Genomic DNA, 55,550 nt, shown 5'->3' on the forward strand with positions numbered 1-55,550 from the left:
GTCGCCCCTTTACTGCAAATAACCCCACTTTTAGGTAGACTTCGCGGCCGTCAAATCCGGAGGAAGCGTCGATGAACCCAGCCACTCGTACCCGTCATCTCAATCAGTGGATCCAGGCCCACAGCCGGCAGGACATGAGTTATCCGGCCCTGCACGGCTTTCTCTGCGCCCGCCTGACGGGGCCGACCGCCCCCGACTGGCGGGATCCGCTGGCCGGTCTGCTGCACCATGAGGCCGAGCTGGACGAGAAGAGTGCCGAGGCGCTGCACCAGCTGATCGCCGAGCTGGAGGCCCAGGCCGACGCGGCACAGCTCACCCTGCCCAGCCAGTGTCGCCTCGCCACCGACAACCCGGAGCAGGTGTTTGACAAGAGCCATCCTCTGGGCCAGTGGAGCTACGGCTTCAGCCAGGGGGTCGCCTGCTGGCCCACCCCGACGGACCTGAACGATCCGGCCACCCGCCAGCGCTTCAGCCTAGTCGCCGAGCTCTGCCTGTTTCGCGACAAGCCCATAGCCATGATGCTGCACCAGGCTGCGGCCAGCGAGCTGCCCTTCCTCGATTTTTGCAAGCGCCAGCGCCAGCAGATGAAGACGGCCCTGAACCTCCTGCTCGGCCTTGAACACTACGAGGCCAGGCCCGAGGAGCCAGAGCTCCCCGAGAACGACCAGACCCGCCAGTGGCAGCAGTGGTTCGAGCAGGCGGCCCAGAGCCGCGACCCCCTCGCCCGCCTTGGCTGGTTCGACCGCATCGTGGCCGATGCCACCCCCCTGTTCGACGAGGCGTTCTGGCGGCAGCACGCAGGCCATGGCTGGCAGGCCCCCGAGGCCCGGCCCCTGATCGCGGCCAGGGCGGGGCGGGCCGACTGCCTGCTGCGCCTGGGACAGCTGGCTCAGGCCAGGGACGAATACCTTGCCCTGCTCGCGCTCTGCCTCGCCGACGAGCCGGGTTGCCGCCATCCTCTCTCCAGCCTCTATGCCCGGCAAGGGGAGTGGGACGCCCTCAAGGCGCTGCTGGTGCGCTTCGACGAGGCCTCCTGCTGGCTGCTCTACAACAGGGCGCTGATGAGCTTTGTCTGCGAGGGGCCAGAGGCGGCCCGTCCGCATCTGGCCGCCGCCCTTGGCGCAAACCCCCATGTGCCCGCCTGCCTGCTGGGCCAGCGCAAGCTCCCCAGGCAGGATCCCCCGCACTGGCAGCCGGGCAGCCGGGACGAGGCCGCACTCTATGCCTTGCAGAGCCGTGAGGCCTGGCTTGCTCATAATGCCTTGATCTGGCTGCGTAAAGGGGTCAGCAAAGAGGTCAGTTGAGACCCTATTTGTCCCCTTGATGATGCAACACGTGCGCAAACGCACATTTTTCTGGTGCCTGGTCGGACAAATGCCCCTGTGTTACGTATCATCAAGGTCAAAGTATCAAGAGAAACTGCACTCGATGCAGCCGCCACAGCAGGATGTCATATGTCGAAGATCATAGAGCTGCTCGCGCATTACCCTCCCTATCAGCTGGTGCACGCCGCTGAGATGGTGCGCGATACCTTTGAACAGTTTTATCAGCAGCGTTACCAGCTGACGGTCCCCCAGTGGCGCCTGATGATGGTGCTCGGTCCCCACTACCCCATCAGCCAGAAGGAGCTGGTGGAGGCGAGCGGCATGGACAAGGTGCGGATCTCCCGCGAGATCCACCGCCTGGTGGAGAAGGGCATACTGTTCACCGAGAACAGCGTGCAGGACAAGCGCATCAGCCTGGTCTCCTTCACCCCGGCGGGGCTCACCCTGTTCCAGCAGCTCAAGACCGAGGCGGGCAGCTGGCAGCATACCCTCACCGACTATCTGCCGGAGGAGGCGCGTCAGAGCATCCGCTTCCACCTGCAGAGCGTCAGCGACGCCATCGAGCAGCTCCACCTGCTGGACAAGGAGCAACAGTCATGAAGCTGACCCAGTTTGCCACCATGGACGTCAACATGCTGCTGAGCCTGGTCAACATGCAGTTGCGTGATCACTACGATGATCTGGACGATCTCTGCCAGTCCCAGGATCTCGACAAGGCGGCCCTGGTGGCCCGCCTCGCCACCGGTGATTTCCACTATCTGCCCGCACAGAGGCAGTTCAGATAGGGATCCGGATCACAACCCGGCCCATGCCGCTGGCGACGGCGACAAAAACTGCTATGGTGATGGCTACCCGGTCAGTGGCCAGTGGCAAGGCGTACGGATACATCTTGCTGTCACAGACCGAGGTTAGCCTCTCGTTCAGCCCAGCAGCCAAGGATGACCCATGATGCGCCTGACCCGTTCCACCAGCCTGATCACCCTCAGCGCCCTGCTGATGATCAGCCTCTTCTCCCCCCAATTGCCTGACAGTGCCGAACAGTGGCTCACCACCCTGCTGCTGGGGTCCCTGGTGGCGGTCTGCCTGATGGTCGGCAGCGGCTGCCGCCACTTCCTGCGGGAGTGACTCGCCTGCGATACCTCGCAAAAAAACAACGCAGCCCTTGGGCTGCGTTGTTTTTTTCACATCCTTGGGGTGACCCCGAGGGACATCAGTAGGCCAGGGTTTCCAGCTGCTCCTTGGCCTGCTCGATCCCCTTGGCTTGCGCCTCCGGCCCCATGCCCATGCCCTCGGCATAGATGAAGTCCACGTCCTTGATGCCGATGAAGCCCAGCACGGTGCGCATGTAGGGGGTCACCAGGTCGGTGGCGTTGCCCACGTGCATGCCGCCACGGGGGCTGACCACCAGAGCGCGGGTGTTCTCCACCAGGCCCACCGGGCCGGTCTCGGTGTAGCGGAAGGTCACGCCGGCACGGGCCACCAGATCGATCCAGTTCTTCAGCTGGGTCGGGATGTTGAAGTTGTACATGGGGGCCGCGATGATCACCAGGTCGCTCGCCTTGAGCTCGGCGACCAGCTCGTCGGACTGGGCCAGCACCGCTTGCTGACGCTCGTTCAGGTTCTCGCCGCCACGCAGGCCCATGGCCAGCTCGCCGTCCAGCACCGGCAGGTTCAGGGTCGCCAGATCGCGCACCTTGATGGTGTCACCCTGGCGATCGGCCAGGTAGCCGTCGATCAGCGCGTTGGATTGGGAATATTGGCCCAGGATGCTGGACTTGAGTACGAGGATATTGGCCATGGTGAAACTCCATTTGATTGTCAATTGAACAGCCAGGCTGTCGATGGAGGTCACTATAAAGATTGAGATTCAAGCCTGATAGCGAAAATAGATGCTCAAGTTATTCAAAAAATTTGATGATTCGACTCCCTCAGGCCAACAGAGGTACTCAGCGAACTCCCTGCCCTTGGCAGAACAAACGATTGCCGTTATGATCCGCCGCACTTTTTGTAAGTGACCCGGATCCCATGACCACCTCCCGCAGGCACTCCCCCTTTGCCGGCGCCGTCTGGATGATGGTGGCAGGCCTCTGCTTCGCCGCCGTCAACAGCCTGAGCCAGTATGTCAGCTTCCAGCTCGGCCTCCCCTCTACCCAGGTCGCCTTCCATCAGTACCTGATCGCCCTGGTCTGCCTGCTGCCCTGGCTCATCCGTCACGGCCTGCGTCAGTCCCTGATGACGAACCAGCTGCGGCTGCACCTGCTGCGGGTCGCCCTGGCCGTGGTCGGCATCCAGTTCTGGCTCTGGGCGCTGGCGGTGCCCGTCCCCATCTGGCAGGGAATCGCGCTGCTGATGACCTCGCCCCTGTTTGCCACGCTCGGCTCCGCCCTGCTGCTCAAGGAGCAGGTGAGCCGGGCCCGGATCCTGGCGACCCTGGCAGGCTTCGCCGGCGCCATGCTGATCCTGGCCCCCTGGACCGACGACTTCAGCTGGGCCTCGCTGCTGCCGGTGGCGGCCGCCCTCTTCTGGGCCGGTTACTCCCTGCTGGTGCGTTATCAGGCGGCGAGCGAGTCGTCCCACACCATAGTCGTCTACCTGCTCATCTTCAGTACCCCGTTCAACGCCATGCTGGCGCTCCCCGACTGGCAGTGGCCAAGCGAGACCCAGTGGCTGCTGGTGGCCGCCTCCGGCATGCTGTCGGCCCTGGCCCAGATGTCCATCGCCCGCGCCTACAGCGTGGCCGAGGCCTCCTTCGTGCAACCCTTCGACTTTGCCAAGCTGCCCATGAACGTGCTGGCCGGCTGGCTGGTGTTTGGTTGGGCGCCCCCCGGCCGATTGTGGCTGGGGGCCGCCATCATCATCGGGGCCATCACGCTGCTGACCCATCTGGAGCAGCGCGCCCACAGATCCGTTTCCTGAGGCACGCCATGCGTGCCTCTTTTTTTGCTCACCCGGGTCAGCCCCTCTGACCCTCGACCTCAGGAGAGATCACATGTTTGGAACCGCCACCCGCCCCGGCGCCACCCGTGCCCTGCTGCTCGGCTCAGGCGAACTCGGCAAGGAAGTCGCCATCGAGCTGCAGCGCCTCGGCATCGAGGTGATCGCTGCCGACCGCTACCCCAACGCCCCCGCCATGCAGGTGGCGCACCAGGCCCGCGTGCTGGACATGCTGGACGGCGCTGCCCTGCGCGTCCTGGTGGCCGAGGTCAAGCCCGACCTCATCATCCCCGAGATTGAAGCCATCGCCACCGACACCCTGGCCGCCCTCGAGCAGGAAGGGGTCAGGGTGGTGCCGAACGCCCGCGCCACCCAGCTCACCATGAACCGGGAGGGGATCCGCCGCCTCGCCGCCGAAACCCTGGGACTGCCCACCTCCACCTACCGCTTCGCCCAGAGCAAGGAGGAGTTTGTCGCCGCCGTCGAGGCTATCGGCCTGCCCTGTGTGGTGAAGCCTGTGATGAGCTCGTCCGGCAAGGGCCAGAGCCTGCTGCGCGATCTCGCCAAACTGGACGAGAGCTGGACCTATGCCCAGGAGGGGGGCCGCGCCGGTCGCGGTAAGGTGATCGTCGAAGGCTTCGTGCCCTTCGAGTACGAGATCACCCTGCTCACGGTGCGCGCCGTGGACGGCATCCACTTCTGCGATCCCATCGGCCATCGTCAGGAGGATGGCGACTACCGCGAATCCTGGCAGCCCCAGGCGATGAGCGAGCTGGCCCTGGCTCGCGCCAAGGAGGTGGCGGCCAAGGTGGTCGAAGCCCTTGGCGGCTACGGTCTGTTCGGGGTCGAGCTCTTCATCAGGGGTGACGAGGTGTGGTTCAGCGAAGTCTCCCCCCGCCCCCACGACACCGGCATGGTGACCCTGATCTCCCAGGATCTCTCCGAGTTCGCCCTGCACGTGCGCGCCATCCTGGGGTTGCCCATCGGCACCATCACCACGTTCGGGCCAAGCGCCTCCGCCGTTGTACTGCGGGACGGCCACAGCCAGGACATCCGCTATCAGGGTGTCGGCGAGGCGCTGGCTCTGGTGCCGGGTGCCCAGCTGCGCCTGTTCGGCAAACCGGAGATCGCCGGTCGCCGTCGCCTCGGGGTAGCCCTGGCCCGCGGCCAGGATTGCACTGAAGCGGTGGAACAGGCCAAGGCGGTTGCCGCCCGGGTCGAGGTCCTCTTCTGATCCCGTTGCATCGGCGCACAACACAAACGCTTGTCGGCATGATCTGGCGCAAGGGGCAGGCGACTGCCCCTTTTCCATTGAGGCGCCTGCCGTATAATCCCCCCTTCACCTCTGTCAGGAGTACAAGATGTTAGCTGCCGTGATCTTCGATATGGATGGCGTTCTGATCGACTCGGAACCCTTTTGGCAACGGGCCCAGATGGCCGTGTTCTCCGAGTTGGGTCACCCCCACACGGAAGAGGACTGCAACTCCACCATAGGGGTGCGCATCGATCAGCTGGTGGCCCACTGGTATCGACTGCGCCCCTGGAGCGGTCCCAGCCAGGAAGAGGTAGTACAGCGCATCCTGGATCAGGTGATCACCCTCATTCTGGCGGAAGGCGAGCCCAAGGCCGGCGTGCTGGAGGCCCTCGACCTCATCGAGGCGCAGGGCCTCAAGATCGGGCTTGCCACCTCCTCCCCCTTCGCCATGGTGGACACCGTCCTCGGCAAGCTGGGCATCCAGGATCGCTTCCTGGCAGTGCACTCCGCCGAGGTGGAGCGCTTTGGCAAGCCCCACCCGGATGTCTACATACACGCCGCCGAGAAGCTGGGGGTGGACCCGGTGCACTGTCTCGCCATCGAGGACAGCTTCACCGGGCTGCTGGCCGCCAAGGCCGCCTCCATGACGGCGCTGATCGTGCCGGACCCGGCCCTGGTCGGCGATCCCCGCCTGGCCATCGCCAACCACGAACTGCGCTCCCTTGCCGAGCTGGACGCCGAGATGCTGGCCAGCTGGGTCGGGTGAGCCCCAAAACGGCACCCTGGTGCCTGAGCCGTCGACCTCATCCGTGGGTGACCTCGCCTCTCCCTTGATCAGGGTCATAAACGTGCGCTTGCTCGCGGTCAAGGCCGCGCGACCCAACTAGAATCAGGGGAGAAAGGCGGCCCAAGGGCCCGAGGAGGTCACCATGATCGAGTACACCAGCAAGCGCATCGTCTGCCCCCACTGTGGTCATCACACCCGAGTCGAGCTGGATGCCAGCCAGGGGGATCAGGAGTTCTACGAGGATTGCATGGCCTGCTGCAATCCCATCCACCTGCGGCTGCACCGGGACGAGGCCCGCGACTGCCTGCAACTGTTCGTGGATGCGGACGACGAGCAGGTTTTCTAAGTTTCTCGAGGGATTGGTCCGAGATAACTTGAGAGAGCGGTAGAACCTGAGCCCTGGCAATCCTGTGCCGGGCGAGTGTAGGGACAAAGGTTCAGGGGCCACCTCGGCGGCTCCCACCACGAGATAGCCCCGCAATGGCAACGGCCTGAGACGCCGCCACACAGTCGCAAGCCAGATGAAAGCGCCCCTCCGGAGCAGACGCTGAGCACCAGCCCTCGGTGGGACTGCGTCAACACGGCGCGAGGCGTCGCACGCCTTCTCCTACGCCAACCAGCCGTACAGCAGCAGCGCGGCGCCCCCTATCCAGAGCGCGACAAACACCGCCGCGGCCACCCGGCTCACGGGCCGCTGGGCGGCCCTGGCGGCGGTGGCCCTGTGCTCCTTCATCACCTTTGGCGGGATCAGCCGCACGGCCAGCAAGATCCCGAGCGGCACCAGGACGAGGTCATCCAGGTAGCCGAGCACGGGGATGAAGTCGGGGATGAGGTCGATGGGCGAGAGGGCATAGGCGGCGACAAGCAACGCAAGCGCCTTCGCATACCAGGGGGTCCTGGGATCCCGGGCCGCGAGCCACACCGCATGAACATCGCACTCGATGGCTTTCGCCCACTGCCTGGCTTTCGAGATGAGCCTTGTCGTCATGATCTCCGTCCCTCTTTCCCCCGTGTAACGGGATCTCCCCTTCGAGACAGGGCGCCTCCCCTGTCCCATGTCACGCGATACCCGGTACCGCCTTTGGCCCATCGCCCCGAGAGACGACAAGGGCCTGCCTGTCGCAGGCCCCTCTGGCCGCGGCGTCCGCATGGGGGCATCAGTCCGGGCGGCGCGCCGCCAGCACCCGCTCCACCGTATCGACGATGGCCTGGGTCTGGGGATCGATCTCGATATTGGTCTGCCAGCCTGCCTTGACCCAGCCGAGGTTGGTGCGGGCCAGGGTCTCGGGGATGAGGTTGACGCAGAACTCGCTGTCTCGCACCTCCCCCACGGTGAGGCTGATGCCGTCGATGCCGATGTAGCCCTTGGTCAGCACGTATTTCATCAGTTCGGGGGCGAGGCGATACCACACCTGGCGGTTGTTCGGGGTGTCGATGACCGAGGTCACCTGTGCCGTGCCCATGATGTGGCCGGACATGGCATGACCGCCGATCTCGTCCCCAAAGCGGGCGGCCCGCTCCACGTTGACCTTGTCCCCCACCGCCAGTTGCCCGAGGTTGGTGAGGCTCAGGGTCTCCTGCATCAGATCGAAGCTGACCAGATCCCCCTCCACCCGGGTGACCGTCAGGCAGCAGCCGTTGTGGGCCACGGAGGCGCCGAGCGCCAGCCCCTCGCCCCAGGCCGGGCTCGGCATGCGGATCACGTGGGTGCGAAAGTTGGGCAGCGCCTCGATGGCCACCAGTTCGGCGGTCCCCTGTACTATGCCGGTAAACATGTGTCTCTCCACGCTGTGACAAAATTGTCGGCAGGTTACCCCCGCCCCCCCTGCAAGACAAGCATGCCGGCTGACAAGGAGAAGCGCGATCGCTATAGTGACCCCATTCAATCCAGGCTTAACGAGGAAACAAAAATGCAGGTATATCAGTGCTGTGAAGCCATTCGCATCGCCTACAACCAGATTGGCTCCGGCGAGCAGGGCTATGTGCCCCAGGCCATCGCCGCCAGCATACGGGCGCTCAACGCCGTGGCGTCCGACGAGCGGGTGCCGGCGGATCTGCGCGAGCAGGCAGCCTATGCCGCGGCCAACCTGCTGATCAGCGATCACGAGGACGCCTGATCCCGGGCACAAGTCGACCGCCGACCTTCCCCGTTGGCGGATTTTCAGGCTAGAATGACACCCCCGCATTTTGTCTCCTCAGGACGAGGAGGCAAAAGCCCATCTCTCTTACCCGCTCTTTCTCTATTATCTGATCCACTCGGAGGTGTCAGTGCAACGTTATTGGTCCGAGGCGAAGCAGCTCCTTCGTCTAGCCAGCCCCATACTGGTGGCCCAGGTGGCCCAGATCGCCATGAACTTCGTCGATACCGTGATGGCGGGACAGGTGAGCGCCGTGGATCTGGCCGCCGTGTCGGTGGCCTCCAGCTTCTGGCTGCCGGTCATCCTGCTGGTGCAGGGCATCATCATGGCGCTCACCCCCATCGTCTCCCAGCTCAACGGCGCCCGCAAACAAGACGAGGTGCGCCCCGCCGTGCACCAGGGCTTCTGGCTGGCGCTGATGGTGACCCCCATCGCCATGGTGGCGCTCTACTTCAGCCCCCTGGCGCTGCAGTTTATGGACGTGGATCCCGTCATGGCGGAGAAGACCGCCGGCTACCTGCACGCCATCCTGTGGGGGCTACCCGCCTTCGTGCTGTTCCAGGTGCTGCGCAACTTCAGCGAGGGGCTCTCCCACACCATGCCGACCATGGTGATCGGCTTCGTGGGGCTCGCGGTCAATATCCCGGCGAACTACATCTTCATCCACGGCCACTTCGGCATGCCCAAGCTCGGCGGGGTCGGCTGCGGCGTGGCCACCGCCATCGTGCTCTGGGCCATGCTGCTGGCGATGATCCTCTATGTGAAGTTCTCCTCCCACTTCCAGAAGATCAACCTCTTCGCCCAGCTGGCACGCCCCAACGGCAGCCGGATCTGGCGCCTGTTTCGCCTGGGGTTTCCCATCGCCATGGCCATCTTCTGCGAGGTGACCCTGTTTACCGTGGTGGCCCTGATGCTGGCCCCGTTCGGTGCCGAAACGGTGGCGAGCCACCAGATAGCGCTGAACTTCTCCAGCCTGGTGTTTATGCTGCCGCTGTCCATCGGTGTCGGCGTGACCATCCGGGTCGGTCACAACATAGGGGAAGGGCAACCGGATCAGGCCAGGGTCGCCGCCCGCACCGGCCTGATGCTGGGCATGGGGGTCGCCGCCGCCACCGCCGCCCTCACCGTGCTGCTGCGCGAGCCCATTGCCGGGATCTACACCGATGATCTCCAGGTGATAGGCCTGGCCGCCACCCTGCTGTTTTTCGCCGCCATCTACCAGATCTCCGACTCGGTGCAGGTGGTAGCGGCGGCGGCCCTTCGCGGCTACAAGGACACCCAGGCCATCTTCTACGTCACCATCGTCGCCTACTGGGGCATGGGGCTCCCCACCGGCATGATCCTGGGACTGACCGACTGGGTGGTGCCGCGCATGGGGCCCCAGGGCTTCTGGGTCGGCTTCATCGTCGGCCTCACCTCTGCCGCCCTGATGCTGGGGGCGCGGCTGCGCGTCATCTATGGCCGCTTCGCCAGCCCCGCGGCCTGCACCGCCCTCTCCCGGGCGCAGTAGGGCGCAGCCAGGAGCACAGGGAGCCGCGCGTTTTTTGGCGGCTCGCCTGCAAAATCAACAGGCTGCGCAAGAACTGGGCAAACAGTCTCCTTTGTGCATGTCCCTTGTTGACAGCCTTGGGGGCCATGGGTAGTATGCCGACCACGCCAGCAGTGCTGGCGGGATAAAACGGGCTTTCGGTCCGGTTTATGAAGTGGGTTTATAGCTCAGTTGGTTAGAGCACTACCTTGACATGGTAGGGGTCGTTGGTTCGAATCCAATTAAACCCACCACTTTTCGTGATGCGTCCTTAGCTCAGCTGGTTAGAGCACCACCTTGACATGGTGGGGGTCGGTGGTTCGAATCCACTAGGACGCACCATCACGAAATTCTGTTATGCGTCCTTAGCTCAGCTGGTTAGAGCATCACCTTGACATGGTGGGGGTCGGTGGTTCGAATCCACTAGGACGCACCATAACAGTTTGAATTGATTGCAGATGTGGATTTATAGCTCAGTTGGTTAGAACCGTACTTTGACATGGCGTAGGCGATGTCGTTGGTTCGAAACCGGTTGAACGCAGATGTGGGTTTATAGCTCAGTTGGTTAGAGCACTACCTTGACATGGTAGGGGTCGTTGGTTCGAATCCAATTAAACCCACCACTCCCCTGCAATCACACAAAGTCGCCTTGCGCACCCTGCGTCCTTAGCTCAGCTGGTTAGAGCATCACCTTGACATGGTGGGGGTCGGTGGTTCGATTCCACTAGGACGCACCAGATTGAAAAAGCCCGCTCCTAGAGCGGGCTTTTTGCATTTCTCCCCTTTCCTGCCCGTATCTGAACGACTGAATCCGCCGTGCGTTCAACCATGCCCGGCAGGCAGGCCCCCCGTCCGAAGGCGATCTCGTCAGAAGAGATCGAGCTGCTGGCCGCAGATCCGCTCGAACGATTCGCCGATAAAGGGCAGGATGGCGTCGGCGATGGGCCTCAGCTGCTTGTCGATATAGTGCTCGTAGTCGATGGCGCTGCGCCTGTATTCCAGCGGCTCTGGCCCGTTCAAGGTCACCAGGTAGGCGATGGTGCCCCTGTGCTGGTAGCGCTGGGGCTGACCGCGGCGCAGGTTCTCCTCGTCGGCCAGACGCGCCGCCCGCACATGGGGCGGCACGTTCTTCTGGTACTCCTCGAGCTTCTGGCGCAGCCGCTTGCGATAGATCAGCAGATCGTCGTGCAAGCCGGCCCGGGTCTCGTCCACCATGGTGCGCACATAGCCGCTGGGATCCTGGTCGTGGAAGACCAGCTCATAGAGCCGGGTCTGGAAGGCCTTGGCAAGGGGCGTCCAGTCGGTGCGCACCGTCTCCAGCCCCTTGAACACCAGGTGCTCAGCTTCCCCTTCACCCACCAGCCCCGCATAGCGCTTCTTGCTTCCCTTCTCCAGCCCGCGGATGGTGGGCATCAGGAAGCGGCGGTAGTGGGTCTCGTACTGGATCTCCAGATGGCTCGGCAAGTCGAACTCACCCCTGATCCGCGCCGCCCAGTTGTCGTTGATCAGCTTCGCCAGCCGCTGGCCGATCTCGTCCGCCTGCTCGGGGCTGGCATCCCGCCCCAGGTGCACGAAGGTGGAGTCGGTGTCGCCATAGATCACCTCGAACCCCTCCCCCTCTATCCACTCCCGGGTCTGCTGCATGATGCCGTGACCCCGCAGGGTGATGGAGGAGGCAAGCCTCGGGTCGTAGAAGCGGCAGCCCCCCGAGCCCAGCACCCCATAGAAGGAGTTCATGATGATCTTGATGGCCTGGGAGAGCGCCTTGTTGCCGGCCGCCTTGGCCCTGTCCCGCGCCGCCCACAGGGTGGCGATGAGATCCGGCAGGAAGTGCCGCTCGCGGGAGAACAGGGCGCCGCGAAAGCCAGGAATGGCGTGCGCGGGGTGTTGCAACCCCTCCACCAGCCCCATGGGATCGATGCAGAAGGTGCGGATGATGCTGGGATACAGGCTCTTGAAGTCGAGCACCAGCACGTGGCGATAGAGCCCGGGCCTGGAGTCCATCACGTAGCCGCCCGGGCTCGCCAGCCCGCCGTCGGCGGGCAGGTTCGGGGCCACGTAGCCGCCGCGGTGAAGCCGTGGCAGATAGAGGTTGGTAAAGGCCGCCACCGAGCCCCCCACCCGGTCGAGCTCCAACCCGGTGAGGGAGGCCCGCTCGATGGCGAAGGGGATGAGGTGGCAGAAGTCAAAGATCTCCCACACCAGCTTGCAGTCTTCCAGGTTGTAGCGGGCCAGCGCCTCCTTGTCGGAGTGAAACAGCTCGGTGATCTTCTCCCCCCGGTTGGCCACGTCCTCGATGTCCTTGCCGCGGCCGAGCAGCTCGCTTGCCACCGCATCCAGGCTGTAGCTCGGGAACTGCCAGGTGGCGCTTTTGAGGGTATCGATGCCGTCCAGCACCATGCGCCCGGGGATGATGACGCTGCCGCTCTGGGGGTCGTTTCGGGACGAGCGCCAGAAGCAGAGCTCCCTCCCGCGCCCGAGCCGCAGCCGCCGCTTGCCGAGCTCGGCGCGGCGCAGCAGCAGGCGAAAGTCGAAGTTGACCACGTTCCAGCCGATGACGAGATCGGGATCGTGCAGCTGGAACCAGCGCTCCAGGGCGCCGAACAGGGCGCTCTCGTCCGCCACCCACTCGACCCGGGTGCCCCAGCTATCGGCATCCGCCTCCGGGGTGCCAATCATGATGACCCGCGCATCCTCACGGCTATAGAGCCCCACCGAGAAGAGGGCCCCGTCCATGGCGCACTCCACGTCGAGAGACACCCAGGAGAGGGTCGGCGTCACGGCCTGCGGCGCGCAGCGCGCCTCGTTCACCTCCCAGTAGCCCTGACTGCCCCCCCTGCGCCTCGCCTTGCCATCGAAGCGTACCCCTGCGGTGATGAAGCGCTCCATCAAAAAGCGCTCCGGCAGCCGGATATCCGCCTCGAAGTGCTCCAGGCCGCGGATGAGCAGCAGCTCGATGGCGCGGTGGAAGGCGCTCAGGGTCGCGAAGTAGCAGCCCACCACCCGACTGCCCTCGAAGGTGTGCATGGGCAGGCGGCGAAACCGCCCCCGCACCCCGGCGCCCTTGAAGAGCTCGGCCGCCTCCTCCAGGTGGCGCTCCGGCAGGAAGAAGACCGGCTCCTGTCCCGGCACCACCAGCCGCACCGGCCCCTGGGCGCTCCAGAGCCACATCACTATCTCGGTACGCCCCTGCACATCCCGGCCGTGACGGGTCAGGATGAAACCGTCGAGCGGCGGGGTGGCGGGCGGAGCGGGCTGGATCTCGGTCATGCAGGCTATGGAGTTCAAGGCTGGGATGAGACTATTGTACGTTCATACAGTAGCGCCCCGCAATCCTGACTGCCCGGGCCGATGATATGCCGTATAATCCGCTCAAGATCAGCCTCTCTCCCAGGAGTCTCCATGCGCGTCATTCTGCTTGCCCCCCTGTTTGCCCTGAGCCTCGTCGGCTGCAGCTCCTCGTCGGGCGGCGGAGCAGGGGCCGGCCCTGGTGGCCCTTACGGCGGTGCCTATGGCGCCTCTTACTGGTGGTATGACGACTATTACGGCTATTGGAACGACTACTATCCCTGGTGCTGTGACAACCAGGGGGAGTTCGACGAGCTGATCAAGAAGTGGTGGAATGGGCTCGATCCGGCGCGCCAGCAGGAGATCAAGGAGAAGTATCAGGATTGGCAGGAGGACCATGGCCAGCCAGACCTGGTCACCCTGCGGGGGGATCTGGCGACCCGCTGGCATGCCATGACGCCGGAACAACGACAGGCGCTGCGCGACAACCGGCAGAACAGACCCAGCATCAGCAACCCGGACAAGTCCCCGCGCTCGCCGCTGGACGACAGAGGCGGCACTCTTCCCAGGGCCGAGAATGGCCTGCTAGCCCCCTCGACTCTGCCCAAGGCCGACAACGGCTTGCTGACGCCTTCCGCTCAGCCCAGGGGGGATGCCAGACCGCACCTCCCCCGCACCCTGGCCACGCCGGTACGCCCCACCGTCAGACCGGCGATAAGACCCGGCTTCACCCCCATGCGTAGCGTCGGGGGAGGTCGCCGCCGCTAGGGCCGCTGGCCTCGCCCCATTCCCTCTTCCCGCACAAGGAGCACGACATGACACATGAGTGGCAACGCATCGCCTCCCGCCTCACCGACGTAGGCGGCATCCCCGTGGCCCGGGCCCTCCCGGTCAAGGAGCGGCGCACCATAGGACCCTGGTGCTTCCTCGATCACATAGGGCCGACCCGCTTCGCCCCCGGCGCTCCCGGGCTGGACGTGGGGCCCCACCCCCACATCGCCCTGCAGACCTTCACCTGGATGCTGGAGGGGGAGATACTGCACCGGGACAGCCTGGGCAGCGAGCAGGTGATCCGCCCGGGCCAGGTCAATCTGATGACCGCCGGGCACGGCATCGCCCACACCGAGGAGTCCCTCCCGAACCAGCCCGATCTGCACGCGGCCCAGCTCTGGATAGCCCTGCCCGAGGTGGATCAGCACACCCCGCCCCGCTTCGATCACTACCCCAGGCTCCCCCGCTGGCAACAGGGGGAGATCACACTCACCCTGCTCATCGGCGAGCACGACGGGCAGCGCGCCCCCACCCTGCACTTCTCCCCCATCCTGGGGCTGGATCTGCACGCCCCCGCAGGGGGGCAGATCACCCTCTCCCTGGATCCCGCCTTCGAGCACGGCCTCTTCCCCCTGCAGGGGGAGACAGTCGTCGCCAACGATCCCCTCGCCCCCGAGCAGCTGCTCTATCTGCCGCCGGGAAACCGCACCCTGGAGCTGACCCTGAGGCCCGGCGCCCGTCTGCTGCTCATCGGTGGCGAGCCCCTGGCCCAGCCGCTGCAGATCTGGTGGAACTTCGTGAGCTTCGACAGGCAGGCCATTCGCACCGCCGCCGCCGACTGGGAGCGGGGCGATCCCCGCTTTGGCGAGGTGCGGGGCTATGCCGGCCCCCGCCTCAAGGCGCCGCCCCTGGCCGGGCTCTGACAGGCCGCACGAACGACACAGACAAAAAGAGCGCCTGATGGCGCTCTTTTTGACGACGTGACGACAGGGGCTCAGAACCCCTCCTCCTGCTCCGCCTGCTGTCTGGCGCGGCGGGCCATGGCCTCCACCTGGGCGCTCTCGATCTCGTGCAGCACCCCGTCCAGATCGATGGCCTCCCGGCTCTCCTCGAACAGGCCGGTGAGCTCGGTCTCGGGGCCCAGCTTGCCATCTTCGAACAGGGCCCACATCTCTCTGGCGTAGCGGGTCTTCAGCAGCTCGGGGGCATACATGCCGTAGTAGTTGCGCATGTTGTTGACGTCCCGCTCCAGCATGGCCTTCGCCTGGTTGTTGGCGGCGGCGTCCACCACCTGGGGCAGATCGATGATGACGGGGCCCTGCTCGTCCACCAGTACGTTGAACTCCGAGAGATCCCCGTGGATGAGGCCGGCGCAGAGCATGCGCACCACGTAGCGGATCACCTTGCCATGGTCGATGAGCGCCTGCTCCCGGGAGAGCGCCACGTCGTTGAGGCGGGGGGCCACGTTGCCGTCGGCATCGGTGACCAGCTCCATCAGGAGCACACCGTCCAGGCAGACATAGGGTCTGGGCACCCGCACGCCGGCGGCAGCCAGCTTGAACAGGGCGTCCACCTCGGTGTTCTGCCACACCTCCTCGTGCTGCTGGCGGCCGTACTTGGAGCCCTTCTCCATGGCGCGGGCGTTGCGGCTGTTGCGTACCCGGCGCCCCTCCTGGTAGACCACCGCCTGCTTGAAGCTGCGCTTGGAGGCCTCCTTGTAGACTTTGGCGCAGCGCACCTCGTCGCCGCAGCGCACCACGTAGACGTCGGCCTCTTTGCCGCTCATCAGCCGGCTGATGACCTCGTCCACCAGGCCGTCATCAACCAGGGGCTGGATTCGATTTGGAATTTTCATGACCGCCCTTTCACCCTATTCATGCCTTAGTTGCCTCTGTGTGTCCCCTGACCGCCATGGTCATCACCGAAACCGGAGCATGCGGTGCCTGCGTCATCAGGTCAATAAAAACGGCCCTCAGGCGGGCCGTGTCGCTCAAGGTTCCGGGGGCAGACCCTGGCGGATGCGCCGGATCCCCTCCTCGTAGAGGCCCTCCTCTCCCTGGTTCTCTTCCTGGGTCTCGAAGATCTTGAGAAACCACATGTACTGCTCGGGGAAGCGGGCGAGCTGCTGCTCCACGGTGCGGTTCATGGCGTTGACATCCGCCAGCAGATCCGCGGTGGGATAAGGGTCGAACGGCGGCTCTATCTCCAGCCGGTAGCAGCCCTCGTCCTCGTCATAACAGGCCAGGATGGGCACCGCCCTGGCGCCGGTGAGTTTCACCAGCTTGGGCAGGGCCGGCAGGGTCGCCTTGGGATGCCCGAAGAAGGGCACGAACACGCTCGCCTCGCGGCCATGATCCTGATCCGGCAGGTAGAAGAAGCTGTCGCCAGCGCGCAGGGCCTTGATGGCGGGCTTGATGCCGACGCTGCGCTCATAGACCCGGCCTCCCTTGCTGCGCTCACGGTTGATGTACCAGTCGAACACCAGATCCTTGGGGCTCTTCATCATGGTGCACAGGGGCACCCCCTCGTTGGTGATGAAGCGGCCTATGGTGTCCACCGCCCAGGTGTGGGGCACCACGAAGATCATGGGGCGACCGGCGGCCCGCTCCGCGGCCACGTGCTCCCAGCCCCGCACCTTGATGCGCCCCTTGAGGAAGGCCTGGCTTCGCCAGGTCAGCTCCCCAAAGCCCATGAAGGTCTTGAGACCGACCCGGATGGATTTCAGCAGCAGGGCCTCACGGCCCGCCTCATCGAGCGCAGGGAAGCAGATCCTGAGGTTGGTATCGGCGATGTAGGCCTGCTTCCTGGAGAGCCGCAGCAGCGTGGGCGCCAGGACGTCGGCCAGTTTGTCCCGGGCTCTGGCCGGGATCCAGGCCAGCAGGGAGAGCAGGGCAATCGCCAGCCAGCTGCCCCACAGGCGGGGGTGCAGCAGGCGAAGATGAAAGGAGGTGTCAAACACCGGATCTTGTGCGGACATGGTCGCCATCGAATCATCAAAACAGACCGTCATTTTAGTGATCCTGACAGTTTTTTCTACCCTGCCCTGCGCCGGGGTCTGACGCCAAGTCACTGATCAGACTAGTTAGAAACTAAAAGTGGTCCGCTTGGGACCACCTTTGACCTGCACTCAGGGATGGGGCGACAACCCCCGGCGAATGCGCCGGATCCCCTCTTCGTAGAGGCCATCCGGACCCACCTGATCCTCACGGGTGTCGAAGATCTTGAGGAACCACATGTACTGGCCCGGGTGGCGGCGAAGCTGGCGTTCCACGCTGTCGTTCATGCGGCAGGTGTCCGCCAGCAGATCCTCCCCGGGATAGTCGGCGTAGGGGGCCTCGATCTCCAGCCGGTAGCCGTGCGCCTGCTCGTCATAGCAGGCCAGCACCGGCAGCGCCCTGGCACCGGTCAGCTTCACCAGCCGTGGCAGGGCCGGCAGGGTCGCCTTGGGGTGGCTGAAGAAGGGGGCAAACAGGCTCGCCTCGCGGCCGTGATCCTGATCCGGCAGGTAGAAGAAGCTCAGGCCGGATTTCACCGCCTTGATCACCGGCTTGATGCCGGCGCTGCGCTCATAGACGCGGCAGCCGTGCCGGGTCCGCGCCCGGTTGATGTGCCAGTCGAACACGGGGTTGCGGGCGCTCTTCATCATGGTGCACATGGGCAGGCCCCGCTGGGCGAAGTAGTAGCCCGCCGCGTCGATGGGCCAGCTGTGGGGCACCACCAGGATCACCGGCCGGCCGGCGGCCTGCTCGGCCTCGATATGTTCCCAGCCGCTGACCCGGATCCGCCCCATCACGTGGGCAGGGCTGCGCCAGGTGAACTCGCCAAACCCCAGCAGGCTCTTGAGGCCCACCCGGATGGAAGTCATCAGAATGGCGTCGCGCTCGGCCTCGCTCTTGCCCTTGAAGCAGATGGCGAGGTTGGTACGGGCGATGTAGACCTGTTTCTTCGAGATCCTGAGCACCAACGGCGCCAGGGCCTCGGCCAGCCGGTCGCGCCAGCGCGGCGGCACGAAGGCGAGCACGCCGATGGCGCCGAGGGCGAGCCAGCTCAACCAGTAGCGGGGATGGAGCAGGCGGGTCTGGAATCTGGCGTCAAAAACGGGGTCGTGAGAAGACATGGAAATAGGGCAAAGGGTGGCGGTGGGATAATGGCACGCATCCTGACAGGTATTACCAGTTAACGCCAACTGAATGTCGCCTGTATGAGCAACTATTTAAGCCGGATCACGGATTGACAAGGAGATCATTTGCCTCATCTGGCGACGCCCATGCAAACGGACCCCGCAGGGCGGGGTCCGTTGCTCGCTACACCCTCTCAGCGATGCAGGGGGGCTCCCAGCGCGCCGCCCTGGCCCAGGGGCAGGAAGTACATCAGGTAGCGCAGCGCCACGTACCCCACCACCAGGGTCGCCACCCCCAGCTCCAGATAGGCCAGCTGATGGAGCTGCTCGGCATAGCGGGCCGCTTGCGGCCACTGCGACAGCAGGTGACTCACCTTGAACAGGGCGGTGGCGCCGATCACCAGGGGGAAGGTGAAGGCGGCATAACCGGGCGAGAATGGCAGGCGCAGCAGCTTGATGAAGGCCAGGTAGATGATGCCTGTCATCAGCACGGCGATCCCAAGCAGCACGGCCACCAGCAGCAGCGACGGATCCGGGCTCACGGTCAGGTAACCGGCCAGCGACAGGCTGGCGGGAGCCGCCAGGATGGCGATGGTCGGCTTGGCGGCGTCCGGCACCTCGTGACTGAAGATGAGGCGATAGATCATCAGCGGCAGCATCAGGGCGTAGCAGCCCATGCCGAACCAGAGCAGGCCGTTGGCCAGGGTGGCGAAGGGGCCGCCCGGGTAGGCGACGTCGGCGACGATGATCCCCACCGGCGGCACGAACCAGCTCGGCACCATGTGGTGGATTTCAAACTCCCTGGCCCTGTGCCAGACGAAGGTGGCGAGAAACACCAGGTGGATGACCACCGCAAACAGCCAGAGTCCCTGTCCCAGGGTCGGGGCCAGCAGGCCGACCGCCTTGGAGACCACCATGGTGCCCATGGCGTAGGTGGGCACCACGCTGCCCACCACGGGGTGGGCGAGATCCTGCCACAGCAGGCGCGGGTGGAGCAGGAACTTGAAGGTGAGGACGAGCAGCAGCACGGCGGCGATGGCGGCCCCCAGCAGTTGCAGGCGGCCATCGAACCGACCGGCATTTTCCCAGGCCCAGCCGAGGCTGGCGATCCCGAGCGCCAGCCCGGCCATGGGGGTCGGGGCCTGGCCCAGGGAACGGCGGGTGCGTGCGATCATGGCGTATACCCTCTTGATTGGTGACGATGGGCATAGGATAAAGGGGGGCTATCGTTTACGATATCTAAATGATTTGAACCAAGCGTTTAGGAAAATCAAACGACATGAAGCTCACCCTGCAACAACTCAAGGTGTTCGCCACCATAGCCCGCCACGGCAACCTGGGGCTGGCGGCCGGCGAGCTCTGCCTCAGCAAGGGGGCCGTCTCCCAGGCGCTGCAGGAGCTGGAGCGCCAGCTCGGCACGCCGCTGTTCGACCGGGTGCACCCCAGGCTCCAGCTCAACAGCGAGGGGCGCCTGCTGCAACCGGCCGCCGATGAGATGCTGACCAGGATGCAGGAGATAGAACAGCTGTTCAGCCCGGATGCCGAGCCCAGCGGCCAGCTGCGCCTCGGTGCCAGCCAGACCATAGGCAACTACCTGCTGCCCGATCTGCTGGCGGGAGGAGCCAGGGATCAGGGCGCCGCCCCCAGGGTCACCATCGCCAACACCCATCTGCTGTGCCACGCCCTGGCCCACTTCGAGCTGGATCTGGCCCTCATCGAGGGGGAGAACCACCACCCTGAGCTGGTGAGCGAGCCCTGGCTGGAAGACGAGATGCTGATCATCGCCCCGCCCCACCACCCCCTGGCGGGCCAGCCGGAGCTGCCCCTTCGCCGGCTCGCCGGCGAGATCTGGGTGCTGCGCGAACCCCAGTCAGGGAGCCGCGAGCAGTTCGAGCAGCAGATCCAGCCCCAGCTGCCGCACTGGCGTGCGGGGATCGAGCTCAACACCCTGGAGGCGGTGATGCTGGCGGTGGAGAAGGGGCTCGGCATCTCCTTCATCTCCCGCCTCGCCGTCGCCGATCGGCTGGCACAGGGGCGCCTGGTGGCCCTCACCCCGAGCCGCCGCTTCCCCCGCCGGCTCTCCCTCGCCTGGCACAAACAGAAGTTCCACTCCGCGGCACTGCGCCGTTTCCTGACCTTCTGCCGCGCCCAGACCCTGCCCTGAGCCCGGGCCGAGAAGGCAAGAGAGGGCGCCTGGGCGCCCTCTCTTTCGTTGGGATGACGGCCGCTTAACGGCCTCAGCCTGCCCCCTTGAGCCCCCCTTCGACCCAGCCCAGCACGCGGCGCGTCAGGGCGTGGGGCAGCCAGGGGGAGTCCAGCAGGCGGTGGCGCAGGCAGTCGGCGAAGTGATCCGCCTCGTGCTGCATGCCGCCCCCCTCCACCGGCAGGTAGATGTCCGCCGGCCAGGCGACCGGCGCCCCGCCCCCCTGCCAGCGAATATGCTGGGGGTTCCACCACTTGCCCTCGATGACGAGGGACCAGTCCTCCCCCTCCAGCCAGGCATCCCGGTCGAGATCCTCGGTGATGGAGGCGCCGAGCTCGGCCGAGAAGGGGTAGTGGAAGGTGAAGCTGGCGGCCAGATCCACCTCCCCGCTGGCCCGCGCCAGGGTCACCTCGGGCACGCCGCAGGCCAGCCCAAGCCGATCGCAGAGGGCGGCATAGAGCCAGAGCGGATAGACCCCCACGTCCCAGGCGGCGCCACCATCCAGGGCGGGATCGAACAGCTTGCCGACCGGGGGCTGGGCCGAGCCGAACGCCGCCCTCAGACTGCGGGGCGCCGGCAGCAGCGGCAGGCGTTGCAGCAGGGCGCGCATGGCGGGGAAGCACATCACCTTCATGGCCTCGAGCAGCAGCAAGCCGCGCTCATGGGCGAGCGCCACCAGGGCGTCCCAATCCGCCACCCGGGTCACCGCCGGTTTTTCCACCAGCACGTGCTTGCCCGCCAGCAGCATCTGCCTGATCAGGGCGGCGTGCTCCGGGTGGATCACCGCCACATAGACGGCCTCCACCTCGGGGCTCTCGGCCAGGGCCTGATAGCTGCCATAGGCCAGTGGCAGCCCCAGCTCGCGGGCGAACGCGTCGGCCCGCCCCTGATCCCGGGCGGCGATCGCCACCACCCGCCCGCCCCTGGCATGCTGGTTGACATCGCGGCAGAAACGCCGGGCGATGGCGCCCGCCCCGGCAATCCCCCAGCGCAGGGGCCCCTTTCCCTCTTCTTGCATCTCGTCTCCTCACTGCCCTGTGGCAACGCGCATCCTGCCCCGAACCTCAGGCTGCTGCCGGACTGGTCTGCAGGCTGCGCAACCAGCGGATCTCTTCACCCCAGATCGACTCGTCTATGGTCTCGAGGATCAGCGGGATGCCGTCGAAACGCGCGTCATTCATGATGTGGTGGAACACCGCCTCCCCCAGGTTCCCCTCCCGCAGGCTGTGGTGGCGATCGACCCGACTACCGAAGGTACACTTGGCGCCGTTGATATGCATCCCTTTCAGGTACTCAAAGCCCACGATGCGCTCAAACTCGGCGAACACGGCGGCGCAGGACTCCGGGGTGCGCAGATCGTAGCCGGCGGCGAAGGCGTGGCAGGTATCGAAGCAGACGCCGACCCGGCTCTTGTCCTCCACCCCCTCGATCAGGGTGGCCAGGTGCTCGAACGACCAGCCGAGGTTGGTGCCCTGGCCTGCGGTATTCTCGATCACCGCCGTCACCCCCTGGCTGCGCTCCAGCGCCCAGTTGATGGACTCGCTCACCAGTTTCAGGCTGGCGGCCTCCGGGATCTGCTTCAAATGGCTGCCGGGGTGGAAGTTGAGGTAGCAGAGCCCGAGCTGCTCGCAGCGCTTCATCTCGTCCAGGAAGGCATCCCGGGACTTGGCGAGGCCGTCGGGATCCGGGTGACCCAGGTTGATGAGGTAGCTGTCGTGGGGCAGGATCTGCTCCGGGCGAAAGCCTGCCTTGTCGCAGGCCGCCTTGAAGGCGCGGATGCTGGCATCCGACAGGGGCGCCGCCTGCCACTGGCGCTGGTTCTTGGTGAACAGGGCGAAGGCGTTGGCCCCGATGGCCTCTGCGCGGGCTATGGTGTTCTCCACCCCGCCGGCCGCACTGACGTGGGCTCCGATAAATTTCATCTCATCTCCTCTGCGCGTTGCCATGGGCCTCCCCGGGCGCTTCTGGCACGGGACAAGGCACATGGTGATGGGGCGCCATTATGCCCAAGCCGCCCCACTGCGCCAAACCGGGATTGTCGATGGGGGCCATGGAAAAGGCGCCCGCAGGCGCCTTGGTGATGGTCGGTGAACTCTGCTCAGTAATCCAGACCGGCCCCATAGGGATAGAGGGGGCTCAGGGAATCCTTCGCCACGTCGGACGACTGATTCAGCACCGCCTGCCAACTGGAGGGCAACTCGAAGGGCAGCTTGCCGCGGGCCTTCTGCTTGCCGCTGATGACGTCGAACAGGGACTGATCCAGAGCACCGAAGTTGGCCAGCAGCACCCGGGCCGCCGGCGCCACCTCGGTCAGGATGGCGGGCCTGTCCAGATAGACGGAGAGCACCAGGGGCACACCGGCCTGCTCGATGGCCTGGATGGCGGCAAAGTCGTCGGCCCCGTGGTAGATCCCCTCGTGGGCCGTCTCCTGCACCACCTGGTCATTGCTGGCAAAGCCGAGCTGGCCAAAGTGGATGCTGCCAAACGGGAAGCGGGGATCCTGCTCGCCCGGGGCGTTGACCCGCACGATGGCGAGCTCCGCCTGGGCCAGGTCCGTCACCACGGTATAACCGTTGGCCGCGGCCACCTCGGCATTGACGTTGTGCAGGTAGACCCGCTTGCCGTCCGCCTTGAGTGGCAGCAGGGCCCCCTCGTTTTTCAGCAGCACGTGGGACGCCGCCTGGGCGGCCTGGGCCTCTTGCTGGAACTCGGCCTTGCCCACCAGGGCCACCGCGGCCTGGGTATCCACATAAGGGTTCTCGAACAGCCCCAGGGCGAACTTCTGCTCCAGGATCCGTTCGGCCGAGGTGGTGAGCGCCGCCTCGGTCACCAGACCGCTCTGCACCGCCGCCAGCAGGGGGGCGGGATCCTCCACCCCGCCAAACTGATCCACCCCGGCGGCAATGGCCTTGGCGTAACGCTCAGCCTTGGTGAGCTTCTCCACGCCCCAGGACATGCCAAAGGGCACTGTCCAGGGGCTGACGCCCGCCGTCACCTCATCCTGGGTCAGCCCCTGCTCGCAGCGGCTGTCGCAGTCGTTGACTATGCCCCAGTCGCTCAGCACCACGCCGTCGAACTTGAAGTGGCCCCGCAGCAAGTCGGTGAGGATCTGGCGGTTGAAGCCAAAACCCACCTCCTCGATGGCCTGGCCCTCATGGGTCAGCCCCTCGGGCAGGGCGTAATAGGGCATCACGGCCCCGACTTTGGCCTCGAAGGCCCCCTCGAACGGCACCAGGTGATAGGCAAACTGGCCACCGGGGTAGACCTGCTCCTTGCCCCAGGGGTTGTGGGCGTCCAGCCCGTCCTTCTGGGGACCGGCCCCGGCGAAGTGCTTGACCACGGTGACCACGCTCTCCTTGCCAATGCCGTCACTCCCCTGCTGGAAGCCCTGGATATAGGCCTTGACCAGGGACTTGGCGAGCTGGTTGTCTTCGCCGAAGGTGCCGTTGATGCGCCCCCAGCGCGGCTCGGTCGCGAGATCCGCCTGGGGCGAGAGCGCCTCGTGAATGCCGACGGCGCGGTACTCCTGGCGGGCGATGTCGCCGAAGCGCTGCACCAGGGCGGCATCGCCGATGGCGGCCAGCCCCAGGGTCTCCGGCCACTGGGAGAAGGCCCCGGCGCCGACGCTGGTGGCGTTGGGATCATGGGTGAAGTGGTTGCGCGGATCCGTGCTCACCGTCATGGGGATACCGAGCCCCACCCCCTCCAGCAGGGCCTGCAGCCGGTTGTTGTCTTCGGCGATGGCCGCCGGATCCCCCGCCATCCGGGTGATGAAGGTATTCACCCCATCGGTACGCAGCATCTTGTCCATGGCGGCGAGGTCGACCCGGCCGTCGGCATCCAGCACCAGGGTGCCGTGCATCATCAGGCCCGCCTTCTGGGCCAGGGTGAGCCGACCCGTCAGGTCCCGCGCCCGCTCGGCGGCGCCGAGGCGCCAGTCCTCGTAGGGGGTGAGGGTGCCATTGCCGTCCAGATCCTTGAACTGCAGGCCGTCCTGCTCGATCAGGGCGACGGTGCGATGGCCCAGGACGGGCTGTTCCGGTTTGGGGGTGGAGTCGTTGTCGTTGCACCCTGCCAGCAGCAGGGCCCCTATGGCGAGGGCGACACGGGTTCGGGAGAGCGAGTGGTGTTTCATTATTGTTATCTTCCTTGTGTGTGTAGGAGTGACCACTCTATGCAAATGCGGCCCCCCTCACTTGCCCGTCGGGTGCAGGAAGTTGCCGGTTGGGAGCAGGGGTGAAAAGTGTGAAAAGGGTTGCAGGGTTACCCTTGGTTACAAATCCGAAACATAAAAGCGGCGCTGGCTCACGGCAATCCAGCGCCGCTGACGGATGATGGAAGGCCACCGCCGACAAGGATTTTTGCCGTGAAAACCGTCTCCAACCGGATTGCCCTGCACTGCCTCACCCACTGGCAGAGACAGGGACGAGATCCGGCCCAGCTCCTGCAAGGTGCCGGGATTGCCAGAGAAGAGCTGCTGCTCCCCCAGGGGCGGATCGACGCCCAGCGCCACTTCCGGCTGCTGACCCGGGCCGCCCCCCATATGAACAGCGACCACTGGGGGGCGCCCCCCACGCTCACCGGCCTGTTCGCCGACTTTCTGCCGCTCGCGAGCCTGTGCTGCAACGCCGCCACCCTGCGCCAGGCGCTGCACTTCTTCCTCTCCTTTCGCCCTCTCATCGGCGAGAGCGACCGGATAGTGCTGCGGGAGGAAGATGGTCAGGCGAGGCTGAGTTACCACTCGGAATCCGATCACCCGGACGTCATCGCCATGAGCAGCCTGGCGAATCTGGGCAATCTCTATGCCCTGCTCCAGTTCTATCACCCGGGGCAGGGCCAGCTGGTGCTGCCCACCCTCGTCAGACCTGCGCTCTGGCGCGACCTGGCAACCTGGCTGGGCGCCCGCCTACTGCGGGGCCAGGGGTTCGAGCTGCGCTTCCCCTCGGCCCTGCTCGATCTCGCCCACGGGGGCTGCAACCTCCCCCTGCAGCCCCTGCTGCTGGGGGAGATAAACCGGCAGATGGCCCTGCTGCGCCCGCGCACCCGCTATCGGGATCGCGTGCTCGATCTCATCCGTCAAACGCTCTGGCAGGAAGGCCTGGAGGAGCGAGCGCCTCTCGCTGTGGTCTGCGACAGCCTCGGGCTGACCCGCTGGACCCTCAACCGCCACCTGCGGGAGGAGGGCTGCCACTTCTCCGGGCTGCTGGATCAGGTGCGGCGGGAGGAGGCGTGCCGCCTGCTGCAGGATCCCGCCCTGCCGCTGCAGGCGGTGGGAGACAGGCTCGGCTTTGCCAGCCAGAGCAGTTTCACCCGCTTCTTTCGCGCGGCCTTCGCCCTCTCCCCCCGGGAGTTTCGCTCAAGGCGCGGCCGCCTCTGACTCCCCGGCCAGGGAGCGGGCGAGCAGCTCGCCCAGCCAGTGGATGAAGAGCTGGACCCTGGGCGCCAGCTGGCGGCGGTGGGCATAGAGGGCGTCGATGGGGAGCGGCGGCGCCTGCCAGGCGGGCAGTATGCTCACCAGCTCGCCGCGCGCGAGCAGCCCCTCCACCCCCACCCTCGGCATCTGGATGATGCCGAGCCCCGCCAGCGCCGCCGCCAGATAGGTCTCGCTGTCGTTGACCGTCAGGGCTCCCGCCATGGGCAGCAGGGCCCGGCTGCCGTCCTCCCGCAGGTATTCGAAGCCGGGCTCGGGGCGCCCCTGCCCACCGCCGCTCCCCGTGCCAACCCCGGGGCCATAGTGCACCAGCCGGTGATGGGCCAGATCGGCGAGGTGCTGCGGTACCCCGTGGCGGGCCAGGTAGGCGGCGCTGGCGCAGTTGATCTGGCGGTAGTGGCCAAGGGGCCTTGCCACCAGGCTGGAGGGTTCCAGGCTGCCGACCCGCACCACGCAGTCAAACCCCTCGCGCACCAGGTCCACCCGCCTGTCCGTGCTGCTCAGCATCAGCTGCAAGGCGGGATGCCTGGCCAGAAAGTCCGGCAGCGCGGGGATCACCAGGTGGCGCGCCATCCGGCTCGGCATGTCGACCCGCAACTGGCCCGAGATCTGGCCCTCCTGGCGAAACAAGCCGTCAAACTCCTCCATGTCCGCCAGCAGCTCCCGGCAGCGGGCATAGCAGATCTGGCCGTCCGTGGTGAGTTGCACCCGCCTCGTGGTGCGCTGCAACAGCCGGGTGCCCATGCGCTCCTCCAGCCGGCGGATGGCGGCGGAGAGGGTCGCCTTGGGGATGCCGGACAGCTCGGCGCAGCGGCTGAAGCTCTCCAGTTCGGCGACCCGCACGAAGGCCCTCATCGTATCCAGGTGATCCATGGCCTGATTGTCTCTCTAAACGGAACAGTGATTTCATTATCACGCTATTTATCGAGTTTGAAACGAACAATACAGTGATCCGGTCGGCTCGCACCGAGCCCTCGTCATTCACCCGGACAGGAGTCACACCATGACCAGACCCATCGCCCTCATCACGGGAGCCAGCCGCGGCCTCGGCAAGCACGGCGCCCTGGCCCTCGCGGCCAAAGGCGTCGATCTCATCCTCACCTACCGCAGCCAGGCCGGGGAGGCCGCCGCCGTGGTGGCCAGGGCCCGCGCCCTCGGGGTGCAGGCCCATGCCCTGGCGCTGGACGTGGGGGAGAGCGCCACCTTCGCCGCCTTCGCAGACGAGGTGAAGCAGCTGCTCGCCCGGGAGTGGCAGCGCACCCATTTCAACTACCTGGTCAACAACGCCGGCATCGGCATCCGCGCCAGCTTCGAGCAGACCACGGAAGAGCAGTTCGACACTTTGCTCAACATCCACCTGAAGGGCACCTTCTTCCTGACCCAGGCGCTGCTGCCGCTGATCGCGGATGGCGGCCGCATCCTCAACCTCTCCACCGGCCTCACCCGCTTCGCCATGCCGGGCTATGCCGCCTACGCCGCCATGAAGGGGGGTGTGGAGGTGCTGACCCACTACCTGGCCAAGGAGCTGGGCCCCCGCGGCATCGCCGTCAACGTGCTGGCCCCCGGCGCCATCGAGACCGACTTTGGCGGTGGCGTGGTGCGCGACGACAAGGGGGTCAACGCCTTCCTCGCGAGCCAGACGGCCCTCGGCCGGGTGGGCCAGCCCGACGACATCGGCGGCGTCATGGCCGCCCTGCTCTCCGATGACAGCCGCTGGATCACCGCCCAGCGCATCGAGGCCTCAGGGGGGATGTTTATCTAGGCGGTCATGGTTGCCAGCTGCACAAACAAGGAAGGCCCCCTCCGATGAGGGGGCCTTCCGGCATTGGGCAGACGAGGTGCGGCGCACCGGGCCCGTTACAAGGTCTTGCCACCGCTTGCAATGACCTGGCTGTACCAGTGGAAGCTCTCCTTCTTGATGCGGCGCAGGGAGCCTCCCTGCTCGTCGCGCTCCACATAGACGAAGCCGTAGCGTTTCTGGTAGCCGTTGAGCCAGCTCAGGATATCGGTGAAGGACCAGGCGCAGTAGCCAAGCAGCTCGACCCCGTCCTGCATCGCCTCCTGGCACGCCTTGATATGGCTGCGCAGGTAATCGATGCGGTAGTCGTCCTTCACCTTGTCTCCCGCCTCCAGCTTGTCGAACTCGCCGAGGCCGTTCTCGGTGATCATCAGCGGCAGGCCGTAGCGAGACGAGAGGCGACGCAGGGCGATGCGCATCCCGGTGGGATCGATGGCCCAGTCCCAGTTGCTGGTCTCGAGGTGCGGATTGGGGGCCGTCTTGTAGAGGCCGGGCACGCCGCTGGAGGGCGTAGTGCCCTTCTTGCCCGTGGTGTTGATGCGCTGCATGGTCTGACCGCCGAGGGGATTGTCGGTGAAGGTCAGGGTGTAGTAGTAGTTGACGCCTATGTAGTCCGGCGTCCCCTCCTTCAGCAGGGCCAGATCCCCCGGCAGGATCTCGGGGGCCTCGCCGGTTTCCCTCAGGTAGGCGAGCGCCGCCTGGGGGTAGCGGCCGAAGCAGTAGGCGTCCAGCCACCAGAGGTTGGTGAACTCCTCGGCGTTCTCGAACGCCAGCATGTCTTTGGGATCGCACGACGCCGGATAGGCGGGCGAGTAGGCGAAGCTCGGGCCGATCAGCCCCCCCGGCACATGCTCGCGGAACGCCTTGATGACCCGGGCGTTGGCGAGAAACGCGATGTGGTTGGCGGCAAAGAAGCGCTTCCTGTCCTGCACCGCGGGCGGGTGGGTGCCGAGCTGGTAGGCGTTGGTCAGGTTGTAGTTCTGCTCGTTGAGCGACACCCAGTACTTCACCTTGGCGCCGAAGCGCTGGTAGAGGGTCACGCAGTAGCGCTCGAAGTCGTCGATGATGCGCCTGTCTTCCCAGCCGCCGTACTCGTCCTGCAGCGCCTGGGGCAGGTCCCAGTGATAGAGGGTCAGCACCGGCTCGATGCCGTGGGCCAGCAGGGTATCGATGAGTTTCTCGTAGAAGGCCAGCCCCGCCTCGTTCACCTCGCCGCGACCGGTCGGATAGATGCGCGGCCAGCTCACCGAGAAGCGATAGGCCTTGAGCCCCATCTCCGCCATCAGCGCCACGTCCTCCTCCATACGGTGGTAGTGATCCACCGCCACGTCGCCGTTGCTGCCCTCAAAGGTCTTGCCCGGCAGCTTGGTGAACAGATCCCACACCGAGGGGCCCTTGCCATCGGCATTCCAGGCCCCTTCCACCTGGTAGGCGGCGGAGGCGGCGCCCCACAGAAAATCGGTGGGGAAGTCGTTGAACTTGTGATGATGCATCTGGTGTTGCTCCTTCTGCGCGAATGGCCCTGCCCCCCTGCGGGGAGCCCGAAATCAATTGGCATCAGCATCCAACACTTCTAAAATTCCGTCCAATGACAAATATGACCACTCAAGATTCCCAATAGGAATGAAAGGGGAAACCATGGAGCTAAGGGATCTGAAAGCCTTCGTCACCCTGGGGGAGGTATTGCACTTCGGTCAGGCGGCGGCGCGCCAGCACATCACCCAGTCGGCCCTGAGCAAGCAGATCCGGCGCCTGGAGGCGGAATTTGGCGGCGATCTGTTCGAGCGCAGCGCAAGCCACACCCGGCTCACCGCCCTGGGCCGCGCCCTCTACGGAGACGCCTGTGCCCTGGTGGCCCAGAGCGAGCAGCTCGCCCGCAGCGCCCGCGACGTGCTGGCGGGCAACGGCGGCACCCTGCGCATCGGCTTCGGGGTCGCCACCAAGCTGTTGGTGCCCGCCGCCATCGCCCGGTTTCGGGCCAGCCGCCCCGGGGTCGGCATCGAGCTCAACGATCTCTCCACCCACCACCAGTTGCTGGCGCTGGCCGAGGGGCGGCTGGATCTCGGCTTCTGCCGCCTGCCCGCCCCCAAAGGCTGGCACTGCCTGCCTGTGGTGCGCGCCCATTTCGTCGCCGTGCTGCCTGCGAGTTACGCCGGGGTCAGCGGCCTCAAAGATCTGGTGGACAGGCCGCTCGCCATCCTGCGCCGGGACAAGGCCCCCTCCTTTTACGATCAGTTCGTCCACTACCTGGCCCAGAGCGGGCTGAGGTTTCAGGAGATCCAGTACGTAAACGACTTTGCCGCCGGCATCGCCACCGCGGCGGCAGGCATCGCCTGGACCCTGGTCCCCTCCTCCACCACCATAGAGCACCCCGACGTGCTGACCCTGCCCCTGGAGGAGCCCGAGGCGAGCTGGATCATCGGGCTCATTCGCCCGCCAGGCAACGACAACCCCCTCATCACCCCCTTCTGGCAGACGGTGGCGGCGCTGGCGGATCCCGCCCTCGGCGATCCGCCCGGGCAGCAGATCAGGGTGTCACCCGACGACCCTACCCCCGACGAGAAGGGTATCACCTGAGAACCACATTAAGGGTAGCTTTGGGCGGACACCCCCCTTAAAATCGTGCCATTGCCTCTGGCGCCCACGACAAGGATCCGTTTCTTCCATGCCATCCCACTGGTTGCTGAGGTTTGACCTTCATCGCCTCATCCTGGCCCTGGCCGTGCTCGGCGTGCTGGCCACCTTCGGCAACAGCTTCTACGCCATCCATCAGGCCCAGCGGCAGTTGCTGATCGACAGCACCCTGGAGGCGAACCGGGTCTATGCCGCCAAGCTGGCCGCCTCCACCGACGCCATGCTGCGCTCGGCCCAGGGGCAGCTCGCCTATGGCGCCAGCCGGCTGGCGCCCATGCTGCTGGCCAATGACGTCGAGGGGCTCGATGAGCTGATGAGCCAGCTGCGCCAGCAGACCAACACCTTCAACTCGGTGGCCGTCGTGAACACCGAGGCCACCGTGGTCGCCGTCTCCCCCGAGACCCTGAAGGTCAAGGGGGTCAAGCTTAGTTCCCGCAGCGCCCGTCAGAGTCTCGCCAGTCGGAAGCCACTCATCTCGGACCCGCTCATCGCCCTCTCGGGCAACTACCTTATCAGCCTCTCCTATCCGATCTTTGCGGCCGACGGGCGCTACCTCGGCTTCGTGGCAGGCAGCATCTATCTGGAGTCCGCCAGCGTGCTCTCCAGCCTGCTGGGCCAGCACTACTATCAGGACGGCTCCTACCTCTATGTGGTCGACCGGCAGAGAACGCTGATCTACCACCCCAATCCCAAGCGCATCGGCCAGAAGGTCGGCGACAACCGGGTGGTGGACGAGGTATTGCAAGGGCGGCAGGGCGCACAGGCCGTGATCAATTCCGGAGGAAACGAGATGCTGGCGGGCTTCGCCCCGGTGGCAGGCGCCGGCTGGGGCGTGGTGGCCCAGCGCCCCCGCAGCGCCACCCTGGCCGGGCTGGATCAACAGATGTTCGAGATCCTCAAGGGGATGATCCCGGTCACCCTCTTCATTCTCTTCGTCATCTGGCTCTCCGCCACCGCCATTGCCAGGCCGCTGCGACAACTGGCCAACCGGGCCAGGCTGATGGATCAGCAGGGGGCGGCCTCCAACATCTCCGGCATCCGCGCCTGGTACTACGAGGCGGCCCAGCTGAAGCTGGCCATCCTCAAGGGGCTGGGGCTGCTCAACACAAAGATAGACAAGCTGCACACCGACAGTCACACCGACCCCATGACCGGGCTCTTCAACCGGCGGGCCATGCAGCAGATGCTGGACGACTACCAGGCCCAGTCACGCCCCCTGGCCGTGATCGCCCTCGACATCGATCACTTCAAGGCCATCAACGACGGCTTCGGCCACGACGTGGGGGATGCCGTCATCATCGCCCTGGCGACCCTGATGCAGCAGGATCTGCGCCCCGATGCCGCCCTGTGCCGCAGCGGCGGCGAGGAGTTCCTGTTGCTGCAGCCCGGGGTCTCCCTGGCGCAGGCCCAGCGGATCGCCGAGCGGCTGCGTGCCAGGGTGGCCAGCCACGAGATGGAGACGGGCGGGCATATCACCATCTCCCTCGGGGTCGCCCACTGGCCGGCGGATACCACGGATCTTGCCGCCGTGCTAAAGCAGGCGGACAAGGCGCTCTACGAGGCCAAGCGCAGGGGCAGAAACTGCGTGGTGGTGGCAGAGGCGGATTGACATGCGGCCCCATGAGGGGCCGCGTTGTATCAGAAGCTGTAACCCATCTTCAGGTAGATGCCGGCGTTGTCATCCTTGCCCATGGCGTATTCGAGGTTGGCCACTATGCCCGCCTCCGGCTTGAGCAGGTACTGCACCCCCGCCCCCCAGGCGGGATAGACGTTGTCGCGGTCGCCACAGTCGAGGGCCTCGCCGTTGACGCCGTCCCCATAGAGGCAGGCCACCCCGGCAAAGGCGGTCAGGGTCCAGCGTTCCGTCAGCTGGTAGCGCTCCTCCACCTCCACCGCCGACATGTGCTGTCCCAGGTATTCCCCCGGGGTGTAGCCACGCAGGTAGATGGGGGAGTAGGAGCCCGTCGGCGCCTGGTGAGAGAACTGGTTGCGATTGCGCCAGGCGAGCACATGGCCATCGCCGTGGCTCCAGTAGCCGCGATAATCCACCCGGTAGATATCGAAGTCCTCCTCTCCCCCCAGCCCCTCCCGGTAGGCCAGGTTGTTGACGTTGAGGTACCAGCCCCTGGTCGCGCGAAAGTCGCTGTCCCGGGAGTCGTGCTGCACCACCAGCCCCAGGCCCCCCGAGGTGAACCCCTCCAGCCCCAGCTCCTCCAGGATCTGGTCGGACTGTGGATCCTGCCCCTGCATCTCGTAGTTGGAGTAGGCCGCCATGCCACCGACGAACCAGTCCCCCTCCACCCGATGGAGGTAGCGCAGGAAGGCGGAGCGGAAGTGGTCGTTGGTCTCGAGGGAGCGGCCGCTGCCGAGGTAGTCCTCGTAGTCGTTGTTGATGTCCCCCGAGATGATGCCGCCGACGAGGCGGTGGTGGTCCGCCCCGAACGACGTCTTGGCGAAGGCGCTCGCGATCAGGGACTCCGAGGTGGTGTACTTGGCCGAGACGGTGAAGAGCGAGGGGCGCGATCCCTCGTCGAACTGGTGCAGGTAGCTCACCATCAGGCCCCCCGCCGTGTCCAGCTTGGGGCTGGAGCTCAGCAGCGGCACGAACAGCCAGGGCGAGCGCCCGGCCTCCCCCTTGCCGTTCGCCCCGGCCTTATCCTTGTCCTCCCCGCCCTCCTGGCTCGCCTCCTCAGGGGGCGCCGCGTTCACGATCGGGCTGGCCAGGATCAGGGCGAGGCTGGCCAGCAGCGCTGTGCTTGAATTCAACATCTGTGGGATCCGTATCGGGTTGAGTGCGCCGCCGCTCGGGATGGACCGGTGCGGGCGCGCCACTTCAGGTAACCGTCCCGGCCTGGTCGAGGGGGAGCGGGAAAGGGGCAGAAGCATAGGAGCAAGCGCGGGCCCCGGCTACCTAAAGGTGGTCAGCCATACAATCGCCATACAGCTTGGCCACACATTGGCCCGGATGAATACCACTCAAGCCAAGACCCCTGTCATGGACAGGGGTCTTGGGAGGGTCAGAGGTTGACGGCCAGGCTCGCGGCCTGTGGCTGGCTTGGGGTCACCAGCACGGGCACCGACTTGGAGGTGGGGGTGAAGGAGCCCTCCCCTATGCTGTCGATGGCCACCAGGGGGTTGGTCTCCGGGTAGTAGGCGGCGATGTTGCCCCTGGGGATCTCGTAGAAGATGACGCTAAAGCCGCGCACCACCCGCTCGCGCCCGTCGTTGCAGATGGCCGCCATGTCCACTAGCTGCTCCTCGGCGAGCCCCAGCCTCCTGGCGTCCTCCTCATTCATGAAGACCACGTTGCGCCGCCCCTTGATGCCGCGGTAGCGATCGTCCATGCCGTAGATGGTGGTGTTGTACTGATCGTGGGAGCGCAGGCTCTGGAGCAGCAGCACGGGCTGATCCTGCATCTGCTCCGCGTGGCTGGTGCACTCGGGCAGGATGGAGTCCGGCAACCGGCTCGCCCTGAATTCGGCGCGCCCGCTCGGGGTGTTCCAGCGCAGCAGGGCGGCGCTGTTCTCCAGGTGGAAGCCGCAGGGCTCCTCGATGCGGCGATTGAAGTCGTCAAAGCCGGCTATGGTCTCGGCGATGAGATCCCGCAGCAGTCCATAGTCATCCCGCAGTGCCAGCCAGTCCACCCGCTCGCTGCCGAGCGTCGCCTCGGCCATGCGCGCGACTATGTCGATTTCGGAGAGGCAGAGTGGCGAGACCGGCTCGTTCATGCCGGTGGAGGCGTGCACCATGCTGAAGGTGTCCTCCACGGTGATCTTCTGCACCCCGGTGCGCTGCAGGTCGAGCTCGGTGCGGCCGAGACAGGGCAGGATCAGGGCATCCTTGGAGACCATGAGGTGGCTGCGGTTGAGCTTGGTGCTGATCTGCACATTGAGCTCGCAGCGGCGCATCGCCTCATAGGTGAAGTCGGTGTCCGGCGCCGCGGCCGCCAGGTTGCCCCCGAGGCAGATGAGTACCTTGCTCCTGCCGCCTTGCAGGGCCTTGAGGGCCTCATGGACGTTGTGGCCCGGCGTGCGCTTGAGGCCCACCGGGAAGCGGCGCTCCAGGCGATCGAGGAAGGCGGCGTTGGGTTTCTCGTTGATCCCCATGGTGCGGTTGCCCTGCACGTTGCTGTGGCCGCGCACCGGGCAGAGCCCGGCCCCCGGCTTGCCGATCTGGCCGCACATCAGGTGCAGGTTGACGATTTCGCGAATGGTGTCGACCGAGTGCTTGTGCTGGGTGATCCCCATGGCCCAGCAGCTGATCACGCGATCGCTCTTGGCGAAGATCTGCGCAGCCCGGGTGATCTCCTCTCGACCGAGCCCGGATTGCGCCTCGATCTGTGCCCACTCCGTGGCCTTCACCTTGGCAAGATACTCGTCAAAGTGCGCGGTGTGCTGCTCGATAAAGGCGAGATCGAGGCGGCTCCCCTCCTCTTCCAGGATGTATTTCGCCATGCCGCGAATGGCCGCCATGTCGCCGCCAAGCTTCGGCGTGAGGTACTGGTGGCTGATGGTGGTGGCCGCCGGGGTCAGTAGCTCCGCCGGGCTCTGGGGGCTCGCGAAGCGCTCGAGGGCCACCTCTTTCAGGTTGTTGAAGGTGACTATCTGGCAGCCCTGGCGCGCCGCCTTGCGCAGGGCGTTCATCATGCGCGGGTGGTTGGTGCCCGGGTTCTGGCCAAAGACGAAGATGGCTTTGGCGGCGTCGAAGTCATCGAGCACCACAGTGCCCTTGCCCACCCCGACGGACTGGATGAGCCCCACCCCGCTCGCCTCGTGGCACATGTTGGAGCAGTCGGGGAAGTTGTTGGTGCCATAGAGGCGGCCGAACAGCTGATACAGATAGGATGCCTCGTTGCTGGCACGTCCCGAGGTGTAGAACTCCACCTCGTCGGGGCTGGCCAGGCTCTTGAGCTTGTCGGCGATGAGGGCAAACGCCTGGTCCCAGCTTATCGGCTCGTAGTGGTCGGTGGCCGAGTTGTAGCGCAGGGGCTCGGTCAGCCGCCCCTGGTATTCGAGCCAGTAGTCGCTCTGGGTGGCGAGGCGTCGCACCGAATGCTCGGCGAAAAAGTCGGCCCCCACCGTCTTGCCGGTGGACTCCCAGGCCACCGCCTTGGCGCCGTTCTCGCAGAACTGGAAGGTCCCCTGCTTGTTGTCACCCCAGGCGCAGCCGGGGCAGTCGAAGCCGTCGGTCTGGTTGACCCGCAGCAGGTTCTTGATGTTCTGCCGGGTCTTCTGGCTCTGCAGCACCTGCTTGAAGGTGGACTGCAGGGAGGAAAAGCCGCCGGCCTTGGCCGGTTTCTCAATATGACGGGACATGGGGTTCTCCAACGTGATCCTGGGCGCGGGGGCTGGCATAGCAGACCGGGGCGTCGGATCGGGGCACATGAATGAGGGTCAGGTTGTACTTCAAGGCCAGTCGCACCGCGAGCTGGCTGGGAGAGGCAAGGCTGATGAGGTGGGGGGCGCCAAATTGCACCGCCTTGTGAATGAGTTCGCTGCCGCAGCGGCTGGTGATGACCAGAGTATCAGCCTGCGCAGATTGGCGCAGCTGCATGCCGATGAGCTTGTCCAGGGCGTTGTGGCGACCTATGTCCTCCCGGCAGGCGAGGATGTCGCCGCGCTCGTCCAGCGCCAGGGCGGCATGAAGGGCCCCGCTCTGGCGGGCCTTGCTCTGCCAGGGGGCGATGCGCTCGCGCAAGTCCCGCAGACGCTCGATATCGAAGGGGACGCCCGGAGTCAGGGGGGTGAGCGCCGGCAGCGCATGCTCGATGGCCTCCACCCCGCAGATGCCGCAGCCGCTCGCCCCGGCCAGGCGGCGCTTGCGCTGGCCCAGGGCCGCCAGACAGCGGTTGGCGATGGTGACGTCGAGCACCACCCCCTGCTCGGAAGGGGTGCTCTGGATGTCGTGCACATCGTGGTTGCCGCCGATGATCCCCTCGCCAAACAGAAAACCGATGGCGAAGTCGTCGAGATCGTCCGGGGTGGCCATCATGACCGCGTGGTTGATGCCGTTGATGTTGACGGACACGGCCACCTCTTCCACCAGCTCATCCAGCCTGGGCAACCGTGAATTGAAAGGGTTCATTCGAGACGCTTATAAGCTGTATTCGGGCCTCAAGTTTAGATAAGCCGCCGCGCCAAAACCAATGAAACAAATCTATTCGCTGATAGACCACCTCTATTGCCATGGCTATGTCGATTGATTAACTTTGTCAGCCATCCTCCACCTCAATCGCCTCTCTTCGATGAACATCAAGCAGTTGCACTATTTCCACGAGCTGGCCCAGCACAAACACTTCGCCAAGGCGGCCAAGGCCTGCTTCATCACCCAGCCGACCCTGTCGGCCAGCATCACGGCGCTGGAGAAGTCCCTCGGCACCGAGCTGGTGGTGCGCAACAGCCAGTTCGTGGCGCTGACCCAGGCAGGGGAAGTGGTGCTGCGCCACGCCGAGCGGATGCTCCGGGAGCAGGACTCCCTGCGCCAGGAGCTGAGTCTGTTCAGTGGTGGGCTGTCGGGAGCGCTGCGCATCGGCGTGGTGCCCCAGTCGAGCATCGACATCATGCCGCTGCTCAAGGGGTTCAACGACGCCTTCCCCAAGGTCGGCCTGCACCTGTCGGTGATGACCCACGGCACCCTGATGGATCAACTGGATCTGCACCGCATCGACATCGGCCTCGGCTTTGACGAGCTGCTCACCGAGCACCAGCGCCGGACCCTCGACGTCCAGCTGCGCCACCCCAACCCCATGGCCCTGCTGGGTCCCCTGCCCCCTCACCTCAACGAGAACCAGCCCCTGAGGCTGGCGGACTTGCAGGATCTCCCCCTGATCCTGCCGAGCACCACCATGCAGTTTCGCCGCTACCTCGACGAGACCGCCGCCCGCCAGCAGCTCAGCCTGCGGGTGGTGCTGGAGACCGACTCCCTGTTCCACCTGGTCAACGGGGTGAGCCACGGCCTGGGCTGCGCCGTGGTCAGCGCCGGCATTGCCGCCACCGCCCAGCAGCTCTTCAAGCTGTCCTGCCACCCCTTGAGCGATGCGAGCGCCGGCACCATCGCCTTCATCACCCGAAAACACAGCGTCACCCCCGCCATGAAGGCGTTTCTCGCCAAGGCCGAGACATGAAAAAGGCAGCCCACCCTGGGCTGCCTGCATCTGTCGTCTGGAGAGCTGTCGCCTCCCGTGGCGTCAGCGCGCCCCTTGCTGCTTGTCCAGCGCCGCGATGAAGGCGCTCGCCAGGGCGTGGTCGGAGAAGGGATTCTGGCCTGTGATGAGCTCCCGATCGATCACCACGCCGGGCTGCCAGGGGGCGACGAACTGCATCTTGCCACCGGCTTGCGCCATGGCCTGCGCCGGGTAGTAGCGCAGCTTGTCGCCCCCAAGGGAGCCTTCAAACACCGCCTCTTCCTTGTCGGAGAAGATGGTCATCCTGTAACCGTCGTAGATCCACTCCCTGGCGCCGTCCGCCTTGCCTGCAATGACCGACTGCTCGAACCCGGCTGGATCCGTCTGCGCCGCCAACAGCGCGATGGGGCCGTGGCAGATGGCCGCCGTGGGCTTCTGGTGTTCGTGGAAGTGGCGCAGCAGAGTACCCACCTCGGGATCCTTGGCGAGATCGATAAGCGGGGCATGACCGCCGGGAATGAAGAGGCCGGCATAGCGCTCGGGACCGGATTGCAGCACCTCCCTCAGGGAGAGCACCTGGTTGGCACCAAACAGCCCCTCCACCACGGCGCCGATGCGCGCCATCTCCTGCGGGTTGCCGCCAAAATACTGGGGATCGATGGAGTGCTTGTCGGCTTCGGGCCGGTTCCCTCTCGGGGTCACCGGGGTCAGGGTATAACCGGCCTCCAGCAGGGCGGCGGCAGGCACCCCCAGTTCATTCTGGTAGAAGCCGGTGGTCAGGCTCTTGCCCCCTTGCAGCGGCAGCTCGGTCTCGCTCGAGAGCAGCACCAGGATCTCGCCTTTCGGGGCGGCGCTGGCCGCGGCCGAGGTCGCCAGCAGCAGTGAGGCCAGCACGGCCTTGAGGGTGTTCTTCATCGTGATCTTCCTTCTGATGGGTGTGATCGATCGGGCGGCCACCGGGCCGCCCTCGATGAGCAATTTACTGATTACCCACGGGCGAATAAACTCACACCATTGAACTTGATTATTTACATAGATGAACATATGTCCCGTGCCTTCGACCCCGTCCAGCTCGGCACCATAGAGCTCTTTTGCAAGGCAGCCGAACTTGGCAGCTTTACCGCCACGGCCCAGGTGCTGGGGGTGACGCCCGCTTCGGTGAGCCGCTCCATCCAGCGGCTCGAGGCCAGGCTCGGCGTCAAACTCTTCCATCGCACCACCCGCAGCGTGCGCCTCACCCACGACGGGGAGCTCTATCGGGATCAGTGCCAGCAGGCGCTCGAGCAGATCGCCGAGGCAGAGCGGGCCATCACCGGCCGCCAGCGCCACCCCAAGGGGGTGCTGCGCATCAGCGTGGGCACCGTCTATGCCCACCACCGCCTGGTGCCCCTGCTGCCGGGCTTCATGGCGGCCTATCCCGAGGTCGAGCTGGAGCTCAATGTCTCCAACAGAAACATCGACTTCGTGGAGGACGGCTACGATCTCGCCATCCGGCTGGGGGAGCCGCGCGATGGGCGGATCATCGCCCGCAAGCTGGAGGATGCCAGCCTCGGGGTCTTCTGCGCCCCCGACTATGTCGCCCGCCACCCCACGCCGACCTCCCTGGACGCCCTGCAGCAGCACGATCTGATCCAGTTCATCACCCCGAGCACGGGTCGTCCCTTCCCCTGGCAGTTTGTGGACGAGCAGGGATCCCCTGTCGATCTCCATGTGCACAGCCGCCAGCGGGTGCTGGACGACGTGCTGGCGGGCCTGGGCTGGGCGATGGCGGGCGGCGGCCTGTTCCAGATCTACCATTTCGTGGCGGCAGAGGCGCTCCGCCAGGGCAAGCTGGTGGAGGTCATGACGCCCTTTGCGGGGCGAGCCCGCCCCTTCTACGCCCTCTATCCCCAGCACCGCCACCTCTCCGCCCGGGTGCGGGCCTTCGTGGACTACCTGCTGGCGGCGGTGCGCCCCTGAGGCAAGATCCCTCTCTTTTTTAAATAACGGGGCGCGCCAGGCTGGCGCCCCTCTGACCAACCTTCTTCCGGGGCGAGAAGGCGATGCCCACTCTGGACACTCTGGTTGCCGGAATAAATATGCAGAGAAATCAACGCAGCCCCCGCCGGATATATGAACTCTTCTGCTGTTTGTATGAAGCATCGTGCTGCTGAAAATTTTCTGTGAGCCACCTCCCGCCGTTTAATTAAAGAGCCTATAACCTTGACCCGTACAATAAAAACCTGACGCGTTCCGGTTTATTTCACCATGCATCACAAAGGAGTGTCATATGTATAAAAAAGTGAAACTGGCGAGCATTATCAGCACCCTTGTTCTCTCGGCCACTGCATATTCTGCAGAGATGACCGTGGGCTTCTCGCAAATAGGTTCTGAATCCGGGTGGCGGGCCGCGGAAACCTCGGTCGCCAAGAGCGAAGCCCAAAAACGCGGCATCATCCTGAAAATTGCCGATGCCCAGCAGAAACAGGAGAACCAGATCAAGGCCATTCGCTCCTTTATTGCCCAGGGGGTGGATGCCATCTTTATTGCCCCCGTGGTACAGACCGGCTGGGAGCCGGTATTGCAGGAGGCGAAAGAGGCCGAGATCCCGGTCTTCCTGCTGGATCGCAATATCACGGTAAAAGATGACGGCCTCTTCATGACCGGGGTCGCCGCCGACAGCGTCCACGAAGGGAAAGTGGCAGCCCAGTGGCTCATCAAGCAGCAGGATGGCAAACCGTGCAACGTGGTGGAATTGCAGGGCACGGTGGGTGCCAGCGTGGCGCTGGATCGCAAGAAGGGCTTCCTCGACACCGTCTCGGCCGTGCCCACCATCAAGATCATCCGCACCCAGTCCGGCGACTTCACCCGCAGCAAAGGCAAGGAAGTGATGGAGAGCTTCATCAAGGCGGAAAATAGCGGCAAGAATATTTGCGCCGTCTACGCCCATAACGATGACATGGCCATCGGCGCCATCCAGGCCATTAAAGAGGCCGGGCTGAAACCGGGCAAGGATATCAAGATCATCTCCATCGATGGCGTGCCGGATATTTTCAAGGCGATGATGGCAGGTGAAGCCAATGCCTCGGTGGAGCTCACGCCGAATATGGCGGGACCGGCCTTCGATGCCCTGCTGGCCTATAAGAAAGATGGCACCCTGCCCCCCAAACATATCAAGACGGAGTCCAAACTGTTTGAGCCCGGGAGTGCCGAGGCGCAGCTCGAGCTGAAAAAAGACATGGGTTATTAATCCCGCTCCCCCGCCAGACTGTCACATAGCGCGCCATATAAGTGATTGAACTTGTATGGCGCGCTATATCGGAGAGCCAATGTTCATGTCAGAGAACACTCACGATGTCGTATTGAATGCCCGCGGAATATGCAAGGCGTTTCCCGGAGTACGGGCCCTGCATCAGGTGGACTTCTCCCTGCGCCGGGGAGAGATCATGGCGCTGCTCGGCGAGAACGGGGCCGGCAAGTCCACTTTGATCAAGACCCTCACCGGTGTCTATCAGCGAGACGCCGGCCGTATCGAACTCGATGGCGTCCCTATCTCCCCGACGGACACCGCCCATGCCCAGCGTCTGGGGATAGGCACCGTCTATCAGGAGGTCAACCTGCTGCCGAACATGTCGGTGGCAGACAACCTCTTCATCGGCCATGAGCCCCGCCGTTTCGGCTTCATCGACCGGGGCGCCATGACCCGGCAGGCCAGCGCCATCATGGCCAGCCACGGCTTCGAGATGGATGTCACCCTGCCCCTGGACCACTACTCGGTCGCCATGCAGCAAATCGTGGCCATCGCCCGGGCGGTGTCACTCTCCGCCAGGATCCTGATCCTGGACGAGCCCACCGCGAGCCTGGATGCCAGCGAAGTCCAGATGCTCTTCTCCCTCATGACACGCCTGCGGGATCAGGGGGTGAGCCTCATCTTCATCACCCATTTTCTCGATCAGGTCTACGCCATCAGCGATCGCATCACAGTGCTGCGCAACGGCGAGCTGGTCGGCACCCGCGACACCCAGGCACTGCCACAACTGGAGCTGGTCAAGATGATGCTGGGACGCGAGCTGGACGACAATGCCCTCAAGCGGGCGGGCAAGACGTTGCGCAGCCACCAGCCCATGGTGTCGTTCAGGGACTATGGCAAGCGGGGAGTCATCGCCCCCTTCAGTCTCGACGTCATGCCCGGGGAGATAGTGGGCCTCGCCGGCCTGCTCGGGTCCGGTCGTACCGAGACCGCCGAGCTGATGTTCGGCATAGTGCCGAGCGACAGCGGCGAGTGCCGGGTGCGGGACAAACCGGTGACCATCCGCTCTGCACGCCAGGCGGCCGCCAACGGCTTTGGTTTCTGCCCGGAGGATCGCAAGAGCGCCGGCATCATCGCCTCGGCCTCGGTGCGGGAGAACATGGTGCTGGCCCTGCAAGCCCAGCGGGGCTGGTTGCATCCCCTGTCTCGCAAGGAACAGGACGAGATCACCGCCCGCCTCATCGAGCAGTTGGCCATCAAGACCCCGGGACCGGAGCAGCCCATCCAGTTTCTCTCCGGGGGCAACCAGCAAAAGGTGCTGCTCGCCCGCTGGCTGCTCACCAAACCCCAGTTCCTGATCTTGGACGAGCCCACCCGGGGCATCGACGTGGGGGCCCACGCCGAGATCATCCGCCTCATCGAATCCCTCTGCGCCAACGGGCTGGCCCTGCTGGTCATCTCCTCCGAGCTCGAGGAGCTGGTGGGCTATGCCGATCGGGTGATCGTCCTTCGTGACAGAAAACAGGTGGCAGAGCTTGCGACGGACGCCCTGAGCGTCCCTGCCATCATGAACGCCATTGCATGTGAGGCCTGATATGACGTCATCCATTCTCCCCCTCGCCAAGGGGCCCAGCCCCCGCAGACCCTGGCCCACGGGCTCGGCCCAGTGCGCCGCCCTGGTGTGCGTGCTGCTCATCAATGCCCTGGTCGCCGACAACTTCTTCGCCATCCACATCCAGGATGGGCGGCTGTTTGGCAGCCTCATCGACATCCTCAACCGCTGTGCCCCGGTGGCCCTGCTCTCCCTCGGCATGACGCTGGTGATCGCCACCGGCGGCATCGATCTGTCGGTGGGAGCCGTCATGGCCATCAGCGGGGCCACCATGGCCAGCCTGGCCACCGGCGGTCACAGCCTGCCGGTCATCTTCGCCGCCGTCATCGGGGTGGGCCTTCTGTGCGGCCTGTGGAACGGCCTGCTGGTGGCGGTGTTCAAGATCCAGCCCATAGTCGCGACCCTGATCCTCATGGTGGCAGGCCGGGGCATCGCCCAGCTCATCACCGAGGGGCAGATCATCACCTTCAACAACGACGCCCTCGCCTGGATCGGCAGCGGTTCCCTCTGCTATCTGCCCACCCCCGTCATCATCACCCTGGGAATGGCGCTGCTGCTCTGGCTGCTGACCAAGCGCACCGCCCTCGGCCTCTTCATCGAGGCGGTGGGGATCAATATCAAGGCTGCCAAGAACGCCGGGCTCAACACCCCCATGGTGGTGATCGCCACCTACCTGTTGAGCGGCATCATGGCCGCCGTCGCCGGCATGATAGTCGCCGCCGACATCCGGGGTGCCGATGCCAACAACGCCGGGCTTTGGCTCGAGATGGACGCCATTCTGGCGGTGGTGATAGGGGGCACCTCCCTGATGGGGGGGCGCTTCAACCTCGCCCTCTCCCTGATCGGCATACTGATCATCCAGGGGGTGAACACCGGGATCCTGCTCTCCGGCTACCAGCCCCAGTGGAACCAGATCGTCAAGGCCCTGGTGGTGCTGGCGGTGCTGGTCATGCAGTCGCCGGCCCTCAATCACCTGTTCCAGCGAGGGACTCGCCATGTTTAAACGCAACCTCCCCCTGATGGTGACCATCATGGTCTTCGTGCTGGGCTATCTGCTCTGCCTGGCCTCCTTCCCTGCCTTCATGTCCACCCGCATCATCTGCAACATCCTGACGGACAACGCGTTTCTGGGCATAGTGGCGGTGGGCATGACCTTCGTCATCCTCTCGGGGGGCATCGATCTGTCGGTGGGCGCCGTCATCGCCTTCACCGGCGTGCTGCTGGCAACCCTCATAGGGGATCTGGGGGTCAGCCCCGTGCTGGCCATCCCCCTGGTGCTGGTGCTCGGGGCGGGCTTTGGCGCCCTCATGGGCTGGCTCATCGACACCCTGAAGATCCCCGCCTTCATCATCACCCTGGCGGGCATGTTCTTCCTGCGGGGGGCCAGCTTCCTCATCTCCGAGCAGTCCCTGCCCATCGATCACCCCAGCTTCACCTACCTGTCGAGCCTGTCGTGGAAGATACCGGGGGGCGGACGCCTCAGCCTGCTGGCCCTCATCATGCTGGCGGTGGTGGTGCTTGGCATACTGCTCGCCAACCGCACCCGCTTTGGCAACAACGTCTACGCCATCGGCGGCAACGCCACCTCGGCGGCCCTGATGGGGATCTCGGTGCGCCACACCACCATCCGCATCTACCTGCTCTCCACCACGTTGGCGACCCTGGCGGGCATCGTATTCGCGCTCTATACCTCGGCGGGCTACCCGCTCGCCGCCGTCGGGGTGGAGCTCGATGCCATCGCCGCCGTGGTCATCGGCGGCACCCTGCTGAGCGGCGGGGTGGGCACCGTCTTCGGCTCCCTGTTCGGGGTGCTGATCCAGGGGCTGATCCAGACCTACATCAACTTCGACGGCACCCTCAGCTCCTGGTGGACCAAGATCATCATCGGTCTGCTGCTATTCAGCTTCATCGCCCTGCAGCGCCTGCTGATCCTGGTCTCGGAACACCGCAAGGCCAACAAAGCCACCCCCTTCAAGCGGCAGATCCCCGTCACCCCCCTTGAGTGAAAACATCGCGGGGCCTTGCCCCGGTCAACCCGGGCACAAGCCCCGCGATAACACGCCTTTATGGTGGCCAGGCGCTAGTATTCGCCCACCCCCAGCAGCCGCTCTTTCCAGAGATAACCCTGCACCCCCAGATCCAGCCAGGGCCGTGGCGGGAGATAGTTTGCCGTGCCCAGGGCGCGCATCTGCTCGCCCCAGGGGTTCTCCACCCCGCACACCAGATCGGCCAGCGCCTTGCCCGCCATGGTCTGCTTGCTGATGCCAGCCCCGTTGCATCCCAGCGCGGCGTAGAGATCCGGGCCGAACTGGCCCCACAACGGCGCCCCATTGCGACTCACGCTGATGAGCCCGGACCAGCTGTGGGCGAAGGCCAGCTCCCCCAGCGCGGGAAAGCGGGAGAGCAGCAACTGGCGGTGACGCCGCACCATGGCCTCATTGGTCCCGCCACGGCTATGCAGTGTCGGCGCATGAGCGACATGCTGGCGGATCAGGATGCGGTGATCCCGGGTGTAGCGAAAGGTGGCGCCGACGATGGCGTTGACCGGGGTCAGCCCCCAGGGGGCAATGTCCCCCAGCACGGTCCGCTGCTTGGGCGTCAGCGGCTCGGTCAGGGTGGCATGGGTCACCAGGGAGGCGAGCTTGCCGGCAAAGGGGGTCAGCTGACCCGCGCCGCCATTGATGGCAAACATGGCCTTGCCCGCCACCACCTCACCATGGGGCGTGGTGATGCGAACGCCGCCTGTGTTGTCCACCCGCAGGGCAGGGCTGCGCTCATACAGGGTCACATTGTCCGGCAGCTTGTCGGCCAGCCCCCGCACCAGAGCGGCCGGATTGAGCAGCACGGTATTGGGGATATAGATGGCCGAGTGGTAGAAGCCGGTGCCGAGGCGGGCCGAGAGCGCCGCCCCCTCCAGGTACTCATAGCCTTCGTCCAGCAGATCCAGCTCGTGGGCGTATTGCTTCAGCAGCCCGGCGGATCCGGCCTTGACGGCGCAGTGATACTTGCCGCTCTGCTGCCAGTCGCAATCGATGCGATATCGACCGACCCAGTGCGCCAGCTGGGCCAGTCCCCCTTTCAACAACTGCCGGTAGTGGCTGGCCTTGGCCAGCTCGGCGGTGCCACTGCCGATATTGTGGGGCAAGTCGATGGCAAACCCCGAGTTGCGTCCGGCTGCGTTGTCCCCCACCACACCCGCCTCCAGCAGCACGATGCGGGCCTGTGGCTGATGCTCGGCCAGCGCATGGGCAAAGGCCAGCCCGGCATAGCCCACCCCTACCACCACCCAGTCCCCCTGGACCACCTCCTGCAGATGGGGTGTGGGGACCCGCTCGGGCAAGATGGCGGCCCAGCCGTTGGCCTCTTTGTGCCGAGGCAAATAACGAAACTTCATGGGACATCCTGTTCACACGAAAAAATCGGCAAGGACCCTGTCAATCATGGGCCCTGCTGGTGACATGCCTTGTCAGGCCTTATTGTGCAGCCAGAGAATGCCGTATACGGGCGCCCCTTCCGTGAGGGCAACCCGTATTAAAAAACGGCATCAACGGCAGGTGGATATGATGGATAAATCACTGTCATTTCATTACCACGCGGGGATTGCCGTCCCTTTATAATATTTATCCAATGCAGCCTTGACCTCCTCATTCTGGTAAGAAGCAACCAGGGGTTTCACCCAGGGGGCACTTTCATTGCCACTTTTGACCGCGATGAAATTATTGTAAGGATTCTCTTTTGCCGTCTCGGAATAAATACGTTGCTGCTGGCTCAGCCCGGATTTCAATGCCCAGTCCGTATTGACCACGGCCGCATCCAGATCCTCCAGCGAGCGCCCTATGATGCCGGTATCCAGCTCCCGGATTTGCAATTTCTTGGGGTTGTCGATGATGTCGGTGGTGGTCGCCAGTATGCCCGAGCCAGGGCGCAGCTTGATGACCCCGGCCGACGCCAGCACCCGCAGCGCGCGCCCTTCGTTGCTGGGATCATTGGGCACCCCTATGATGGCCTCCTCCGGCAAGTCACCGACTGCCTTGAATTTCTTGGAATACAGGCCGATGGGCCACACGGCCGTATTGCCGACCGGCACGATATGATAGCCGCGGCTCTTTACCTGATTATCCAGGTAGGGTTTGTGCTGGAATGCGTTGGCATCTATTTCACCATTCTCCAGCGCCTCGTTGGGTAGGATATAGTCATTGAACTTGACAAGTTCGATATCCAGCCCCTGTTTCTTGGCCTGTGCCGACGCAACTTTCCACACATCTTCATCTTCGCCGCTCATGATCCCCAGCCGGATGGTTTCCCCGGCACTGGCATACCCAGAAATAATGGCGGCAACCAGAGGCGTCACTTTGAATATCGATTTCAACATGGCTATTTCCTTGCTAATGAGTGATGACGACCCCGAGATTACGGGGTCGGCGCAAGGAGCACAAAGCACAAGATATCCCTTGGATATATCAGAAATGAGGAATGCCGGGATCAGTGAAATAGCCCGATGACAAGGGCTATTTTCAATCTTTTACTTCCACCATGTGGTACACAGATGGCGGCCGATACCGGATGCTGGAACCGTCCATGTCGGCCTCCTGCGAAGTGAGAAAACAGGCAAGGCCTAAGAGAGGATATTGACGACCTGCACGGGCTGCCAGCTTGTCTCGGGTTGGCAGGGATGTTTGATCCCGTTACGACGACCACTCTTGATGACGACAACAGGGAGCAGTGTCACCTTGCGGTAGTACCAGATACCTTGAGGACTGAGCCAGAGATTCACAGAGAAGACTCCTGATTCATCCACATAAAGTGGATGACCAAGAGGTCTGAAGAGGGTGATTAGCTGTAACTTATTGAATCGCAGAAAAAAGTGGTGGCCCTACCAGCCACATCCCGGCACTCGAGTCCCCCGCCTTGGCTGCTACCTTCCGGTCCTGACCAGGTCGACGGGTTATCAATGCGAGAGGACCAATAGGACCACCGGCGAGGAGAATAGGCAAACTGGCCTGCCAATGCAATGGCTTTCTGCCCTGGGCCTGACCGTTCGCCTGCTTTTTCGGCAATTTTCCAATAAATCAGGCGTTGTTTCCCAAATCAGCCAGCAAGTCATGACTTCCCCAGTCCTGGGTGACCACTACACTCGGGGCTTTCTGACAGGTAGGCCAAGGGTATTAAGTTTGTTTATGGTGCTTACATACGCCATGACTTCTCCCACTTGGCCGTTGTAGTTACGCAGACTGATTTTCCCCGTCAGCAACTGCTTGAACCGATACATCGCCGTCTCTGCCAGCGAGCGACGGTGATACCCCGATATCTTCTTCCAGTGCGCCAGCCCTTCCTTGCGCATTACCAGCACAGCCTCATTTCTTGGATGCCCCTTTTTCCATAACCCCGCGCTCTTGCGACGCGGGATACAGGCTGTCGCCCCTTTGCGCGAGATAAGCTGATAGCTGGCTTTACTGTCATAGGCGCCATCCGCATAAACATGTCCCAGCTTACGCCGCAGAGGGTTGAGCAAGGTGGGTAACACCTCGGCATCATGGACATTTTCCAGCGAGACCTCCGCCGCCACGATATCGTGGGTGGCCGGGTCTACTGCCAGATGCAACTTGCGCCAGACTCGCCGCTTCTCGGCGCCGTGTTTTCTGACCTTCCATTCGCCTTCGCCAAACACCTTCAGGCCAGTTGAGTCGATAACCAGGTCGGTGATGCGCCCCTTGCTGGGCTGCCGATAGGCCACTGTCACCGTGCGGGCCCGCTTGCTGACACAGCTATAGTCCGGTGCGCACAACGGCACATTCATCAACTCGAACAGGGAGTCGAGTAGTCCCTGAGTAGCCCGCAGAGTGAGGTTGAAAATTCCCTTGAGCATCAGGAAGGTACAGATGGTCTGGTCAGTGTAAAGCTGGCTGCGGCCCCGCCGCCCATGATGGTCGTGGTGAAACCAGTTGTTCATGGCGGCGGCATCAACCCAGAAGGTGAGTGAACCACGGTTAATCAAAGACTTGTTGTATTTAGGCCAGTTAGTGATGGGGTGAAGCGATGTGCCCATGATGCAGACTTGAAGAGGATGGTGGAGATCAGATCACCAAGTACTCAGTTAGTTCCATTCAAGCCGCATCGATTTGGGAAACAACGCCAATAAATCAGCTAAATAGCATAAATTTCGCCCCCACCACCAGCATCAGCAGGGCGAACGCCTGCTTGAGCCGCCTGGGGGAGAGGCGATGGGCCAGTTTGGCGCCGAGCCGGGCAAACTGGGTGCTGGTGAGCACTATGCCGAGCAGCGCCGGCAGGTAGACGAATCCGACGCTCCACTCGGGCAGATCGGTGCGGCCCCAGCCCGCATAGAGGTAGCTGAGGCTGCCCGCCACGGCGATGGGGATGCTGCAGGCGGCAGAGGCCGCCACGGCGTTGCGCATGGGCACCGAGTTCCAGCTGAGGTAGGGCACCGTCATGGAGCCGCCACCGATGCCGAACAGGGCGGAGAGCCAGCCGATGACGGTACCCGCGATGCTGGTTCCGACGGGGCCGGGCAGATGGCGCTCCGCCTTGGGCCTGAGGTTGAGCCCCATCTGCAGCGCCATGGTCCAGGCGAAGCAGCCGATGATGATGTTGAGGGTGCTGGCGCTCAGCAGGTTGGCGGTCATGCCACCGAGCCAGGCACCGATCAGCATCCCGGCGCCGAGTCTGCGGATCATCACCCAGTCCACCGCACCAGCCTCCTGGTGCGCACGCAGGGAGCTGATGCCGGTGAAGATCATGGTGGGCAGGGAGGTGCCAAGCGCCAGGTGGGTGATGATCTCCGGCGCCACGCCCTGTGCGTGGAAACTCAGGACCAGCACGGGGACGATGATGAGCCCGCCGCCGATGCCGAACAGCCCGGCCAGCATGCCCGCAAAGGCCCCCAATACCAGATACCCCACAAACAGCATAAAAATTCCTTCACCGAGTGAATGGCGGTCAAGTTGACCATTAATTCGCATAAAAAAAGAGATGGCGCCAGGCCATCTCTTTATTGTGCCGATTAATGCAGGGGAATGGTACCGTCCATCACCTTGTAGAAGGCCAGCACGGCGCAACCGAGCAGGGCCGCCGTCATCCCCTGCTCCAGCCGGTTGAGGCTGCGCAGGCCATGGTGCTGGCGCGCCTTCCAGTAGATGAAGATGCCCGGGCTGTAGAGCAGCGCCACCAGCAAGAGGTACTCCACCCCGGCGGCATAGACCAGCCAGCAACCGTAGACGGTGGCTACCAGGGCCAGCAGCAGGTCGCGCTTGCGCTGGTGCGGCTGGTGCTCGTAGGTCTGCCCCGAGAGCGCCAGCTTGAGGCCGTAGGCACCGGAGAATACGTAGGGCACCAGGGCCGCCGAGGTGGCGATGTTGACCAGCGCCAGATAGGTGCTGCTCTGGAAGTAGATGATGATGAGGAAGATCTGCACCAGGCAGGTGGAACACCAGAGCGACACCTGGGGCGAGCCGTTCTTGTTCTCCCTGGCGAACCAGGCCGGGAAGACACCGGTCTTGCCGGCGATGTAGGGCACTTCCGCCGCCAGCACTGTCCAGCTCAGCAGGGCCCCCATCACCGAGATCACCAGGCCGATGTTGATGAGCCAGGCGCCCCAGGGGCCGACCACGGCCTCCAAGATCATGGCGGTGGAGGGGTTCTTGAGCGCCGCCAGCTGCGGCTGGTTCATGACCCCGAGGGAGAACAGGGTCACCATGACGTAGAGCGCCAGGGCGCCGAGCAGGGCCAGCACGGTGGCACGGCCCACGTCCTTGCGATGGCGGGCCCGGGCGGAGACCACCACGGCCCCCTCGATGCCGATGAAGACCCAGAGCGTCACCTTCATGGTGGACTTCACCTGATCCATCACGGAGCCGAGCTCGGGGCTCCCCTGCCCCCAGAGATCCAGGGTGAAGGTCTCCATGTTGAAGGCGAGCAGGATGGCGACGCAGAAGACGATGAGGGGCACCATCTTGGCGATGGTGGTGACTATGTTCACCAGGGCCGCCACCTGGATGCCGCGCAGCACCAGGGCATGCACCGACCAGATGAGCAGGGAGGCGAGCGTGATGGCGACCGGGGTGTTGCCGTCACCGAAGATGACCTTGTCCGGCGTGTCGAAGAAGTAGCTCAGGGCGCTGAACACCACGATGGCATAGGAGACGTTGGCCAGCAGCTGGCAGAGCCAGTAGCCCCAGGCCGCGTTGAAACCGACGAAATCGCCGAACCCCGCCTTGGCGTAGCTGAAGATGCCGCCGTCGAGATCCGGACGACGCATGGAGAGGTTCTGGTACACCAGGGCGAGGCAGATCATGCCGATCCCCGTGATCGCCCATCCCAGGGCGACGGCCCCGGCGCTGGCGTGCGCCGCGATGTTTTGTGGCAGACTGAAGACCCCGGCGCCGACCATGGAGCCGATCACCAGCGAAATGAGGGCGCCCAGCCCTAGTTTCTTGTCCATCTCAAACCTGTTTTCTTAGGCGGCGGCTGAGCATCCGTATTCATACAGCGCGCGACATGGGAGGGGCGAAAAATCCATACCCCGTGAAAAAGGCGGCAACTATATTGCATGACTATTCCGACCGCAATCCCTCCTGCCGTCAATCATGAGCCACCTTGACCGCGCGCAATTTTACAGCACTGACCCGGGGGGCCTGTGAGCTGGTTCAAATTAAGAGAGACTCGTTGATCTTTCACGTTTTTTCATGATGTCACCCGGTGTTTTCGGGACCAGACCTGCATGGCTATGCATCCCCCGGGATCGCCTGCCGGGCGCGCCCGCGCGCCCATGACAACGCCCCGGGAGTCGGGGCGTGGAGTCAAGGGGAAGTGGGGCTAGAGCCTCAGCCCGCCATCTATCTCGATCATCCGCCCCGACAGATAGTCGTTGGCGAGGATGAACTGCACCGTCTGGGCCAGCTGGGCCGCCTCCCCCAGGTGCCCCACCGGGATGGCCTGCTGCATCCGGGCCATGGCTTCGGGTTTCATGGCCGCCGTCATGTCGGTGGCAAAGACTCCGGGGGCGATACCCATCACCCGGATGCCGTGGCGGGCCAGCTCCCGCCCCCAGGTCACCACCAGCGAGGCCACCCCCGCCTTGCTGGCGGCATAGTTGCTCTGACCCATGTTGCCGGCGCGAGCGATGGAGGAGATGTTGATGATGACGCCCTGCCCCCCTCGCGCCATCAGCGCCGCCCCCTCCCGGCCACACAGGAAGGTGCCGGTGAGGTTGACGTCGATGACAGCCTGCCACTGGGCCAGGCTCATCTTCTCCACCAGCTCCCCCTCCTTCACCTTGATGAGCATGCCGTCGCGCAGGATGCCGGCGCAGTTCACGAGGCCGTGCAGGGCACCGAACTGCTCGTCGATGGCGGCGAAGGCCGCCTCCACCTCCGGCTCGCTCGCCACGTTGCAGACGAAGAGGGCGCAGCGACCGTCACGGCTGTGCACCTCGGCCTCGGTCACCTCCAGGTCGGCGCGGTTGACATCCATGAGCGCAAGCACGGCCCCCTGCTCTGCCAGGCTCAGGGCGATGGCGCGACCCAGGCCCCTTCCGGCCCCGGTGATGGCGATGACTTTCTGTTTGATATCCATAAATGCTCCTGGTGAGATGGCCGGTGACTGTCGAGTCAAAGACTATCGGGTAAAAAGGTAGATAGCGGCCCTTAACCCGGCGCTGTCTTGTCCCGATAGAGCTCGAGGATGCTGGAAAAATCCTTGTTCTCCTGCCCCTGACTCGCGTGCAGGTTGAAGAGGTTTCGGGCCAGAGCCCCCATGGGCACGGCGCTGTGGGCATGCTCGGCGAGCGCCATGGCGAGCCCCAGATCTTTCACCATCAGCCGGGTCATAAAGCCCCCTGCATACCCACGGGACGCCGGGGTGTTTTCCATCACCCCGGGCCAGGGGTTGTAGCGTTCCAGGCTCCAGTTGTTGCCCGAGCTCTTGCCCATGATGGTGGAGAGGACGCTCGGGTCCAGCCCCTCCTTCACCCCGAGCGCCAGCGCCTCCGCGGTGCCCGCCATGTGGATGGCGAGCAGCATGTTGTTGCACATCTTGGCGATCTGGCCCGCCCCGAGTGCCCCGGCGTGGAACAGGTTCTGCCCCATGCAGGCGAACACGGATCTGGCCGCCTCAAAATCGGCCTGTTCACCGCCGACGATAAAGGTCAAAGTGCCCGCCGTGGCGCCCGCCACGCCCCCCGAGACGGGGGCATCGATAAAGCGGATGCCGCGCGACTTCGCCGCCTCCCCCACCCGGCGGGCCGAGGCCACGTCTATGGTGGAGCAGTCGATCACCAGGGCCCCCGCAGGCAGGGCCGCCAACAAGTCCTGACCACCCCGCTCACCGGCACTCTCGCCGAGCCAGAGCCCGCGCACGTGCTCGCCGGCCGGCAGCATGCTGATCACCACCTCGCAGCCGCTCACCGCCTCGCGGGCATCCCCGGCGGCGATGCAGCCGGCCTCGATCGCCCTGGCGAGGCTCTCCGGCACCAGATCGAAGACCTGCACGACGTGTCCCGCCCGGGCCAGGTTGGCGGCCATGGGCCCCCCCATGTTGCCGAGCCCGATAAATCCCATCCTTGTCATGGTGTGCTCCTTGTGTGTGATCCCGCGTCAGCAGGCGGGGCGCAGAGGGTTGTTCCCTTGTGGCCAGCGATAGAAATCGTCGAGCCAGTCAGCGCCGGGCCGGGGCGCCTGCCAGCGGGGGGACTTGTCCTTGTCGATGAGCAGGGCCCGCACCCCTTCCACAAAATCCCCCCTGAGCACGCAGTTGACCGAGAGCGCCAGCTCGTCGGCAAACACCTCGGCCAGGGACTGGCGGCGCGCCTGCCAATACTGGCGCCAGAGGATGGCGCGGCTGATGGGGCTGCCGCTCTGGCAGATCTCCCTTGCCTGGGCCAGGCCGGCCTCTGCATCCTCGAAGCTGGCCTCAAACAACCGGGCCAACACCCCTTCCAGGCTGCGGCCCGCCAGCAGGCCATCGATGCGAGCCTGATGGGGCAGGATCACCGGCGCAGGCAGCCGCGCCGTCACCTCCCTGTGCAGCCCCCTGAACAGCCGATCCAGCTGCTCGCGGGGATCCTGGCATTCATCCGCACAGGAAGACCAGTCGAGGGCGGCCAGGCGGGGCAGCAGCTCGGCGCGCTCAGGGCTCGCCATGGCGTGATCCGCAAGCCCGAGGCCGATGGCATCCGCCCCGTTGAAGCGGGCGCCGGTGAGGCCGAGCCAGAGCCCGAGCCGACCCGGCATTCGGCTCAGGAACCAGCTGGCCCCCACGTCCGGGTAGAGGCCTATGGTCACCTCCGGCATGGCGAACAGGCTCCGCTCGGTTACGATCCGGAACGCGGCGCCGGCAAAGAGGCCGATGCCCCCTCCCATGCAGATGCCGTCCGCCACGCAGATGAGCGGCTTGGTGTAGCGGTGGATATGGTGATCGAGCCGGTATTCCTGCTCGAAGAAGTCGCGGGCATAGCCAAACAGTTCCGACTCGCTCGCCTCCTGCTTGCGGTAATAAAAGGAGCGGATGTCGCCACCGGCGCAGAACGCCTTCTCCCCCGTCCCCTGCAACAGCACGCAGACGATGGACGAGTCCTGCTCCCAGGCGGTGAGCGCCTCCTGCAGGATCTGGATCATCGGCAGGCTCAGGGCATTGAGGGAGGCGGGGCTGTCCAGGGTCAGCACGCCCAGCTTGTGGCCATCGGCGGTGGGACAGGTTTCTACGCGTACGGGTCTATTCATTCGTCGCTCCATCGGGCTTGTCATATCGCCAGCGCGGGGCGCGCTTCTCGAGGAAGGCCGCCACCCCCTCGCGCTGGTTGGGATCCGCAAACAACTCGAGGAAGAGGCTGCGCTCGCGCGGCAGCGCCGCGTCTCTATGGGTGCTGCGGCCCTGGTTGATAAGCGTCTTGCAGGCGCGCAGGGCGCTCGGGCTCTGGCGCTCAACCAATTGCGCCATCTGCTGCGCCGCCGTCCAGGCGTGTCCCTGGGTCACGACCTCCTCCACCAGCCCCATCTCGTAGGCCAGGGTGGCGCTCACCTTCTCGCCGCACAGGATCATCCGCTTGGCCCAGCCCGGCCCCACCAGTTCGGTGAGTCGCTGGGTGCCGCCGGCGCAGGGCAAGAGCCCCACCGAGGCCTCCGGCAAGCCCAGCTTGGCCTGCTGCTCGGCGATGCGGATGTCGCAGGCCAGCGCCACCTCCAGCCCGCCCCCCATGGCGTAGCCGTTGATGGCGGCGATGCTGACCCCGTGGAAACGGGCCAGGGCCTCGAAGGCGCGGCCGAACGCCTCGGCCACCTCGCGGGCGTGCTCCAGGTTGCCGTCGGCGAACATCTTGAGATCGGCGCCGGCGCAGAAGAACTTCTCCCCGGCGCCGCGGATCACCAGGGCCACCACGTCGGGGCGGCTGTCGAGCTCCACCATCATCTGCAGGAAGGCCTGCAGGCTGGCGAGGGTCCAGGTGTTGGCGGGCGGGTGATCGAGGGTGATGTAGGCCACGTGACCGTGGTATTCGAGCCTGATCCTTGTCATTGCATCGTCCTTGTCATGGAAACCTGCCCATGATGGCAGGGTTGAATGGCGCCGACTCTCGGCTGGCTCACACAGCCAGACGGCGAATGGGGCTGACAACGGGCCTCGCCGCTACTGGCCAGGGGGGCCCCAAGGAGCCCCATCACTCCAGCGACAGGCCGGGGTCGGCCAGCAGACGGCGGGCGATGATGAGCCGCATCACCTCGTTCGTCCCCTCCAGGATGCGGTGCACCCGGGTGTCGCGCAGGTAGCGCTCCAGGGGGTACTCGCGGATATAACCATAGCCGCCAAAGAGTTGCAGGGCTTCGTCGCAGATGCGGTGGCCCACGTCGGTGGCAAAACGCTTGGCCATGGCGCACCAGGCGCTCTTGTCCGGACTGCCTCCGTCGAGCTTGGCGGCGGCCTGGCGCACCAGCAGGCGGGCGGCGGCGAGTTCGGTGGCCATGTCGGCGAGGCGAAACTGCACGCTCTGGAATTCGCTGATCGGACGCCCAAATTGCTGGCGCTGGCGCACATGGGCCAGGGCGTCGTCCAGCGCCTGCTGGGCGGTGCCGAGGGAACAGCTCGCGATATTGATGCGCCCGCCATCGAGCGCCTGCATGGCGAACCTGAAGCCCTCCCCCTCCTCCCCCAGCCGGTAGCGGGCGGGGATGCGCACGGCGCTGAAATTCACCTCCCGGGTCGGCTGGCTGTTCCAGCCCATCTTCTCCTCCGCCTTGCCATAGCTCACCCCGGGCGTATCGGCGGGCACCATAAAAGCAGAGATCCCCTTGGCCCCCTCGCCGCCGGTGCGGGCCATCACCACCAGCACCTGGGTGCTGCCGGCCCCGGAAATAAACACCTTGCTGC

49 protein-coding genes, 5 tRNA genes, 1 other RNA gene and 1 pseudogene (1 of these 56 only partly in view) are annotated in these 55,550 nt (G+C 64.9%); 28 read left to right on the plus strand and 28 right to left on the minus strand.

The features are described from left to right. Positions 1–71 precede the first annotated feature (71 nt). The 4 genes from AB5Y72_RS05235 to AB5Y72_RS05250 all read left to right on the plus strand — a co-directional run bounded on the left by AB5Y72_RS05235 (position 72) and on the right by AB5Y72_RS05250 (position 2,450). Positions 72–1,304, plus strand: a complete 1,233-nt coding sequence (locus tag AB5Y72_RS05235; RefSeq protein WP_368198654.1) for a UPF0149 family protein — start codon at positions 72–74, stop codon at positions 1,302–1,304. 150 nt (positions 1,305–1,454) lie between these two features. Continuing rightward, positions 1,455–1,925, plus strand: a complete 471-nt coding sequence (locus tag AB5Y72_RS05240; protein ID WP_042075694.1) for a MarR family winged helix-turn-helix transcriptional regulator — start codon at positions 1,455–1,457, stop codon at positions 1,923–1,925. Continuing rightward, a complete protein-coding gene (locus AB5Y72_RS05245; RefSeq protein ID WP_042075696.1) occupies positions 1,922–2,110 on the plus strand; it encodes a DUF4250 domain-containing protein in 189 nt (62 codons plus the stop codon). Before AB5Y72_RS05240 ends, AB5Y72_RS05245 begins: the two co-directional genes overlap by 4 nt. A 160-nt stretch (positions 2,111–2,270) precedes the next feature. After that, on the plus strand, positions 2,271–2,450 hold the full coding sequence (locus AB5Y72_RS05250; RefSeq protein WP_042075698.1) for a hypothetical protein: 180 nt from the start codon (positions 2,271–2,273) through the stop codon (positions 2,448–2,450). Between the two features lie 85 nt (positions 2,451–2,535). Here AB5Y72_RS05250 and AB5Y72_RS05255 read toward each other — a convergent pair whose 3' ends face one another. After that, positions 2,536–3,123: an FMN-dependent NADH-azoreductase gene (locus tag AB5Y72_RS05255; RefSeq protein ID WP_042075699.1), complete on the minus strand. Its 588-nt coding sequence runs from the start codon at positions 3,121–3,123 to the stop codon at positions 2,536–2,538. A 227-nt stretch (positions 3,124–3,350) separates the two neighbouring features. Between AB5Y72_RS05255 and AB5Y72_RS05260 the strand changes: the two genes are divergently transcribed. The 4 genes from AB5Y72_RS05260 to AB5Y72_RS05275 all read left to right on the plus strand — a co-directional run bounded on the left by AB5Y72_RS05260 (position 3,351) and on the right by AB5Y72_RS05275 (position 6,647). After that, the gene (locus tag AB5Y72_RS05260) at positions 3,351–4,241 is read left to right on the plus strand and encodes a DMT family transporter (RefSeq protein WP_368198655.1); all 891 of its coding nucleotides are present in this window, start codon (positions 3,351–3,353) and stop codon (positions 4,239–4,241) included. Positions 4,242–4,314: 73 nt separating this feature from the next. Then, positions 4,315–5,493, plus strand: coding sequence for a formate-dependent phosphoribosylglycinamide formyltransferase (gene purT / locus AB5Y72_RS05265; protein ID WP_368198656.1), 1,179 nt, complete (start codon positions 4,315–4,317; stop codon positions 5,491–5,493). 127 nt (positions 5,494–5,620) lie between these two features. Further along, positions 5,621–6,280, plus strand: a complete 660-nt coding sequence (hxpB, locus tag AB5Y72_RS05270) for a hexitol phosphatase HxpB (protein WP_368198657.1) — start codon at positions 5,621–5,623, stop codon at positions 6,278–6,280. Between the two features lie 163 nt (positions 6,281–6,443). Continuing rightward, positions 6,444–6,647 (plus strand): CPXCG motif-containing cysteine-rich protein, encoded by a 204-nt coding sequence (locus tag AB5Y72_RS05275; RefSeq protein WP_042075710.1) that lies wholly within the window; start codon positions 6,444–6,446, stop codon positions 6,645–6,647. Between the two features lie 303 nt (positions 6,648–6,950). Here AB5Y72_RS05275 and AB5Y72_RS05280 read toward each other — a convergent pair. Together AB5Y72_RS05280 and AB5Y72_RS05285 are read right to left on the minus strand one after the other, a co-directional pair. After that, a pseudogene (locus AB5Y72_RS05280) lies at positions 6,951–7,283 on the minus strand (YkvA family protein); the annotation flags it as partial. Positions 7,284–7,458: 175 nt separating this feature from the next. Then, the gene (locus AB5Y72_RS05285) at positions 7,459–8,076 is read right to left on the minus strand and encodes a riboflavin synthase subunit alpha (RefSeq protein WP_368198658.1); all 618 of its coding nucleotides are present in this window, start codon (positions 8,074–8,076) and stop codon (positions 7,459–7,461) included. 135 nt (positions 8,077–8,211) lie between these two features. On the opposite strand from AB5Y72_RS05285, the gene AB5Y72_RS05290 reads away from it, so the two are divergent. From AB5Y72_RS05290 to AB5Y72_RS05320, 7 genes are all read left to right on the plus strand, one after another. Then, positions 8,212–8,418 carry a YaeP family protein gene (locus AB5Y72_RS05290; protein WP_010674629.1) on the plus strand — a complete coding sequence of 69 codons (207 nt, stop codon included), beginning with the start codon at positions 8,212–8,214 and terminating at the stop codon, positions 8,416–8,418. A 151-nt stretch (positions 8,419–8,569) separates the two neighbouring features. Next, the gene (locus AB5Y72_RS05295) at positions 8,570–9,949 is read left to right on the plus strand and encodes an MATE family efflux transporter (RefSeq protein ID WP_209792154.1); all 1,380 of its coding nucleotides are present in this window, start codon (positions 8,570–8,572) and stop codon (positions 9,947–9,949) included. A gap of 195 nt (positions 9,950–10,144) precedes the next feature. Continuing rightward, positions 10,145–10,221: transfer RNA gene (locus tag AB5Y72_RS05300), tRNA-Val, on the plus strand. Between the two features lie 11 nt (positions 10,222–10,232). After that, a tRNA-Val gene (locus AB5Y72_RS05305) sits at positions 10,233–10,309 on the plus strand. A gap of 17 nt (positions 10,310–10,326) precedes the next feature. Further along, positions 10,327–10,403 (plus strand) — tRNA-Val (locus AB5Y72_RS05310). A 110-nt stretch (positions 10,404–10,513) separates the two neighbouring features. Beyond that, positions 10,514–10,590: transfer RNA gene (locus AB5Y72_RS05315), tRNA-Val, on the plus strand. A gap of 37 nt (positions 10,591–10,627) precedes the next feature. Continuing rightward, a tRNA-Val gene (locus AB5Y72_RS05320) sits at positions 10,628–10,704 on the plus strand. Between the two features lie 130 nt (positions 10,705–10,834). Here the strand turns inward: AB5Y72_RS05320 and AB5Y72_RS05325 are convergent. Further along, positions 10,835–13,237 carry a DNA polymerase II gene (locus AB5Y72_RS05325; RefSeq protein WP_368198659.1) on the minus strand — a complete coding sequence of 801 codons (2,403 nt, stop codon included), beginning with the start codon at positions 13,235–13,237 and terminating at the stop codon, positions 10,835–10,837. A 132-nt stretch (positions 13,238–13,369) separates the two neighbouring features. On the opposite strand from AB5Y72_RS05325, the gene AB5Y72_RS05330 reads away from it, so the two are divergent. Together AB5Y72_RS05330 and AB5Y72_RS05335 are read left to right on the plus strand one after the other, a co-directional pair. Then, entirely contained in the window at positions 13,370–14,023 is a 654-nt protein-coding gene (locus AB5Y72_RS05330) for a hypothetical protein (protein ID WP_368198660.1), read from the plus strand. Between the two features lie 47 nt (positions 14,024–14,070). Further along, entirely contained in the window at positions 14,071–14,949 is an 879-nt protein-coding gene (locus AB5Y72_RS05335; RefSeq protein ID WP_216990197.1) for a pirin family protein, read from the plus strand. 71 nt (positions 14,950–15,020) lie between these two features. On the opposite strand, the gene AB5Y72_RS05340 is transcribed toward AB5Y72_RS05335, so the two are convergent. The 4 genes from AB5Y72_RS05340 to AB5Y72_RS05355 form a co-directional block, all read right to left on the minus strand. Next, positions 15,021–15,881 (minus strand): PA4780 family RIO1-like protein kinase, encoded by an 861-nt coding sequence (locus tag AB5Y72_RS05340; protein ID WP_216990196.1) that lies wholly within the window; start codon positions 15,879–15,881, stop codon positions 15,021–15,023. A 135-nt stretch (positions 15,882–16,016) separates the two neighbouring features. Continuing rightward, positions 16,017–17,012, minus strand: coding sequence for a lipid A biosynthesis acyltransferase (locus tag AB5Y72_RS05345; RefSeq protein ID WP_042075760.1), 996 nt, complete (start codon positions 17,010–17,012; stop codon positions 16,017–16,019). Positions 17,013–17,153: 141 nt separating this feature from the next. After that, positions 17,154–18,143: a lipid A biosynthesis (KDO)2-(lauroyl)-lipid IVA acyltransferase gene (locus AB5Y72_RS05350; RefSeq protein WP_216990195.1), complete on the minus strand. Its 990-nt coding sequence runs from the start codon at positions 18,141–18,143 to the stop codon at positions 17,154–17,156. A 197-nt stretch (positions 18,144–18,340) separates the two neighbouring features. Continuing rightward, positions 18,341–19,321: a TDT family transporter gene (locus AB5Y72_RS05355; protein WP_042075721.1), complete on the minus strand. Its 981-nt coding sequence runs from the start codon at positions 19,319–19,321 to the stop codon at positions 18,341–18,343. A 104-nt stretch (positions 19,322–19,425) separates the two neighbouring features. On the opposite strand from AB5Y72_RS05355, the gene AB5Y72_RS05360 reads away from it, so the two are divergent. Next, positions 19,426–20,310 carry a LysR substrate-binding domain-containing protein gene (locus AB5Y72_RS05360; protein WP_209792143.1) on the plus strand — a complete coding sequence of 295 codons (885 nt, stop codon included), beginning with the start codon at positions 19,426–19,428 and terminating at the stop codon, positions 20,308–20,310. A gap of 73 nt (positions 20,311–20,383) precedes the next feature. Here AB5Y72_RS05360 and AB5Y72_RS05365 read toward each other — a convergent pair whose 3' ends face one another. The 3 genes from AB5Y72_RS05365 to AB5Y72_RS05375 all read right to left on the minus strand — a co-directional run bounded on the left by AB5Y72_RS05365 (position 20,384) and on the right by AB5Y72_RS05375 (position 24,484). Further along, a complete protein-coding gene (locus AB5Y72_RS05365) occupies positions 20,384–21,367 on the minus strand; it encodes a Gfo/Idh/MocA family protein (protein ID WP_216990194.1) in 984 nt (327 codons plus the stop codon). Positions 21,368–21,413: 46 nt separating this feature from the next. Beyond that, positions 21,414–22,271 (minus strand): deoxyribonuclease IV, encoded by an 858-nt coding sequence (nfo, locus tag AB5Y72_RS05370; protein ID WP_209792139.1) that lies wholly within the window; start codon positions 22,269–22,271, stop codon positions 21,414–21,416. Between the two features lie 176 nt (positions 22,272–22,447). After that, entirely contained in the window at positions 22,448–24,484 is a 2,037-nt protein-coding gene (locus AB5Y72_RS05375; protein WP_325782324.1) for a glycoside hydrolase family 3 N-terminal domain-containing protein, read from the minus strand. Between the two features lie 231 nt (positions 24,485–24,715). Between AB5Y72_RS05375 and AB5Y72_RS05380 the strand changes: the two genes are divergently transcribed. Continuing rightward, positions 24,716–25,726, plus strand: coding sequence for a helix-turn-helix domain-containing protein (locus tag AB5Y72_RS05380; RefSeq protein ID WP_325782323.1), 1,011 nt, complete (start codon positions 24,716–24,718; stop codon positions 25,724–25,726). Here AB5Y72_RS05380 and AB5Y72_RS05385 read toward each other — a convergent pair. Continuing rightward, the gene (locus AB5Y72_RS05385; RefSeq protein ID WP_368198661.1) at positions 25,706–26,653 is read right to left on the minus strand and encodes a LysR substrate-binding domain-containing protein; all 948 of its coding nucleotides are present in this window, start codon (positions 26,651–26,653) and stop codon (positions 25,706–25,708) included. The two genes, AB5Y72_RS05380 and AB5Y72_RS05385, sit on opposite strands and share 21 nt — an antisense overlap. A gap of 130 nt (positions 26,654–26,783) precedes the next feature. Here AB5Y72_RS05385 and AB5Y72_RS05390 point away from each other — a divergent pair, with 130 nt between their 5' ends. Then, complete coding sequence (locus tag AB5Y72_RS05390; RefSeq protein ID WP_209792133.1) at positions 26,784–27,542, plus strand: SDR family NAD(P)-dependent oxidoreductase; 759 nt, start codon at positions 26,784–26,786, stop codon at positions 27,540–27,542. A gap of 95 nt (positions 27,543–27,637) precedes the next feature. On the opposite strand, the gene AB5Y72_RS05395 is transcribed toward AB5Y72_RS05390, so the two are convergent. After that, complete coding sequence (locus tag AB5Y72_RS05395) at positions 27,638–29,071, minus strand: glycoside hydrolase family 1 protein (protein ID WP_368198662.1); 1,434 nt, start codon at positions 29,069–29,071, stop codon at positions 27,638–27,640. A gap of 145 nt (positions 29,072–29,216) precedes the next feature. On the opposite strand from AB5Y72_RS05395, the gene AB5Y72_RS05400 reads away from it, so the two are divergent. Both AB5Y72_RS05400 and AB5Y72_RS05405 read left to right on the plus strand, forming a co-directional pair. Then, positions 29,217–30,155, plus strand: a complete 939-nt coding sequence (locus AB5Y72_RS05400) for a LysR family transcriptional regulator (RefSeq protein ID WP_368198663.1) — start codon at positions 29,217–29,219, stop codon at positions 30,153–30,155. An 88-nt stretch (positions 30,156–30,243) separates the two neighbouring features. Then, positions 30,244–31,821, plus strand: a complete 1,578-nt coding sequence (locus AB5Y72_RS05405; RefSeq protein ID WP_368198664.1) for a diguanylate cyclase — start codon at positions 30,244–30,246, stop codon at positions 31,819–31,821. A gap of 29 nt (positions 31,822–31,850) precedes the next feature. Here AB5Y72_RS05405 and AB5Y72_RS05410 read toward each other — a convergent pair whose 3' ends face one another. From AB5Y72_RS05410 to fdhD, 3 genes are all read right to left on the minus strand, one after another. Then, positions 31,851–32,981: a BamA/TamA family outer membrane protein gene (locus AB5Y72_RS05410; protein ID WP_368198665.1), complete on the minus strand. Its 1,131-nt coding sequence runs from the start codon at positions 32,979–32,981 to the stop codon at positions 31,851–31,853. 248 nt (positions 32,982–33,229) lie between these two features. Beyond that, a complete protein-coding gene (locus tag AB5Y72_RS05415) occupies positions 33,230–35,527 on the minus strand; it encodes an FdhF/YdeP family oxidoreductase (RefSeq protein WP_368198666.1) in 2,298 nt (765 codons plus the stop codon). Further along, positions 35,511–36,296: a formate dehydrogenase accessory sulfurtransferase FdhD gene (gene fdhD / locus AB5Y72_RS05420; protein WP_368198667.1), complete on the minus strand. Its 786-nt coding sequence runs from the start codon at positions 36,294–36,296 to the stop codon at positions 35,511–35,513. The genes AB5Y72_RS05415 and fdhD overlap by 17 nt, the downstream gene beginning before the upstream one ends. Before the next feature lie 160 nt (positions 36,297–36,456). Between fdhD and AB5Y72_RS05425 the strand changes: the two genes are divergently transcribed. Further along, complete coding sequence (locus AB5Y72_RS05425; protein WP_325782373.1) at positions 36,457–37,335, plus strand: LysR family transcriptional regulator; 879 nt, start codon at positions 36,457–36,459, stop codon at positions 37,333–37,335. Between the two features lie 63 nt (positions 37,336–37,398). Here AB5Y72_RS05425 and AB5Y72_RS05430 read toward each other — a convergent pair whose 3' ends face one another. Continuing rightward, positions 37,399–38,250, minus strand: a complete 852-nt coding sequence (locus AB5Y72_RS05430) for a type 1 glutamine amidotransferase domain-containing protein (RefSeq protein WP_325782315.1) — start codon at positions 38,248–38,250, stop codon at positions 37,399–37,401. Between the two features lie 129 nt (positions 38,251–38,379). Here AB5Y72_RS05430 and AB5Y72_RS05435 point away from each other — a divergent pair, with 129 nt between their 5' ends. The 5 genes from AB5Y72_RS05435 to yjfF all read left to right on the plus strand — a co-directional run bounded on the left by AB5Y72_RS05435 (position 38,380) and on the right by yjfF (position 44,182). Then, on the plus strand, positions 38,380–39,294 hold the full coding sequence (locus AB5Y72_RS05435) for a LysR family transcriptional regulator (RefSeq protein WP_325782314.1): 915 nt from the start codon (positions 38,380–38,382) through the stop codon (positions 39,292–39,294). A gap of 310 nt (positions 39,295–39,604) precedes the next feature. Continuing rightward, entirely contained in the window at positions 39,605–40,564 is a 960-nt protein-coding gene (ytfQ, locus tag AB5Y72_RS05440) for a galactofuranose ABC transporter, galactofuranose-binding protein YtfQ (RefSeq protein ID WP_368198668.1), read from the plus strand. A gap of 85 nt (positions 40,565–40,649) precedes the next feature. Then, positions 40,650–42,158 (plus strand): galactofuranose ABC transporter, ATP-binding protein YtfR, encoded by a 1,509-nt coding sequence (gene ytfR, locus AB5Y72_RS05445; protein ID WP_325782312.1) that lies wholly within the window; start codon positions 40,650–40,652, stop codon positions 42,156–42,158. 1 nt (position 42,159) lies between these two features. Then, on the plus strand, positions 42,160–43,179 hold the full coding sequence (gene ytfT, locus AB5Y72_RS05450; protein WP_325782311.1) for a galactofuranose ABC transporter, ATP-binding protein YtfT: 1,020 nt from the start codon (positions 42,160–42,162) through the stop codon (positions 43,177–43,179). After that, positions 43,172–44,182 (plus strand): galactofuranose ABC transporter, permease protein YjfF, encoded by a 1,011-nt coding sequence (yjfF, locus tag AB5Y72_RS05455; protein ID WP_325782310.1) that lies wholly within the window; start codon positions 43,172–43,174, stop codon positions 44,180–44,182. The genes ytfT and yjfF overlap by 8 nt, the downstream gene beginning before the upstream one ends. A gap of 74 nt (positions 44,183–44,256) precedes the next feature. On the opposite strand, the gene AB5Y72_RS05460 is transcribed toward yjfF, so the two are convergent. The 11 genes from AB5Y72_RS05460 to AB5Y72_RS05510 form a co-directional block, all read right to left on the minus strand. Next, positions 44,257–45,570, minus strand: coding sequence for an NAD(P)/FAD-dependent oxidoreductase (locus AB5Y72_RS05460; RefSeq protein ID WP_368198669.1), 1,314 nt, complete (start codon positions 45,568–45,570; stop codon positions 44,257–44,259). A gap of 192 nt (positions 45,571–45,762) precedes the next feature. Further along, the gene (locus AB5Y72_RS05465) at positions 45,763–46,548 is read right to left on the minus strand and encodes a MetQ/NlpA family ABC transporter substrate-binding protein (protein ID WP_325782308.1); all 786 of its coding nucleotides are present in this window, start codon (positions 46,546–46,548) and stop codon (positions 45,763–45,765) included. A 499-nt stretch (positions 46,549–47,047) separates the two neighbouring features. Next, an RNA gene (gene ffs, locus AB5Y72_RS05470) (signal recognition particle sRNA small type) lies at positions 47,048–47,144 on the minus strand. Between the two features lie 160 nt (positions 47,145–47,304). Then, the gene (locus AB5Y72_RS05475; RefSeq protein WP_325782307.1) at positions 47,305–48,222 is read right to left on the minus strand and encodes an IS5 family transposase; all 918 of its coding nucleotides are present in this window, start codon (positions 48,220–48,222) and stop codon (positions 47,305–47,307) included. Between the two features lie 94 nt (positions 48,223–48,316). Beyond that, the gene (locus AB5Y72_RS05480; protein ID WP_325782306.1) at positions 48,317–49,105 is read right to left on the minus strand and encodes a sulfite exporter TauE/SafE family protein; all 789 of its coding nucleotides are present in this window, start codon (positions 49,103–49,105) and stop codon (positions 48,317–48,319) included. A 92-nt stretch (positions 49,106–49,197) separates the two neighbouring features. Next, positions 49,198–50,634 (minus strand): arginine-ornithine antiporter, encoded by a 1,437-nt coding sequence (gene arcD / locus AB5Y72_RS05485; RefSeq protein WP_042078253.1) that lies wholly within the window; start codon positions 50,632–50,634, stop codon positions 49,198–49,200. A gap of 374 nt (positions 50,635–51,008) precedes the next feature. Beyond that, positions 51,009–51,767: an SDR family oxidoreductase gene (locus tag AB5Y72_RS05490; RefSeq protein WP_042078252.1), complete on the minus strand. Its 759-nt coding sequence runs from the start codon at positions 51,765–51,767 to the stop codon at positions 51,009–51,011. Between the two features lie 71 nt (positions 51,768–51,838). Then, complete coding sequence (mmsB, locus tag AB5Y72_RS05495; protein ID WP_325782305.1) at positions 51,839–52,759, minus strand: 3-hydroxyisobutyrate dehydrogenase; 921 nt, start codon at positions 52,757–52,759, stop codon at positions 51,839–51,841. Between the two features lie 27 nt (positions 52,760–52,786). After that, positions 52,787–53,911, minus strand: a complete 1,125-nt coding sequence (locus AB5Y72_RS05500; protein ID WP_325782304.1) for an enoyl-CoA hydratase/isomerase family protein — start codon at positions 53,909–53,911, stop codon at positions 52,787–52,789. Then, on the minus strand, positions 53,904–54,701 hold the full coding sequence (locus tag AB5Y72_RS05505) for an enoyl-CoA hydratase (RefSeq protein ID WP_042078249.1): 798 nt from the start codon (positions 54,699–54,701) through the stop codon (positions 53,904–53,906). Before AB5Y72_RS05505 ends, AB5Y72_RS05500 begins: the two co-directional genes overlap by 8 nt. A gap of 142 nt (positions 54,702–54,843) precedes the next feature. Continuing rightward, on the minus strand, positions 54,844–55,550 hold the 3' portion of the coding sequence (locus AB5Y72_RS05510; protein WP_325782303.1) for an acyl-CoA dehydrogenase family protein. The gene runs 451 nt beyond the window's last position; only the last 707 of its 1,158 coding nucleotides appear in the window; its start codon lies off the right edge, out of view; its stop codon occupies positions 54,844–54,846.

The organism is Aeromonas sp. R7-4, assembly GCF_040908055.1.
In the GTDB taxonomy this organism is placed as follows: Bacteria; Pseudomonadota; Gammaproteobacteria; order Enterobacterales; family Aeromonadaceae; genus Aeromonas; species Aeromonas sanarellii.

Excerpts from the sequence above, each read along its gene's own strand:
- arcD (WP_042078253.1), bottom strand. The coding sequence starts at position 50,634 with ATGGACAAGAAACTAGGGCTGGGCGCCCTCATTTCGCTGGTGATCGGC.
- AB5Y72_RS05275 (WP_042075710.1), top strand. The coding sequence starts at position 6,444 with ATGATCGAGTACACCAGCAAGCGCATCGTCTGCCCCCACTGTGGTCAT.
- ytfR (WP_325782312.1), top strand. The coding sequence starts at position 40,650 with ATGTCAGAGAACACTCACGATGTCGTATTGAATGCCCGCGGAATATGC.
- AB5Y72_RS05415 (WP_368198666.1), bottom strand. The coding sequence starts at position 35,527 with ATGTCCCGTCATATTGAGAAACCGGCCAAGGCCGGCGGCTTTTCCTCC.
- AB5Y72_RS05435 (WP_325782314.1), top strand. The coding sequence starts at position 38,380 with ATGTCCCGTGCCTTCGACCCCGTCCAGCTCGGCACCATAGAGCTCTTT.
- AB5Y72_RS05250 (WP_042075698.1), top strand. The coding sequence starts at position 2,271 with ATGATGCGCCTGACCCGTTCCACCAGCCTGATCACCCTCAGCGCCCTG.
- AB5Y72_RS05365 (WP_216990194.1), bottom strand. The coding sequence starts at position 21,367 with ATGCAAGAAGAGGGAAAGGGGCCCCTGCGCTGGGGGATTGCCGGGGCG.
- mmsB (WP_325782305.1), bottom strand. The coding sequence starts at position 52,759 with ATGACAAGGATGGGATTTATCGGGCTCGGCAACATGGGGGGGCCCATG.
- AB5Y72_RS05475 (WP_325782307.1), bottom strand. The coding sequence starts at position 48,222 with ATGGGCACATCGCTTCACCCCATCACTAACTGGCCTAAATACAACAAG.
- AB5Y72_RS05375 (WP_325782324.1), bottom strand. The coding sequence starts at position 24,484 with ATGAAACACCACTCGCTCTCCCGAACCCGTGTCGCCCTCGCCATAGGG.
- AB5Y72_RS05330 (WP_368198660.1), top strand. The coding sequence starts at position 13,370 with ATGCGCGTCATTCTGCTTGCCCCCCTGTTTGCCCTGAGCCTCGTCGGC.
- hxpB (WP_368198657.1), top strand. The coding sequence starts at position 5,621 with ATGTTAGCTGCCGTGATCTTCGATATGGATGGCGTTCTGATCGACTCG.
- AB5Y72_RS05340 (WP_216990196.1), bottom strand. The coding sequence starts at position 15,881 with ATGAAAATTCCAAATCGAATCCAGCCCCTGGTTGATGACGGCCTGGTG.
- nfo (WP_209792139.1), bottom strand. The coding sequence starts at position 22,271 with ATGAAATTTATCGGAGCCCACGTCAGTGCGGCCGGCGGGGTGGAGAAC.
- AB5Y72_RS05490 (WP_042078252.1), bottom strand. The coding sequence starts at position 51,767 with ATGGATATCAAACAGAAAGTCATCGCCATCACCGGGGCCGGAAGGGGC.
- AB5Y72_RS05290 (WP_010674629.1), top strand. The coding sequence starts at position 8,212 with ATGCAGGTATATCAGTGCTGTGAAGCCATTCGCATCGCCTACAACCAG.
- AB5Y72_RS05405 (WP_368198664.1), top strand. The coding sequence starts at position 30,244 with ATGCCATCCCACTGGTTGCTGAGGTTTGACCTTCATCGCCTCATCCTG.
- AB5Y72_RS05500 (WP_325782304.1), bottom strand. The coding sequence starts at position 53,911 with ATGAATAGACCCGTACGCGTAGAAACCTGTCCCACCGCCGATGGCCAC.
- AB5Y72_RS05335 (WP_216990197.1), top strand. The coding sequence starts at position 14,071 with ATGACACATGAGTGGCAACGCATCGCCTCCCGCCTCACCGACGTAGGC.
- AB5Y72_RS05325 (WP_368198659.1), bottom strand. The coding sequence starts at position 13,237 with ATGACCGAGATCCAGCCCGCTCCGCCCGCCACCCCGCCGCTCGACGGT.
- AB5Y72_RS05360 (WP_209792143.1), top strand. The coding sequence starts at position 19,426 with ATGAAGCTCACCCTGCAACAACTCAAGGTGTTCGCCACCATAGCCCGC.
- ytfT (WP_325782311.1), top strand. The coding sequence starts at position 42,160 with ATGACGTCATCCATTCTCCCCCTCGCCAAGGGGCCCAGCCCCCGCAGA.
- AB5Y72_RS05425 (WP_325782373.1), top strand. The coding sequence starts at position 36,457 with ATGAACATCAAGCAGTTGCACTATTTCCACGAGCTGGCCCAGCACAAA.
- AB5Y72_RS05260 (WP_368198655.1), top strand. The coding sequence starts at position 3,351 with ATGACCACCTCCCGCAGGCACTCCCCCTTTGCCGGCGCCGTCTGGATG.
- ytfQ (WP_368198668.1), top strand. The coding sequence starts at position 39,605 with ATGTATAAAAAAGTGAAACTGGCGAGCATTATCAGCACCCTTGTTCTC.
- AB5Y72_RS05505 (WP_042078249.1), bottom strand. The coding sequence starts at position 54,701 with ATGACAAGGATCAGGCTCGAATACCACGGTCACGTGGCCTACATCACC.
- AB5Y72_RS05255 (WP_042075699.1), bottom strand. The coding sequence starts at position 3,123 with ATGGCCAATATCCTCGTACTCAAGTCCAGCATCCTGGGCCAATATTCC.
- AB5Y72_RS05480 (WP_325782306.1), bottom strand. The coding sequence starts at position 49,105 with ATGCTGTTTGTGGGGTATCTGGTATTGGGGGCCTTTGCGGGCATGCTG.
- AB5Y72_RS05355 (WP_042075721.1), bottom strand. The coding sequence starts at position 19,321 with ATGATCGCACGCACCCGCCGTTCCCTGGGCCAGGCCCCGACCCCCATG.
- AB5Y72_RS05430 (WP_325782315.1), bottom strand. The coding sequence starts at position 38,250 with ATGAAGAACACCCTCAAGGCCGTGCTGGCCTCACTGCTGCTGGCGACC.
- AB5Y72_RS05400 (WP_368198663.1), top strand. The coding sequence starts at position 29,217 with ATGGAGCTAAGGGATCTGAAAGCCTTCGTCACCCTGGGGGAGGTATTG.
- AB5Y72_RS05350 (WP_216990195.1), bottom strand. The coding sequence starts at position 18,143 with ATGTCTTCTCACGACCCCGTTTTTGACGCCAGATTCCAGACCCGCCTG.
- AB5Y72_RS05345 (WP_042075760.1), bottom strand. The coding sequence starts at position 17,012 with ATGGCGACCATGTCCGCACAAGATCCGGTGTTTGACACCTCCTTTCAT.
- AB5Y72_RS05235 (WP_368198654.1), top strand. The coding sequence starts at position 72 with ATGAACCCAGCCACTCGTACCCGTCATCTCAATCAGTGGATCCAGGCC.
- AB5Y72_RS05385 (WP_368198661.1), bottom strand. The coding sequence starts at position 26,653 with ATGGATCACCTGGATACGATGAGGGCCTTCGTGCGGGTCGCCGAACTG.
- fdhD (WP_368198667.1), bottom strand. The coding sequence starts at position 36,296 with ATGAACCCTTTCAATTCACGGTTGCCCAGGCTGGATGAGCTGGTGGAA.
- AB5Y72_RS05245 (WP_042075696.1), top strand. The coding sequence starts at position 1,922 with ATGAAGCTGACCCAGTTTGCCACCATGGACGTCAACATGCTGCTGAGC.
- purT (WP_368198656.1), top strand. The coding sequence starts at position 4,315 with ATGTTTGGAACCGCCACCCGCCCCGGCGCCACCCGTGCCCTGCTGCTC.
- yjfF (WP_325782310.1), top strand. The coding sequence starts at position 43,172 with ATGTTTAAACGCAACCTCCCCCTGATGGTGACCATCATGGTCTTCGTG.
- AB5Y72_RS05410 (WP_368198665.1), bottom strand. The coding sequence starts at position 32,981 with ATGTTGAATTCAAGCACAGCGCTGCTGGCCAGCCTCGCCCTGATCCTG.
- AB5Y72_RS05460 (WP_368198669.1), bottom strand. The coding sequence starts at position 45,570 with ATGAAGTTTCGTTATTTGCCTCGGCACAAAGAGGCCAACGGCTGGGCC.
- AB5Y72_RS05285 (WP_368198658.1), bottom strand. The coding sequence starts at position 8,076 with ATGTTTACCGGCATAGTACAGGGGACCGCCGAACTGGTGGCCATCGAG.
- AB5Y72_RS05395 (WP_368198662.1), bottom strand. The coding sequence starts at position 29,071 with ATGCATCATCACAAGTTCAACGACTTCCCCACCGATTTTCTGTGGGGC.
- AB5Y72_RS05390 (WP_209792133.1), top strand. The coding sequence starts at position 26,784 with ATGACCAGACCCATCGCCCTCATCACGGGAGCCAGCCGCGGCCTCGGC.
- AB5Y72_RS05465 (WP_325782308.1), bottom strand. The coding sequence starts at position 46,548 with ATGTTGAAATCGATATTCAAAGTGACGCCTCTGGTTGCCGCCATTATT.
- AB5Y72_RS05240 (WP_042075694.1), top strand. The coding sequence starts at position 1,455 with ATGTCGAAGATCATAGAGCTGCTCGCGCATTACCCTCCCTATCAGCTG.